The organism is Pseudaminobacter sp. Soil_N_29, assembly GCF_057656055.1.
This window is the reverse complement of record NZ_JBDGLC010000002.1, coordinates 1-57,148: the sequence shown is the minus strand read 5'-3', so window position 1 is coordinate 57,148 and position 57,148 is coordinate 1. Positions and strand designations below refer to the sequence as shown.

Here is a 57,148-nt window from a genome sequence, read left to right as displayed (position 1 = left end):
CATTCCGGCAGCCAGTTGGTGAAGTTGGGCAGGATCGACGAGAACAGCGCGCCGATGGCGGCGGCGATGAAGGCGTTGACGTGCCAGCCGGCCTGGAAGCGGAATTCCCCGTTCTCGCGATAGAGATCGGCCACATTCATCTCGCCCTTCCGGATGAGATAGTAATCCACCATCATCACCCCGAAGATCGGGCCCATGGTGGCGCCGATGATGCCGACGAAGACCGCCGCACCGCTTTCCCATGGCGCGAATGGATAGAGAGCCAATGCGATCAGGGCAGCGATGTAGCCACCCTTCTTGAAGTCGATCTGTCTGGGAAAGACGTTGGAGAAGTCGAAGGCAGGCGAGACGAAGTTTGCGACCACGTTGATGCCGAGCGTGGCGACCGCGAAGGTGAGGGCGGCCAGCAGGGCCAGGAAGTAGCTGTCGAACTTGGCCGAAATCTGGTCGGGGTGCAGCAGCACCTCGCCATAGACGTCATAGGCCGCGATCGTGGTGACGCCCGCGACCAGCGAGAACAGGATCAGGTTGACCGGCAGGCCCCATATGTTTCCCTTGCGCACCGCCGCCTGGTTTGGGGCATAGCGCGAGAAGTCGCAGAAATTCAGGTAGAGCGCGGAGAAATAGGTCACCCAGATCGCGGCCGCGGCTGCCAGCGCCGGCACCGAGCCCGGCAGGCCCGGAACACCCGCATCCTTGGTCTTCTCCAGCAGCACGTCCATGGGAATGTCGCTGGTGACGGCGAAGCTGCCGGCCTTCCAGCACAGATAGACGGCAAGGATCAGCATCATGATCCAGACAGCCGGTCCCGCCCAGTCCTGGAAGCGCCGGACGGTTTCCATGCCACGCTGGATGATCAGCAACTGCAGCGCCCACACCACAAGGAAACACACGACCTCGAGCCCTGAGTGGCCGAGCACATGCACATCCTGGTGAAAGCTCGCAAACCACTCGGTGCGGATCAGCAGCGCCACAATGGCACCCGATGCCGCCGCGGTCTGCGCGCCGTACCAGAAGCAGGCCACAATCGCTCGCACCAGGGCCGGGATGTTGGCGCCCCATATTCCGAACGACGCGCGCGCCAGCACTGGGAACGGCACGCCGGTTTTCACGCCGGCATTGCCGATCAGGTTCATGAGCACATAGATGATCAGCGAGCCGATGCCGATGGCGATGAGAAAGTTTACGAAGCTGCCGCAGAAGAGAAACAGGCTGGCGGCTAGATAATAGCCCCACAGGCTGTGAACGTCCGATGTCCAGACGTTGAATATGCTGAACGCTCCCCAGTTGCGCACTTTCGCCGGGGCCAGATCCTCGTTGTAAAGAGATGGCGATGCGTCGGTAATGCTCATTTGGTCTTCTCCCCAAGACTCAGTCAGGCATTTGCGCGATCGCCGAAAGCTAGGCCTGTGGGTGGGCGATGTCCATCGTTTCGAATGTGAGGCGGTGGACGAACACGTGCCCTATGCACGCGCTTTTGACGGCGCTCCAGCCGACACATCGTTCACCATTTGACACCTAATTCCCCCGCTATCGTTCACATATCTACACTCCATCGGCGCTGCACCGCAGCTGACCGAAAGGTTTGAAAAGAGACTATTGGAGAATTGAAATGAACAAGACCATTCTTGCCGTCGCAGCCATCCTGCTCGCTTCGGGTACCGCTTTTGCCAACGAGCGCCAAGGGGATGCCGCGCCGGCCGTGGTCGTCAATCAAGACGCCGGTGCCGCTTCCACGGCCGCGTCCGTGCCTCTGCCGCGCCAAGGCGATGCGGTTCCGGCCTCGTCGGTTGGCCATGCACCCAGCTCCGCCAACTACGGCTCCAGCGCATCGATCGGCGCCTATGCTGGCCGTCAGGTCGGCAACAGCCCCCGCTTGCTCGACCGCGGCAACTGAGCGCTGGTCAACTAATCTGGTCGTTAGGGGCGGCGGGCTTCGGCCTTGCCGCCCTTGCCATGCCTGGCGATCAGATGCGCTGCATGAAGGCGATTGCGCCTTGCGGTGCATGCACCTTTCCGGAGGTGATGAAATAGACGAACACGTCGCGCGGCTTCACCGGTGCGTCATAGGCGGGGTCCGCGCGTGGCAAGTCGTCGGGCACGCGGCCTTGCGCCCAGACCTTCGCGCGGGCCGCCCACTCGTCCAGCGCCTTGGGGGCATAGCAGGTCGCAATGTCGTCCGAGCCGGTCTGCAGCCGTGCATAGACGAAGTCTCCGGTAATGTCGGCGATGGCCGGGTAGGTGGCGTGGTCGGCATAGACTACGGGCACATTGTATTTGCGCGCCAACGCCACGAATTCGGGTACGACGAATGAGGGGTGGCGCACTTCAACTGTGTGGCGCAGCGCCACGCCGTCCTGTTTTTCCGGCAGCAGCTTCAGAAAGGCCTCGAAGTCGTCATGATCGAATTTCTTGGTCGGCGCGAACTGCCACAGGATCGGCCCGAGCTTTTCGCCCAGCGCCACAATGCCTGAGCCCAGGAAGCGCATCATGGATTCGCCTGCTTCTCCGAGCACGCGGCGATTGGTGACGAAGCGGTTGCCCTTCAGCGAATAGACGAAGCCGTCCGGCGCCTCGCTGGCCCATTTGACGAGGGTCGGTTCCTTGAAGCTCGAATAATAGGTGCCATTGACCTCGATGGTCGGCACCTGGCGGCTGGCATATTGGAGTTGCTTCGCCTTGGGCAGCTTTTCAGGATAGAAGGAGGTGTCCCAGGGCTCGAAAGTCCAGCCTCCCATGCCTGCGCGAATGGTCCCCGACTTGGTCATACGCTCCTCCACCTCAACTCGAAAAATCTAAGCTTATGCAATAGACCTGGCACCGCGCCCCCTACGCGGCCGGGGGGCTTGCCGCTCGGCCGAGTTGCGTCACCGTTTCCGGCAGCCGGTCGAAGTATCGGAAACACCGAACCGGCTTTCGATTGAAACGATGCCGCTCTCGTCCATCACTCCGCAGCTTCGCGTTTTCCCTTCGGCCGCCGTTCCAGCAGCTCCTTCAGGAACTGGCCGGTGTAGCTGCGCGGCTCGGCAATGATGTCCTCGGGCGTGCCGGCAGCCACGAGTTCACCGCCGCCGTCGCCGCCTTCGGGCCCGAGGTCGAGGATCCAGTCGGCGGTCTTGATGACCTCGAGATTGTGCTCGATCACCACCACCGTGTTGCCCTGTTCGACCAGTTCGTGCAGCACTTCGAGCAACTTGGCCACGTCGTGGAAGTGCAGGCCGGTCGTCGGCTCGTCGAGGATGTAGAGTGTCTTGCCGGTTGCCTTGCGCGACAGCTCCTTGGCGAGTTTTATCCTCTGCGCTTCGCCGCCCGAAAGCGTCGTCGCCTGCTGGCCAACATGGATGTAGCCGAGGCCCACCTTCGCCAGCGTCTCCAGCTTGTCACGCACCGCAGGCACGGCCGAGAAGAACTCGACGCCTTCCTCCACCGTCATCTCCAGCACGTCGGCGATCGACTTGCCCTTGAAGGTGACGTCCAGCGTTTCGCGGTTGTAGCGCTTGCCGTGGCAGACGTCGCAGGTGACGTAGACGTCGGGCAGGAAGTGCATCTCGATCTTGATGACGCCGTCGCCCTGGCAGGCCTCGCAGCGGCCGCCCTTCACGTTGAAGGAGAAGCGGCCGGGCTGGTAGCCGCGCGCCTTGGCTTCCGGCAGGCCCGCGAACCAGTCGCGGATCGGCGTGAAGGCGCCGGTATAGGTCGCCGGGTTCGAGCGCGGCGTGCGGCCGATGGGCGACTGGTCGATGTCGATCACCTTGTCGAGGAACTCCAATCCCTCGATGCGGTCGTGCTCGGCTGGGTGCTCGCGCGAGCCCATGATGCGCCGCGACGCGGCCTTGAACAGCGTCTCGATCAGGAAGGTCGACTTGCCGCCGCCCGAAACGCCGGTGACGGCGGTGAAGGTGCCGAGCGGTATCTCGGCGGTGACATTCTTCAGGTTGTTGCCGCGCGCGCCCACCACCTTGATGCGCCGACCTTTCTTCATCTGCCGCCGCGCCTCTGGCACGTGAACCTCGAGCTCGCCGCTGAGGTACTTGCCGGTGATCGAGTTCGGGTTGTCCATGATCTCGGCCGGCGTACCCTGCGCGATGATCTGTCCGCCATGAATGCCGGCGGCGGGGCCGATGTCGACCACGTAGTCGGCGGTGAGGATCGCGTCCTCGTCATGCTCCACCACGATGACCGTGTTGCCCAGGTCGCGCAGATGCTTGAGCGTATCGAGCAGCCGGTCGTTGTCGCGCTGGTGCAGTCCGATCGACGGTTCGTCGAGCACGTAGAGCACCCCGGTCAGGCCCGAGCCGATCTGCGAGGCCAGGCGGATGCGCTGGCTCTCGCCGCCCGACAGCGTGCCGGAATTGCGCGCCAGCGTCAGATAATCCAGGCCGACATCATTGAGGAAGCGCAGGCGCTCGCGGATCTCCTTGAGGATGCGCACCGCAATCTCGTTCTGCTTGTCATTGAGCTGCGCCGGCAGTTCCTCGAACCAGGAATTCGCCTTGCGGATCGAAAGCTCCGTCACCTGGCCGATGTGCTTGTCACCGACCTTTACCGCCAGCGCCTCCGGTTTCAGGCGATAGCCATTGCAGGCCGGGCAGGGGGTGGCCGACATGAAGCGCTCGATCTCCTCGCGCATCCAGGCCGATTCCGTTTCTTTCCAGCGGCGCTCGAGGTTCGGGATCACGCCCTCGAAGGTCTTGGTCGTCTTGTAGGAGCGCAGGCCGTCGTCATAGTTGAAGGTGATCTCACGGCTGCCAGTGCCGTGCAGAATGGCCTGCCTGGCCTCGTCGCTCAGATCCTTGAACTTGTCGCCCAGCTTGAAGCCATAGACCTTGCCCAGCGCCTCCAGCGTCTGCGCGTAATAGGGCGATGTCGATTTCGCCCACGGGCTCACCGCGCCGTCGCGCAGCGAAACGTTGTCGTCCGGCACCACCAGGTTGGGGTCGATGGCGCGCTGGCTGCCCAGGCCGTCGCAGGTCGGGCAGGCGCCGAACGGGTTGTTGAACGAGAACAGCCGCGGCTCAATCTCGGGAATGGTGAAGCCTGAAACCGGGCAGGCGAACTTTTCCGAGAACAGGATGCGCTCATGCGTCTCGTTGGCCGACTTGTTGGCCGCGCCGCCCTCAGCCGTCTCCTCCGGGGGCAGCGGCTTGTCGGCGAATTCGGCAACCGCAAGGCCGTCGGCCAGCTTCAGCGCCGTTTCCATAGAGTCGGCCAGTCGCGTCGCCAGATCGCCGCGCACCACGATGCGGTCCACGACGACATCGATGTCGTGCTTGTACTTCTTGTCCAGCGCGGGCACGTCGGCAATCTCGTAGAAGGCGCCATCCACCTTGACGCGCTGAAAACCCTTCTTCTGCAGTTCCGCCAGTTCCTTGCGGTATTCGCCTTTGCGGCCGCGCACCAAGGGTGCCAGGATGTAGAGCCGGGTGCCCTCGTCAAGCGCCAGCACGCGGTCCACCATCTGGCTCACTGTCTGGCTTTCGATCGGCAGCCCGGTCGCCGGCGAATAAGGCACGCCCACGCGCGCGAACAACAGGCGCATGTAGTCGTAGATTTCGGTGACGGTGCCGACCGTCGAGCGCGGGTTGCGCGAGGTCGTCTTCTGCTCGATGGAAATGGCCGGCGACAGGCCGTCGATCTGGTCGACGTCCGGCTTCTGCATCATCTCGAGGAACTGCCGCGCATAGGCCGACAGGCTTTCCACATAGCGCCGCTGGCCTTCCGCATAGATCGTGTCGAAAGCCAGCGAAGACTTGCCCGAGCCCGACAGGCCGGTCATCACGATCAGCGAGTCGCGGGGCAGGTCGAGATCGACGTTCTTGAGGTTGTGTTCGCGCGCGCCGCGAATGGAGAGGAATTTGTGCTCGGCCATGCCGGGTCGCCGCCTCGATTTCAAAATGTTACCTGGCTTGGCTGGTATGACCGGCCAAACCCGTCATGTAGGTATTCTCTCAACTGTGTCGAGGGATGCCTAAAGCTCCTCAAGCCGGGGTTTAGCCGCCTTTGGGCGCATGCGGCAAGTGAAAAGAACAAAGGTCGAACGCTCTGCTGACATTTCACCGTCGGTAGTAGTCGTTCGGGATAACAATTTTCCCTGCCGGAATTTGCGCATTGACCCGATGGCACGGCGGGCGCACAATGACGCTGTCATCTGCGGCTGAGCAAGTTGCTCTTCGCTGCCAAAGGGCGGTTTGCGAGACGCCACAAACCTGCGAACGGAAGTCGTGGAGACGTTGGAGCAAGCGACTCAGGAGGGAGGCATGATCCCACCGGACAGTCTCAAATGGCTCCCCTTGATGGAGCCGCAGCGGGTCTGACAACCCGAAGGTACCCGGCACGTCGGCCTCTGTAATCAAGAAAAATAAGCTGAAACACCAGTCGGATCGTCGGCTGAAGGCCGCGAAGCATCCGAAAAAGCCGGTGAAATACTCCCGGCAAGTCAGGCAGATATGCCAGCAGGGCCTCGCGCGCTCCTGATTGAGAGCGGCGAGGCCGCTTTATGTCAGTCCTATGGAACAGCTCGGTCGGCAGACACGCTTTCTCACTCCAAGGCGCTTGAAATTTGCGGAAAGCCCATATAGAACAAAAATAGAACAAAACATTTGTGGACATTGTTCGATTTTCGCAGCCGCAGGCGCCCGGCGCGGCCGCGATCGGATAGGATGCGCGGGCAATTCGGTGCAGTAGAGTTAGGACGAGCGCGGGAGCGGTGTTATGGCGGGTAGCGTCAACAAGGTCATTCTGGTCGGCAATCTCGGCGCGGACCCTGAAATTCGCCGGCTGAATTCCGGTGATCCGGTCGTGAACCTTCGCATCGCGACCTCCGAATCCTGGCGCGACAAGAGCTCGGGCGAGCGCAAGGAAAAGACCGAGTGGCACAGCGTCGTGATCTTCAACGACAATCTCGCCAAGGTCGCCGAGCAGTATCTGAAAAAGGGCATGAAGGTCTATGTCGAGGGTCAGTTGCAGACCCGCAAATGGCAGGACCAGAACGGCAATGAGCGCTACACCACCGAGGTGGTGCTGCAGAAATTCCGCGGCGAGCTGCAGATGCTCGACGCGCGCGGGCAGGGCGGTGAGGGCGGCCAGGTCGGTTATGGCGGCGGGCGCGGCGGTTCCGATTTCGGCCAGTCCGGCCCGAACGACGATTATGGTCGCGGCGGCGGTGGCTTCGGTGGCGGCCGCAGCGGCGGCGGAACCGGCGGTGGTGGTGGCGGTGGCTCGCGCGATTTCGACGACGAGATCCCGTTTTAAGCTACCGCTTCAGCCGTGCATTCGGCCGGTTATCAATCAAAAAGGGCAGCCCATCGGCTGCCCTTTTCGTTGGTAGCTCCTCGGCCTTATGCCCATCCATCAGGCGCCGAGGGAACACGCTGTGCTCCGAGCCTGCAATGTGAAATCCCGTCGCCGACGGCTACATAGCCGCCAGAGCCTTGATGCCGTCGGCCACGAACTGCACGGCAAGCGCCGCCAGGATCACGCCCAGCAAACGCGTCAGGATCGACCGTCCGGTCTGCCCAAGCAGGCTGTCGATGCGCTCAGCCAGGAAAAAGACCAGATAGGTCAGCACGAGGCTGGCAAAGATAATGCCGACCAGCGCCGCCTGCGCGGCCCAGCCCTGGAACGAGCCGGAAAGCAGCACCGTGGCAGAAATCGCACCCGGCCCGGCAATCAGCGGTATGGCCAGCGGGAAGGCTGCGATGTTGTGGATGTGGTCTCGCGTGATCGCCACGTCCGAAATCTTCTCCTTCCGGTCCTGCCGCTTCTCGAAGACCATCTCGAAGGCGATGAAGAAGAGCAGGAAGCCGCCCGCCACCCGGAAGGCCGGCAGCGTGATGCCGAACACCGACAGGATCGCTGCGCCGGCAATGGCGAACAGCGCCAGAACCCCGAAACCGATCACACTGGCGCGGATCGAGACCTGCCGACGCTCGTGCCGCGTCATGCCGCGCGTCACCGCAAGAAAGATCGGCGCCAGCCCCGGCGGGTCGATGGTGACGAGGATCGTCAAGAAGGCATTGAAAACGTTCTCGAAATTCAGCATCCATCACCCTCCGGGATGCAGGCTAGCCTGCCGCCGTCGTCTGCGCCAGTCCCGTTTTGCGGCGGCTGCACGGCATCTTGGACAAACCTTGCCCTGTTTTCCCGCCATGGTGTCGCACGCTTTGCAATTTCTTGTATCTTCTTGAAATCGCGATGTAAAACAGTTCTGGAAAAGCCAGGGACGCGTTGGAGAATTCCAATCCGTTCCTATATAAGGGAGAAGTGATTCCCAACGACTCAGTGATCTAATTTGACCGAACAGAAAATACCGGGTGGACCCGGCGGCCCCTCCGACATCGAGCCTGTCTCGATTATCGAGGAGATGCAGCGTTCATATCTCGACTATGCGATGAGCGTCATCGTCAGTCGTGCGCTTCCGGACGTCCGTGACGGTTTGAAGCCGGTTCACCGGCGCATTCTCTACGCCTCCCATGAGAGCGGCTACCACTGGAACCGCAAATATGTGAAGTCGGCGCGCCCGGTTGCCGACGTCATGGGTAAGTATCACCCGCACGGCGACGCCTCGATCTACGACGCCTTGGTCCGCATGGCGCAGGACTGGTCGATGCGCGTGCCGATGATCGACGGGCAGGGCAATTTCGGCTCGATCGACGGCGATCCCCCGGCAGCGATGCGTTATACCGAGTCGCGCCTCACCAAGGTCGCGCACGAACTGCTCGAGGACATCGACAAGGAAACGGTCGATTTCCAGGACACCTACGACGCCTCAGGCAGGGAGCCGCGTGTCCTTCCGGCCCGCTTCCCCAACCTGCTGGTCAACGGCTCGGGCGGCATCGCCGTCGGCATGGCCACCAACATTCCGCCGCACAACCTCATCGAGGTCTGCAACGGCGCCATCGCCATCATCGAAAATCCGGCTATCGATCTGCCGTCGCTGATGGAAATCGTGCCCGGTCCGGATTTCCCGACCGGCGGTATCGTGCTCGGCCGGTCCGGCATCTATAACGCCTATTCCAGCGGCCGCGGCTCCATCGTCATGCGCGGGCGCGTGCATATCGAGGAGATCCGCAACGACCGGGAAGCCATCGTCATCACCGAGGTTCCCTATCAGGTGAACAAGGCGACGATGATCGAGAAGATGGCCGAACTGGTGCGCGAAAAGCGCATCGAGGGCATCTCCGACATTCGCGACGAGTCCGACCGCCAGGGCTACCGCGTCGTGATCGAACTCAAGCGCGACGCCAACGCCGAGGTCATCCTCAACCAGCTCTATCGCTTCACCCCGCTGCAGACCTCCTTCGGCGCCAACATGGTGGCGCTGAACGGCGGCAAGCCGGAAGTGATGACGCTGGTCGACATGCTGAAGGCCTTCGTCAGCTTCCGCGAGGAGGTGATCAGCCGTCGTACCAAGTACCTGCTGCGCAAGGCGCGCGAGCGCGCCCACGTCCTGGTGGGCCTGGCAATCGCGGTTGCCAATATCGACGAGGTCATCAAGCTCATCCGCCACGCGCCCGATCCGCATACGGCGCGCGAACAGTTGATGGAGCGTCGCTGGCCCGCGGCCGATGTCGAGGCGCTGATCCACCTCATCGACGATCCACGCCACCGCATCAACGAAGACGGCACCTACAACCTGTCCGAGGAGCAGGCGCGCGCCATCCTCGAACTGCGCCTGCAGCGCCTTACCGCGCTCGGCCGCGACGAAATCGCGGATGAGTTGAACACAATCGGCGCCGAGATCACCAATTATCTCGACATCCTGTCGTCTCGCGCGCGCATCCAGCAGATCGTCAAGGACGAGCTTGCCCTGGTTCGCGACGAATTCGGCACGCCGCGCCGCACGGAGCTGTCGGAAGGCGGCGCCGACATGGAGGACGAGGACCTCATCCCGCGCGAGGACATGGTCGTCACCGTCAGTCATTCCGGCTACATCAAGCGCGTGCCGCTTTCGCTCTATCGGGCGCAGCGCCGCGGCGGCAAGGGCCGCTCGGGCATGTCGACCAAGGACGAGGATTTCGTCACGCGGCTGTTCGTGGTCAATACGCACACGCCGGTGCTGTTCTTCTCCTCGCGCGGCATCGTCTACAAGGAAAAGGTCTGGCGCCTGCCCGTCGGTAATCCGCAATCGCGCGGCAAGGCGTTGATCAACATGCTGCCGCTGGAGCAGGGCGAACGCATCACCACCATCATGCCCCTGCCTGAAGACGAGTCGAGCTGGGGCGACCTCGATGTGATGTTCGCCACCACGCGCGGCACGGTGCGCCGCAACAAACTGTCGGACTTCGTGCAGGTCAACCGCAACGGCAAGATCGCCATGAAACTCGAGGAGGAGGGCGACGAAATTCTCGGCGTCGAGACCTGCACCGAGTTCGACGACGTGCTGCTGACAGCTGCTTCGGGCCAGTGCATCCGCTTCCCCGTCAGCGACGTACGCGTCTTCCAGAGTCGCAACTCGGTCGGCGTGCGCGGCATTTCTATGCCGGAGACCGATCGCGCGATCTCCATGACCATCCTGCACCACGTCGACGCCACACCGGCCGAGCGCGCGGCCTATCTCAAGCAGTCGGTTGCCGAACGCAAGCTGGCGACGGGCGAGGACGAGGAGATCGCGCTCACCAACGAGGACATCGGCGAGGAGACCAGCCTTTCGGCCGAGCGTTATGAAGAGCTGAAGGCGCGCGAGGAGTTCGTGCTGACCGTCACCGAATATGGCTACGGCAAGCGCTCGTCGTCCTACGATTTCCGCCTCACCGGCCGTGGCGGCAAGGGCATCCGCGCCACCGACGTCTCCAAGACCGCCGAGATCGGCCAACTCGTTGCCGCCTTCCCGGTGGGCAACGACGACCAGATCATGCTGGTGTCGGACGGTGGCCAGGTCATCCGCGTGCCGGTCGATGGCATCCGCATCGCCAGCCGCGCCACCAAGGGCGTCACCATCTTCAACACCGCCGAAGACGAGAAGGTCGTCTCCGTCGAGCGGATTTCCGAGCCTCAGGGCGAGGGCGAGGATGAGGAAGGTGAAGCGTCAAACGGTTCGTCGGAAGCTTCGGCGAACGAGGGCGGCGAGACGAATTGAGGAAATCTTTGCCGGAAGTCGTGTGCTTCCGGCATTGGCCGCCTCGTCAGGGCGACGAGGCGGGGTTGATGGGTCAGTGCGGACCGAAGGGCTTCGAACGCACCTTCACCTTCTGCTCCTGATGCCGGAGGCGCTGCGTTTCCTGGTGAAGTGCGAACGCAGTTGCAATCAGCATCGCGACGGTCATTGCGGTAGCAAGCACATAGATCATCATCGTCGTGGTCTCCTGGCCCTGCAATGCTGATGTGGCGATTTGGTTGCATCCGTTCCACCCGGACACTATTCGCTTCGACTTGAACTTGTTGTGATCGCGGCCTTTATCTGTGGTTCATGCTTGTCCGCCGGCAATTGCCTTTGACCGAAGCCCTCGCTAGAAAACTGCCATGACAGAGCGCATCGCCATTTACGCCGGGTCGTTCGACCCTCTCACCAACGGCCATCTCGAGGTGCTCAGGGCGTCGCTGGCCGTGGCCGACACCATCTATGCCGCCATTGGCATCCACCCGGCCAAGAAACCGCTGTTCTCCTTCGACGAGCGGGTGGAACTCATCGAGACGGCCGCCTTCGCGGCCTTCGGCGAGGATGCGCGGCGAATCAAGGTCGTCTCCTTCAGCGGCCTGGTCATCGACGCGGCCAGGAAACACAACGCCGCGATCATGATCCGCGGCCTGCGCGACGGCACCGATCTCGACTATGAGATGCAGATGGCCGGCATGAACGAGACCATGGCGCCGGAGCTCCACACGGTGTTCCTGCCGGCCAGCCCTTCGGTGCGCACCATTACCGCCACACTCGTGCGGCAGATAGCTTCCATGGGCGGCGACATTCGCCCCTTCGTGCCGGAGGTCGTCGCCGGCGCCCTGGCCGCCAAATTTGCAAAGTAGGAACGGAGAGCATTTCCATGCAGTTCAGAAGACTTGCCTCGTCTTTCGTCGTCATGGCCAGCCTCGCAGGCGCCTCGCTCCCGGCCTGGGCAGCGGACCCCGACAACACCATGATCATCACGCTGAAGGACGGCGACGTGACCATCGCGCTGCGACCGGACCTGGCGCCCAAGCACGTGGCCCAGATCAAGCAGTTGGTGCGTGACGGCGCCTATGACAACGTCGCCTTCCACCGTGTCATCGAGGGCTTCATGGCCCAGACCGGCGACGTCAAGTTCGGCAACATGGCCAAGGAGTTCAACCCGGACCGCGCGGGCACCGGCGGCTCGGAGTTGCCCAATCTGCCGGCGGAATTTTCTACTGAGCATTTCGTGCGCGGCACGGTCGGCATGGCGCGGGCGCAGAACCCGAATTCCGCCAATTCCCAGTTCTTCATCATGTACGCGGCCAACCCGGGCCTCGACGGCAACTACACCATCGTCGGCAATGTCGAGAGCGGCATGGAATTCGTCGACAAGATAAAAAAGGGTGATCCCGCTGCCAACGGGGTTGTCAGCGAGCCTGATCGCATGATCAAGGTGCGCATCGCCGGCGACGGCAAGTAAAACGGCATCCGAGAAGGAATCTGAACATGGCCGAAATCAAGGATCGCGAAAACGCGCTCATCATGGAGACCACGAAGGGCAGGGTCGTCATCGAACTCTTCCCCGATCTCGCTCCCGGCCATGTCGGCCGCATCAAGGAACTGGCGCGCGAAGGCGCCTATGACGGCGTCGTCTTCCACCGCGTCATCGACGGCTTCATGGCCCAGACCGGCGACGTCAAGTTCGGCAAGTCGGACGGCCCGAACTTCAATCCGGCCCGTGCCGGCATGGGCGGCTCCGACAAGCCGGACCTGAAGGCCGAGTTCTCCAACATGAATCACGGCCGCGGCACCTGCTCGATGGCACGCGCCCAGAACCCGAACTCCGCCAACTCGCAGTTCTTCATCTGCTTCGAGGATGCCGGCTTCCTCAACCGCCAGTACTCGGTCTGGGGCCAGGTCATCGAAGGCATGGAAAACGTCGACAAGATCAAGCGCGGCGAGCCTGTCCAGGACCCGGACAAGATCGTGTCGATGAAGGTCGCGGCCGACGTTCAGGAATAAGGCGCAAGCGGCAGTGGCGGGTATTTTCTGGTCTTTGCTCGGCATCATGGCTGGCGCGTTCATCGCCATCCAGGCGCCGATCAATTCCGAGCTCAGCAAGGGGCTTGGCCTACCCGTCGCAGCCGCCGCTTTCTCCTTCCTGTCGGGCGCAGTCGTGCTCGGCATTGTTTCGGTTGCCGTCACCCGCCTGCAGGGCGTTTCGCTCGACTGGCGGGCGCCGGCGCCGTGGATGTTCGTTGGCGGAGGCCTGCTTGGCGCCGCCTATGTCACCAGCGCCACCATCCTGACGCCGCGCCTCGGCGCGGCAGCGCTGATGGCCTTCCTTGTTGCCGGCCAGCTGCTGGCCGGCATGCTCATCGACCGCGTTGGCTTCCTCGGCGTCGCGGTCCGCGAGATCACCATGGGCCGCGTCGCCGGCGCGGTGCTGCTGCTGGCCGGGGCCTTGATGATCCGCCTGTTCTGATGCGCGTTGACCTTTTCGATTTTCACCTGCCGGAAGAGCGTATTGCTCTTCGCCCGGCCGAGCCGCGTGATTCCGCGCGGCTGTTGTTGGTGCACCCAGGCGAGCCGTTCGAGGATAAGCGCGTTGGCGACCTGCCGTCGCTTCTGCAGCCGGGCGACCTGCTCGTCTTCAACGACACGAAGGTAATCCCCGCACAGTTGAAGGGCGTGCGCCAGCGCGGCGAGGCGATCGCCCATGTCGACGCCACCTTGCACATGCGCGTGGGCCCCGACCGCTGGCGCGCCTTCGTGCGCCCGGGCAAGCGGGTCGCAGAGGGCGACCGCATCCAGTTCGGCCACAGCGCCGAGGCCTGCATGCTCGGCGCGCTCGACGCCACCGTGCTGGAGAAGGGCGAGGCGGGCGAGGTGCTGCTTGCCTTCGACCTGTCCGGCCCAATGCTGGATGAGGCACTTCACGCCGTCGGCCACATTCCGCTGCCACCCTATATCGCGTCAAAGCGGCCCGACGACGCGCGCGACCGCGCCGACTATCAGACCGTCTATGCCCGAGAGGAAGGCGCCGTCGCCGCACCCACCGCCGGGCTGCATTTCACGCCGGAATTGTTCGCCGCGCTGGATGCCCGTGGCATCGAGCGGCGGTTCGTGACGCTCCATGTCGGCGCCGGCACCTTTCTGCCGGTGAAGGCCGACGACACCGCCGATCACAAGATGCATGCCGAGATCGGCCATGTCTCGGCGGAGGTTGCTGCAGCCGTCAACGCCGCGCGTGCCCAGGGGCGCCGCGTCGTCGCGGTCGGCACCACCTCGCTGCGTCTTCTGGAAAGTGCTGCCGCGCCTGATGGCTCCATGTCCGCCTGGTCCGGCGCGACTGAAATCTTCATCACGCCCGGCTACCGCTTCAAGGCGGTCGATGTGCTGATGACCAATTTCCACCTGCCGCGTTCGACGCTGTTCATGCTGGTTTCCGCCTTGAGCGGACTGGAAACCATGCGCGCCGCCTACGCCCATGCTATCGACAGCGGCTATCGTTTCTATTCCTATGGCGATGCCAGCCTGCTGTTCAGGGCCCCCGAATGAGTACCGAGTTTTCCTTCAACATCCTTGCTACGGACGGCAACGCCCGGCGCGGCGAAATCACCATGCCGCGCGGCACCATCCGCACGCCCGCCTTCATGCCGGTCGGCACCGGCGGCACGGTGAAGGCCATGTATATGGACCAGGTGAGGGGCGTCGGCGCCGACATCATCCTGGGCAACACCTATCACCTGATGCTGCGGCCGGGTGCCGAGCGCGTCGCCAAGCTTGGCGGCCTGCATGAATTCGCGCGCTGGCCGCACCCGATCCTGACCGATTCCGGCGGCTTCCAGGTCATGTCGCTGTCCGGCCTGCGCAAGATCACCGAGCAGGGCGTAACCTTCCGCTCGCATATTGATGGCGCGCCCTATGAAATGTCGCCCGAGCGTTCTATCGAAATCCAGGGTCTGCTCGATTCCGACATCCAGATGCAGCTCGACGAATGCACTGCGCTGCCGGCCAAGGAGCGCGAGATCGAGCGGGCGATGGAGCTTTCGCTGCGCTGGGCCGAACGCTGCAAGACCGCTTTCGGCGATCAGCCGGGCAAGGCTATGTTCGGCATCGTGCAAGGTGGCGATATTCCGCATCTGCGCGTGCGCTCGGCCCGAGCACTGTCAGACCTCGGGCTGAAAGGCTATGCCGTAGGCGGCCTGGCGGTGGGCGAGCCGCAGGAAGTCATGCTCGACATGCTCGACATCACCTGTCCCGAGCTGCCGGCCGAAAAGCCACGCTACCTGATGGGCGTCGGCACGCCGGACGACATCATCAAGTCTGTTGCGCGCGGCATCGACATGTTCGACTGCGTCATGCCCACCCGCGCCGGCCGCCACGGCCTGGCCTATACGCGGCGCGGCAAGATCAACCTGCGCAACGCCCGCCACGCGGACGACCACCGCCCGCTCGACGAGGAAAGCGATTGCCCGGCCGCGCGCGACTATTCGCGCGCCTATCTGCACCATCTGGTGCGCTCGCAGGAGTCTCTGGGCGCCATGCTGCTGACCTGGAACAATCTTTCCTACTATCAGCGCCTCATGCAGGACATTCGCGACGCCATCGAGCAGGGCAGGTTCGCGGATCGGACGGCCGAGATTTCCGAAGGCTGGGCGAGGGGAGATATCCCCGTTCTTTGACGACCGGCCCAGGCCGGCCAGCGACCACACCGGGAGGACAAATGGACAGCGAGGAATTTCGGCACTGGTCGCACAAGGCGGCCGATTGGGGCGCGGACTATCGCGAGACGCTGCGCGACCGGCCGGTGAGGGCGCAGACCCAGCCAGGAGAGATCGCGGCGCAAATCGCCGCCGCCCCGCCCGAAGCGGCCGAGCCGATGGAGCAGATTTTCGCCGATTTCGAGCAGAAAATCCTGCCCGGCATGACGCATTGGCAGCACCCGCGCTTCTTCGCCTATTTCCCGGCCAATGCGGCGCCGGTGTCGGTCGTGGCCGAATATCTGGTCACCGTCATGGCCGCGCAATGCATGCTCTGGCAGACTTCGCCGGCAGCCACCGAGCTGGAAACCCGCGTTATCGACTGGCTGCGCCAGGCGCTGGGCCTGCCGGAGGGTTTTTCCGGCGTGATCCAGGACAGCGCCTCCTCCGCCACGCTCGCCGCCGTGCTGACCATGCGCGAGCGCGCGCTGGAATGGCAGGGCAATAAGCAGGGGCTTTCAGGGCAGAACCGGTTGCGCGTCTACGCATCCGATCAGGTGCACACCTCCATCGACCGTGCCATCTGGGTATCCGGCATCGGCGAGGAAAACCTCGTCCGCATTCCGACTGCGGGCGCGTTGCGGTCCATCGATGCGACCGCGCTCGAGGCAGCAATCCTCGCCGACAAGGCGCAAGGCTTCCTGCCCGCCGGCATCATCGCCTGTGTAGGGGGCACGAGTGTCGGCGCGACGGATGATATCGCCGCTGTCGCATCGGTGGCGAAGAAGCATGGCCTCTATCTGCACGTCGATGCGGCCTGGGCCGGCTCGGCGATGATCTGCCCGGAGTTTCGCCGTTTCTGGGCTGGCATCGAAGGCGCGGATTCCATCGTCTTCAACCCGCACAAATGGCTTGGCGCGCAGTTCGACTGTTCGGTGCAGTTCATCCGCGACCCCGATTCCCTCGTCCGCACGCTGGCGATCAAGCCGGAATATCTGAAGACGCACGGCAAGGACGGCGTCATCAACTATTCCGAATGGTCCGTGCCGCTCGGCCGCCGCTTCCGGGCGCTGAAACTGTGGTTCCTGCTGCGCGCACATGGCCTTGAAGGCCTGCGCACCATGATCCGCAACCATGTCGCCTGGGCCGAGGCGCTGGCGGTGCGGCTTGAGGCTGTGCCGGACTTCGAGATCGTCACCCAGCCGATGCTGTCGCTGTTTTCGTTCCGCCATGCGCCAAATGGCGTCGAAGACCTCGACGAGCACAATTTGCGCCTCGTCAACGCCATCAACGACGACGGCCGCATCTACCTCACCCAGACGCGAGTGGACGGCCGTGTCGCCATCCGCTTCCAGGTCGGCCAGTTCGATGCGGCCGAGGCAGATGTTGCGCAAGCCTTCGATGTCATCGCCGAGGTCGCGGCGCGGCTTCATGCCGGGCAGGGGGCGTGACAGGCAAACTTCCGTTGTCTTTCGTTTTGCAATAGTATCCATCGAAACGAAGACTGGAGTTGCCTCGTGTTCCTGTCGGCTCGGCATGCTGAAATCATCCAGATGGCCAAGGATTCCGGCCGGGTCCTGGTCGACGATCTGGCTGCCCGTTTCGGGGTGACCCCACAGACCATCCGCAAGGACCTGAACGATCTTTGCGAGCAGCGTCTGCTGAGCCGCATCCATGGCGGCGCGCTGCTGCCCTCGGGCATCGAGAACATGGAATACGAGGCTCGCCGCAAGATCGCTGCGGAAGAAAAGGGGGCGATCGGCCGCGCGGCCGCCCGGCTGATCCCAGACAAGGCGTCGCTCTTCATCAACATCGGCACCACGACGGAAGCGGTCAGCAATGCTCTTCTGGATCACAAGGGGCTGATGGTCATCACCAACAACATCAACGTGGCCAACAGGTTGCGCGTGTATCCGGAGATCGAGGTGGTGATTTCAGGCGGCGTCGTGCGCAGTTCCGACGGCGGCATCGTCGGCGAGGCGGCGGTCGATTTCATCAAGCAGTTCAAGGTCGACTATGCCGTCATCGGCGTCTCCGCAATCGATGAGGACGGCGCCTTGCTCGATTTCGATTTCCGCGAGGTCAAGGTGGCACAGGCCATCATCGCCAATGCACGCCATGTGATCCTGGTGGCCGACGCCACAAAGTTCGAGCGCATGGCGCCCGTTCGCATCGGCCACCTTTCGCAGGTCAATACCTTCATCACGGACCGTTGCGAGCTCGAGGGCATACGCGACGTCTGCCGGGAAACGGGTGTGCAACTGATCGAAACTGAACGGTAGTCTCACGAAGCGCCCGGCATTCTGCCCTGCGCGTTCAATTTTCGTTTGACATTCGTTCCCGCGGCCAAACAATTCTGCGGCGGCTTCGACCGAATGGCGACTGATGCCGTGTGCACGCGACGGAGGTAGACGGATGAGCAATCTGGTGCTGGCGATCGACCAGGGCACTACCTCAAGCCGGGCCATCGTGTTCGATGCACAAAGGCGGGTGGTTGGCCTCGGCCAGCAGGAGTTCCCGCAGCATTTCCCTGCCTCCGGCTGGGTGGAACACGACCCGGAGCAGATCTGGCAGAGCGTCGTCGCCACCTGCAAGGCAGCGCTTGCCCAGGCGAAATGCGAGGCGCGGGACATCGCCGCCATCGGCATCACCAACCAGCGCGAAACAGTGGTGGTGTGGGACAAGCACACCGGCCAGCCCATCCACAATGCCATCGTGTGGCAGGACCGCCGCACGGCTCCCCTGTGCGCAAAGCTCAGGAAGCAGGGGCTGGAGCCCATCTTCTCGCGCAAGACCGGGCTTTTGCTCGATCCCTATTTCTCCGGCACCAAGCTTGCCTGGATGCTCGACCGCGTGAAGGGCGCCCGCAAGCGCGCGGAGCGGGGCGATCTTCTGGCCGGCACCATCGACAGTTTCCTTATCTGGCGCCTCACGGGCGGCAAGGAGCACGCAACCGATGCCACCAACGCATCACGCACGCTGCTCTACAACATCCGCACCAACGAATGGGATGCCGAGCTGCTGCGCATCCTGCGCATTCCTGCCTCGATCTTGCCCGAGGTGAAGGACTGTTCCGCCGACTTCGGCGTCACCGATAACGACCTGTTCGGTGCCGGCATTCCCATCCTTGGCGTCGCGGGCGACCAGCAGGCGGCGACCATCGGCCAGGCCTGCTTTGCGCCCGGCATGATGAAATCGACCTACGGCACCGGCTGCTTTGCGCTGCTCAACACCGGCGAGGATCTGGTGCGGTCGAAGAATCGCCTGCTCAGCACCATTGCCTACCGGCTGGAAGGCCGCACAACCTACGCGCTCGAAGGCTCCATCTTCGTGGCCGGCGCCGCCGTCCAGTGGCTGCGCGACGGCATCAAGGTCATCGACAAGGCCGAGCATTCGGGGGAACTGGCCGACAGGGCGGACGAATCGCAAAGCGTCTATCTGGTGCCCGCCTTCGTCGGGCTGGGCGCGCCGCACTGGGATGCCGAAGCGCGCGGCGCCATGTTCGGCCTGACGCGCAATTCAGGTCCGGCCGAATTCGCACGTGCAGCGCTCGAATCGGTGGCGTTCCAGACCCGCGACCTGCTCGATGCCATGCGCAAGGACTGGAAGGCCAACTCGAGCAGGACCGTGCTGAGGGTCGATGGCGGGATGGTCGCTTCCGACTGGACCATGCAGCGGCTGGCCGACATTCTCGACGCGCCCGTCGATCGTCCGACCATATTGGAAACCACGGCGTTGGGCGCCGCATGGCTTGCCGGTGCGCGGGCAGGGGTGTGGCCGCAGATGGAAGCCTTCGCCAGCAACTGGTCGCTGGAGCGGCGCTTCCAGCCCGATATGGAGCCCGGCCTGCGCGCCACAAAGCTGAAGGGCTGGCGGGACGCGGTTCGGCGCACGCTATCCCAGAATTAGCCTTCTCAGCGGTCGGGAAACATGGAAAACCCGCACCTTGCGGCGCGGGTTTTCGCCTTTTCGGTCAGGTCTTACTCAATAGGGCGAGACGCACTGACGGCGCGGCCCATTGTTGGGCTGGAATGTGTTGTCCGACACCCGATAGCTGCGGTAGCGGTTGGCGCACCATTGCACATGCGCATTGGCACCCGCATAGGCTGGCGGCGTCATGCCATAGGCACCGCCCACGATCGCGCCCGTGGCAAAGGCGCCGGCAGGGAACCACCAGCCATTATAAAGCCGATAGCCCGGTCGGTAGTTGCGATAGCCGCGATAGCCATGCCAGTAGCCGCCGCGAACCGCGTGCGCGCCATGCCAGCCACCCACCACCGGCCCGCGGCGCACCACGGTGTGCCCGCGCCGGATGTAATAGGCCACCTGCTGGGCCTGGCTGCCGTCTGGCTGCGCCACGGCCGGCTTGGGAAGGACGATTTCGCCAGCGCTGGCGGGCACTACGGGAACAAACGCGAAAGAGGCCGCCAGCACCGAAGCGGACAGGCTCGTAAAAAGGTTTTTCATTGGAATCTCCTGCTCTTTGGGTTGCAGTCTCCCTCGTGGAAAAGAACGTTCCACTCGTCGCGTTAGTTCCAAATTGCCCGGGTCACCCTTTTTGGTGCTGCTTTTGTCGCGGCTGCTTCGCACGCCCTCGCGCACTTGCGCATCCGCCGCCAACATCCCCAGAAAAACAGTGTTTTTGCGGTTGACCGGCAGGAGCACTCTCCCTATGTTCCGGCCCAATTTCGGGGTGCCAAGCGCGGCCACCGGAAGCACCCGCCCAGGCTTCGGCCGGTTGATCCTGAACGGACAAAAGGGTGGTTGGTGAAGGGCTGGTAGCTCAGATGGTAGAGCACGGAACTTTTAATTCTGGGGTCATGGGTTCGAGTCCCATCCAGCCCACCAATACTAAAATCACTCCCTAGATTTATTGGCTTTTTGCCTCTTTTTGCCCCACCATTTGCCACCCTGGGAAAGTGGGAGATTGGTATTCTCGCTCCGGTCGAATACGACGAGCTTTATGGCGGCGCCTGCCATCTTCCGGCGACGTGCCTTGCGGATATAAAGGTCTGGCTGCTTGTAGGTGGTCCAGCCGTAGATTGCCTTCAGATCGGCTTTTTGAGCGCGGCGGGCTTTTTTAGCACAGGCCCGACTGCCGTGCCGGTAGGCTCGTTTCTACCAGGCTCGGTGCGGCTCGTTCTCCATCGTCGAGCACAGCGGAGGCCTGTGCCATGGGATCGACATCGAGCCTGCCGCGTTATCTGGCGGATGCCGGGATGGAACAGGTGGCACAGCAACAAGCCAATGCAAAAATCCTGATCGTCGGGGCCGGGCCAACCGGTCTCACTGCCGCGGTGGAGCTGGCGCGGCGAGGTGTTGCGCCCCGCATTATCGACCGGAAGGACGCGCCAACCCCGCTTAGCAAGGCGGTTGGCATCAGTCCGCACAGCCTCGATCTCCTGGAGGCGTCGGGCATTTCGGAACGCCTCCTAGCCAAAGGCCTCAGGATTCGCCACGTCCACTTCAGCGCGGAAGACCGCGAACTTGGCGTGGTCGACATCTCGGTCCTCTCGCATCGCTTCAATTTCCTGCTTTCATTGCCGCAACGGGATACGGAAGCGATCATGGTCGCCAGGCTGGCCGAACTTGGTGTCGAGGTGGAATGGCGCTCTACGCTTGCCGGCCTCGAGGAAAGCGCCGACGGGGTCAAGGCGACGATCGCGAGGGCCAATGGCCAGGAGCAGGCGCGCTTCGATTGGGTATACGGCGCTGATGGCGTCGATAGCGCGGTGCGAAGGGCGTTGGCCATCGAGTTTCAGGGCTATACGCATAAGCGGCAATGGAGCATCGCCGATGCCGAAATTGCCGACTGGCCCTATGAGCCGCTTTCGGCCCAGGCCTTTCTCCACCGGAATGGCGACCTGGGTTTCATCATTCCCATCGAAGAGGGGCGCTTCCGCGCAGTCTCGAATACCGGCGACGCCTTGCGGCGCATCCCGGGCAATTATCGGGTAACGGAACTGTTGCGGACCGATCGCTTCCACATTCCCGCCCGGCAGGCACAGCGCTATCAGACAAACCGCGTCTTTCTGGGCGGTGACGCCGCTCACGCGCATTCGCCGTTGGGCGCCCGCGGCATGAACCTTGGCATTGAGGACGCAATGTCCTTTGCCCGCCGCTACTTCGACGGTTCGTTGGCTGGCTACACAGAGGAGCGTTGGCCGATAGGGCGACGCTGGATCGTGCTCAGCGAGCGGATCTTGCGGATGGCCCAGGCGACCAGCCCGACCGCACAGGCTTTCAGGAATCTCGCATTCTCAATCATTGGGCGTTTTCCGGCGCTGCAGCGTCCCTTCATCGCGCGCGTCGCAGGGCTCAAAGAATGAAGAGGCGTCGAGAATCGCAGCTTTGCACCGGTAATGCTTGCGAATAGCGCGGAGACGACGAGGTAGTTTCTCATCTTGTTATCCCCCTTAAGTGAGTTGGACTTACTTCTTGGGTTGACGTGAATCTTTCAGCACTAGGGGGAAAGACGCTGCCGTTGCATTTTTGTTGCGTCTTGCACAGCCGTGGCAATTGAGATTTGCTGGCACTGATCCCAGGTTAGCCGAGCCCCCCGCGGCGCTATTCTCGGGTTCATCTTCGTCAGACGCTTTGCCCGCTCCGGTTTGCCGGGGCGGGCTCTTTGAATCCTCTGAACCAATCGCGCTCGGCACTCACCCGTCGTCTCACACGAGGCGGCGGGCTCGCTATTTTGTGCGCCAAGCGTTGGAACTTTTTTGCCGGCGACACGTTTTTTGGGGTTCGTTCGAAAGGGCCAGCCTTCGCGACCACCGCGTGGAGGCCCGTCACCCCCACGTCATCGTAGGCCTGACCTCCACGGACCGATTTTCCTTGGAGAAGACAATGAGACGCTATCTCTCGACACTCGCATGCTCGGCATTGCTTGGCATCGGCGCCCTCTCCGGCACTTCGGCTTTTGCCGGGGTCATACACGTTCCCGACATCGCCCCGACGACTGGCTCGGGCCAGGGCGGCCTTGACACGGCCGTGCTGAGACAAAGGCCATCTGACAACGCAAGCAGCGGCCTCCAGTTCGTCCGCGGCGGCGGTTTCCACGGTGGCTTCCACGGCATGGGTGGCTTCCACGGCATGGGTGGCTTTCATGGCATGGGCGGTTTCCATGGCATGCGCGGTTTCCATGGTATGGGCGGCTTCCGCGGTGGGGCCTGGGGGCCCGGCTTCCGCCGTGGCGCTTGGGGTCCCGGCTTCCGCGGCGGCTGGCATGGCATGGGTGCTTGGCGCGGTCCGGGCTGGCGTGGTGGCTGGCGTGGGGCCGGTTGGGGCCCGGGCTGGCGCGGGGGTGTCTGGCGTGGCGGCTGGCACGGCATGCGCGGCAACCGCTTCGTCAACCGGCGGTTCTTCAATGGCGGTGGCAATAACTGGGGCTGGGGTTGGGGCTGGTGGGGGTTAGGCCTGCCACTGGCGTACGCCTACTGTGACCCGTACACCTTGGCCTACTACGGCACGTGCTATCCGGGTGGCTACTACGGTGGATATTGATCGCGCGAATATACGGTGTTGCTAGTCAACCTCATGAGGGCAACTCCATGAGCGCGAACCTTGGTTAGTGTTGTGAGGTACATTTAGGCCAAGGATTTGCCCGCCTCGGTTCGCCGCGGCGGGCGTTCTTTGCCAAATGCGCGCACTCTTACGCATCGGGCTGTGCTCGCGCGGTGAGCATGGGGCGATGGGTCGCCGAGCTTAGCTGCCTGCACCCGGGCAGCATCCATCGTGAGGCAGATGTGTGCGCTGTAAACCGACGGCCAGGTCCAAATATCAGCCGCTCTCCGCCGCGAAGCGAGTTTTTTGGGTTTTGACGGGAACCGCTGAACGTTTGGTGCGTTACAACAGCACCCGTACTCATCAGCCCGTCGTCTCTCTCGAGGCGGCGGGCTTTTTTTTCGTTTCAGTCAGCTAGTTCCGCAGGAAGTTATTGATCTCTTTCAGCGTGACGACTCCGTCGTGGTTTGTGTCGATCATGTCGAAGATTCTCTTATGGACGTCGGTCAGTTCTTCGAAGGAGATCGATCCGTCTTCGTCCGTGTCGAGGATGGCGAATATGATCTTCAGCCGGGGCATGCCCATCATATGCCCTCTCTCCATCATGCGATCAGCCATCATGCCCGGCGGCATCTTACGCTGCGGCTTCCTTTGCTCTGGAGCCCTTTGCTGAGGCCTTCGTTCAGGCATCATGCCGTGATCCATCTCCCCAGGTTGCTCATCTTGATACTCGTCCTCATACTCATCGGATGGGTTCGCCGCTTGCGCGAGAATCGTCTCCTCGCGGTTCAGATCAGACGTCTGGGCCATGCCGCCGGACGCCATGCCGGCGGTGATGGTGACTGTCAGCGCGACGCGCGCAAGTGCAGCAGCTATCATGGCATACTCCCTGGGTGTGATCCTCATCTCGGCAAGGTACGGCGTTTCGCCACCCATGCCTTGCCAGGAGAAACGGTGTCAGATCGCCGTGCGAACACAAGACGGGGAAAACCGCGCCTGGGTGGGGTAGACAGCCAAGGGAGGCGGCACCCCGTTGACGAGCGTAGGGCCCAGTCCTCCCGTCCAGAGCCATACACGCGGGCACTTGGAGTTGCTCAATGACGTGGCGCAAACGCTCATCGGAAGGCTCGGCATCACAGAGCCGAGCGCCCGGCAATACTGGACCATGGGCCAGCCGGTTTCGTGCCGGCCTTCGCGCCCTTAGTTCTCGATGAAGGCTTCCATCTCCTCCAAGGTCACCTTGCCGTCCTTGTTGGTGTCGATCATGTCGAAGATCCGCTTGTGGATCGCCGAGATTTCCTCGAACGACACCGATCCGTCTTCATCGGTATCGGCAATCGCGAACATGATCTTCAGCATGAGCCGCCTGTGCATGGCGCCGTGCATCATGCGGCGCATCCTCTCGGCCATCATTCCAGGGGGCATCATGCCGGGAGCGTTCATGCCTGGGGCGTTCATACCCGGCCGTTCGGGCGCGCCTTCCTGGTCTTCCTCTTCGGCGGGCCCTCTGGTTTGCGGCTCCTCGGCCTGAGCCAGCAACATCTTGCTGACGACGGTGTGCGGCACGGTTTGCGGCGGCTGCGCTGTCGCAGTCAGGGTCAAGCCGGTCATGATCAAGGCGGTAAGCGCAAGCGTGCGCGCGGGTGCGGTCGACATCATGAGAACCTCCTTGCGTACGGCTCCGCGGAGCCAGACGCCGTCAATTCAGTTTCAAGGACCTGCATGTCGAGGCCGTGCGGCCGGCATGCGGCCGCGCCTGTTCGACCGGTTCTTAGATAGGGTGAGGCGGCAGATCGGCCAGTAATCGGGAACGAGAGCCTGCGCCGAGTTCAGGTCCTGAAGCCCTCACGAACTTGTGGGTTCGCGCCTCGGCGCAGGCGAGCTTTCCGCCCTGGGTCAGTTGGATTTGTCGGATTTTGGCTCTTTGCCGGGGCTTCGCCAGGTGCCGCGCAGCGCGATGTATCTGTCGAGCGCCTGCGTCAGGCCGGCTTCGTCGGTCACGCCGTCCTGGAATTCGCGGGCCAGGAAGTTGGCAGCATCGCGGCCCAGCGCCGAAGATTCCGCAGACTTTCGGAACCCGGCATTCTCGAGAACCCTTTCGATCATCGTCATGTCGTCCGGGGCCAGATAGTGCTGATGAGCGCTAGAAGGCATATCTCCCTCCCATGTCGGTCAGGAATGCCATTCGAGAATGCGTCAACTTATCCGCATTGTCCAGCGCGCAGCCGGTCGCCGGCTGGCGAAAAGGGCCGCTTCCCCGGTGCCCCAGATAATGATTGACCCTCCATTTCGACGCTAATAGCATCCGCGCTCGAAGTGCTGCGAATTTGCGTCGGGGCCGGCACCATCACAATGACGAGACTGTTTTGATAAAATACTTCCTTTCCGGAAAATTTCTTTTTACAGTCTACAAGCGAAAAGAAATCATCTCGATAACCGCCATTATTATGGCGTTCATGGTTGTTATTGCAAGTATTTACGCGACCATGGTTTACGTCGAGCGGCGCGATCTTGTTAATATCGCCACCGCCAGAGCGGAATCCTACGCACTTGCTCTTTCCACCGACGTCCAGTGGTACCTTGACGTTGCAAGGCAAAGCCTGCGCCGCGTGGACCAGGCGCTCGGCAAGGACATCAACGGCGTTGGGATGGTTAGCAGCGAGATTGCCCAACTCGTCGACGAACTGCCCAACGGAGTCAGAATTGTCGTTTATGACCGCGATGGCAATTCGCGCCTGTTCTCGGATGCCAACCACAAGTCCGTAAACATCGGCGACCGCGATTATTTTCTCAACCTGAAGAACGGCCACGACTGGTCGATTTCCAACCTCATCCAGGAGCGCGGAACTGGCGAGCAGACCTTCGCCGTGGGGCACAAGCTCTCTCGCGGCGGAAAGTTCTACGGCGCCGTTGTTGCCTATGCTCCGATGCATATCTTCAGCAAGGTCTGGTCGGCTTTTGCGGCAGGAAGGGATTCAAACGCCTTCATCGTGCACCTGGACGGATGGCTCACCGCGAGGCTGCCGATGGTCCAGCACGAGATCTTCAGCCAGAAACTGCCGGACGACTTCGTGGATCGGTTCAAGGGGGAGGAAAGGGGGGCCTTCACCATGGGCGCCTCTCCGATCGACGGCGTCACCCGCATCATTGGCTTCGACCGTGTTCCAGGATCGCCGCTTGTAGCGGTTGTCGGCATAAGCAGGGAGGCGGCGCTCGCTCCCTTCTGGCGCAGTCTCGAGATGCAGCTTCTTGTGGGGGCGCCCATCCTGCTCGCGCTGATCCTTGCCTCCTATTTCAACATCAGGATGCATCGGGACCAGGAGATACTCCGGACAAATCTCTCGCGCGCCAACAAGAGGAATGAAGTGCTGCTGCGCGAGATCCACCATCGCGTCAAGAACAACCTGCAGGCGGTCGCCTCGCTCGTCAGGCTTCACGACAGGAACGGCAGTTCTTCGGAGGATCTCTCCCAGCGCATTGCCGCCATGGTGGCGGTGCACGAGCACATCTATCAAAACGACGAATTCGACACCATCGATGCCCGGGAATATATCGGTTTCCTCGTGCGCCAGACCGTCGAGGGGATATCCAACGGCGCCAAGGTGTCGTTGGCGGTGGATGGCGATCCGATTCTGATCTCGCCCGACTTGGCGATGCCGCTCGGCCAGATGGTGAGCGAAGTCGTCACCAACTCTATCAAATATGGCTTTTCCGACGGCCGCGAGGGCGAGATCGCCGTGTCCCTCACCCGGCTGGACGATTGCCGAGCGCGCCTCGTCATCCGCGACAATGGTGTCGGCTTCGACCCGGAGGACGGAAACACGGGAATGGGCAGCCGGCTCATCAGGTCATTTGCCCGCCAGATGAATGGCGAGGCGACATTGTCGTCGACCGATGGCGTCGAATTCTGCTGCGAATTCTCGCTTCAATAAATCCGTTGGCGACCAAGGCCGGCCGACGTTGCCTCTGGGTCGCCCCGTCGCGATTCGCTACAGCCAGCGCCTGCGTTCGGCGGTTGCGCTTGCCACAGCCAAGCCAAGCAGGAAGCCCACGAGGCCGCTCAGCACGACAATGGTGGTAGCAGTGGCCGGGTTTTCGCGAGCAAGTTCGGAAACCGCCCCGCTCGTCGTCCTAAGCTGCCGCATCGCTCGCCTGGCTCTATGCGAAGCCTCGTCCATGGTCTCCGCGGCCTGCTCGCGTGCGCTATCGTAGAACTCGGCGCCACGCTCCGAAAGCGTCTTGCTGATTTCGGACATTTCCTTCCGCAGATCGGCAATCTGCTTCTCCAGCGCTTTCTTGATTTCCTCCGGATTGAGGGGTTCTGCCATGGGTCGATCTCCGTTGTTCAAGGCAACGGGGCAACGGGCTGGCGGCCGGTTGGTTCCGCCGCCTTGCCCGGCGGGCCCAAGCCATTCGCCGGGCGTCTTCGCAGAGGCTCCGTCCTCAGGCCTTCTTGAGGAATTCGGTCCGCAGCACCAGTCCCTTCACCTGCTTGGTATTGCACTCGACCTCGGCGGGATCGTCGGTGAGGCGGATATTCTTCACCAGCGTGCCGCGCTTCAGGGTCTCGGAGGTTCCCTTGACCTTGAGGTCCTTGATGAGCGTGACGGAATCGCCGTCTGCCAGGCGGGTTCCGTTGCTGTCTTTCACGATGATGTCGGTCAAATCGATTTCCTCTTGTCTGCTGGCGGCTTGCGCCCTCGAATGGTACCTAGCCGCTGGGGTCGGGTGGGTAAAGGTTTGCGGGCGACGATCTGCCACGCAGTCGTGATTGGAGCCGGTGCCTCCGCTTGGCTATAAGCGGGACGGACTAGACGGGGCTGAAGGCATGGCGTTGGACATCGGGTATCTCAGTGCGGTCGGGGCAGGGGCGCTGTCGTTCCTGTCGCCTTGCGTGCTGCCTCTGGTGCCGCCCTACCTCTGCTATATGGCGGGCGTGACCGTGGACGACTTCCGCGCCGGCACCGGCCAGGCCGCGCGGGCGGGCGCGCGCAGCGCGTTGATGGTCACCTCTCTCGCCTTCGTCCTGGGCTTCTCCACCGTCTTCGTGACGCTCGGCGCAGGCGCCTCCAGCATTGGCCGTCTCCTGCGCGTGTGGCAGGAGCCGTTGGCGCTCGTGGCAGGTGTGCTCATCGTGCTCATGGGCCTCAACTTCCTTGGCATCCTGAAGATCCCGTTTCTATCGCGCGAGGCCCGTTTCCAGGCCGAGGGCAGGCCCACCAGCCTTATTGCCGCCTATGTCATGGGCCTGGCCTTCGCCTTCGGCTGGACGCCCTGCATCGGCCCGGTGCTCGGGCCGATCCTGACGCTTGCCGGCGGCCGCGAAACTGTCAGCGAGGGCGCGTTGCTGCTTGCCGCGTATTCGCTGGGCCTCGGCATACCCTTCCTGCTGGCGGCGCTGTTTTCGGGCGCGTTCATGCGTTTCCTCGGCCGCTTCCGCGTCCATCTTGGCCGGGTCGAAAAGGTCATCGGCGCGCTGCTGGTGGCTGCGGGCGTGCTGTTTCTCACGGGCGGCGTCCAGACCGCCTCCTACTGGCTGCTGGAGACATTCCCGGCGCTGGGCACCCTGGGCTAATTTCCCGGCCTAACTGGGCCGTCGTCACGATCCGTAGCCGAGTGTGACCGCGCGGGGCAGCAAAACCCTTTCGCATTGTTCGGCTTCGTGCTCTAGAACTGTGCCGACTCTTCCCTTTCGCTTCCGGAATACGCCATGACCGCACGTTCCTGCCTGTCGATCATCCTTGCCGCCGGCGAAGGCACGCGCATGAAGAGCGCGCTGCCCAAGGTGCTCCATAAAATCGCCGGCCTGCCCATGGTCGCCCATGTCGCCAGAGCAGCGGCCGCCGCGGGCGGCGGCGACCTCGCATTGGTCATCGGCTATGGCGCAGAGCAGATGCGCGAGGCGGCGGCGTCTTTTGCGCCCGGCGCGGAAACTTTTGTCCAGGAAGAGCGGCTTGGCACCGCCCATGCCGTTCTTTCGGCCCGTGAGGCCATCGCGCGCGGCTATGACGACATCCTCGTCATGTTCGGCGACACGCCGCTGATCGATCCTGCCGCACTCCTGCACGCCCGCGAGAAGCTGGCCGAGGGCGCTGCCGTCGTCGTGCTCGGCTTTCGCACCGACGAGCCCACCGGCTACGGCCGCCTGATCGAGCAGGACGGCGCGCTGCAGGCTATCCGCGAGGAAAAGGACTGCACCGACGAAGAGCACAAGATCACCTTCTGCAACAGCGGCCTGATGGCGATTTCCGGCAAGCATGCGCTGGCGCTGCTGGATGCCGTAAAGAACGACAACGCCAAGGGCGAGTACTATCTCACCGACATTGTCGAGATCGGCCGCAAGGCGGGGCTGAAGATCGTGGCCACGGAAGCCAGTTTCGAGAACGCGCTCGGCATCAACAACCGCGCCGAACTCGCGCAGGCCGAGGCGATCTGGCAGCAGCGCAAGCGCCGCGAGGTCATGCTCTCCGGCGTCACCATGCTCGCGCCCGAAACGGTGTTCTTCTCGCACGACACCCAGGTCGAGCCAGACGTGCTCATCGAGCCGAACGTCTATTTCGGCACCGGCGTCCGTATTGCCAGCGGCGCCATCATCCACGCCTTCTCCCACCTCGAGGGCGCCAGCATCGGTCCGCGTGCCGAAATCGGCCCCTTTGCGCGCCTGCGGCCTGGTGCGGATCTGAAGGAAAAGTCGAAGGTCGGCAATTTCTGCGAAATCAAGAAGGCCACCGTCGAAGTGGGCGCCAAGGTCAATCACCTGACCTATATCGGCGATGCGCGCGTTGGCGCGGGCGCAAATATCGGCGCCGGCACCATCACATGCAACTATGACGGCTATTCGAAGTTCTTTACCGATATCGGTGCCGGCGCCTTCATCGGCTCCAACTCGTCGCTGGTCGCGCCCCTCTCCATCGGCGAGCGGGCCTATATCGCCTCGGGTAGCGTCGTCACCGAAAGCGTGCCTGACGATGCGCTCGCCTTCGGCCGTGCGCGGCAGAAGACGCTGCCGGAAAAGGCGAGGGAGCTGCGCGATCGGCGGGCCAGCGCAGCAAAGAAGTAACGGCTTCGGACTTATTGTCCTGCAGCCGGTGCAGTCTGCAGTGGTTTGTTTTTCCAGCCGTTTCGGCTGTCATGAAACGAAATGCAATGTGACTTCCGCCCTTCGGCCGCAGCAACTAGATAGCCGGGGGCAGTTTTGACGGGAATCGGGGGCCGGACATATGTGCGGAATCGTTGCAATTGTCGGCCAGGGTGCGGTCGCGCCGCTGATCGTCGATGCGCTGAAGCGGCTTGAGTATCGCGGCTACGACTCGGCCGGCGTCGCCACCATCGAGCGCGGCCAGTTGGCTCGCCGCCGCGCCGAGGGCAAGCTGATCAACCTCGAACGGCGACTGAACGCCGAGCCTTTGGAAGGCAGCATCGGCATCGGCCACACGCGCTGGGCCACCCACGGCGTTCCCAATGAAACCAACGCCCACCCGCATTTCTCCGAGGACGTCGCCGTGGTCCACAACGGCATCATCGAGAATTTTGCGGAATTGCGCAGCGAGCTGATCGCCGATGGCTACGCGTTCTCCTCGCAGACCGACACGGAAGTGGTGGCGCACCTCGTCTCCCGCGCTCTTTCCCGTGGCGCCACGCCGATCGAGGCGGCCCACCAGACGCTGAAGAGGCTTGAGGGCGCGTTCGCGTTGGCCATCATGTTCCGCGGCGACGAGGACCTCATCGTCGGCGCCCGCAGCGGCCCGCCGCTGGCCGTCGGCCATGGCGAGGGCGAAATGTTCCTCGGCTCCGACGCCATCGCGCTCGCGCCCTTCACCAATTCCGTCACCTATCTGGAGGATGGCGACTGGGCCGTGGTGCGCCGCGATTCGGTCAGCATCTTCGACATGGAGGGCAATCCGGTCGAGCGCCGGCGCCAGCAGTCGCTCGGCACCGCGTTCATGGTCGACAAGGGCAACCACCGCCACTTCATGGAGAAGGAAATCCACGAGCAGCCGGAGGTCATCTCCCACACGCTCGCCAACTACCTGGATTTCACCGCCGGCGCCTCCAGGGAGCTCGACCTGCCGTTCGACTTCGCCAAGATCGACCGCCTGGCGATTTCAGCCTGCGGCACCGCCTATCTTAGCGGCGTGGTCGGAAAATACTGGTTCGAGCGCATCGCGCGCCTGCCGGTCGACATCGATATCGCCTCCGAGTTCCGCTATCGCGAGATGCCGATCTCGAAGAACAGCGCGGCGATCTTCATTTCGCAGTCGGGCGAAACCGCCGACACGCTGGCCTCGCTGCGCTACTGCCGCAAGGCGGGCGTGCCCATCGGCGCCATCGTCAACGTGCGCGAATCCACCATCGCGCGCGAATCGGACGTGGTTCTGCCCACGCTTGCCGGCCCGGAAATCGGCGTCGCCTCTACCAAGGCCTTCACCTGCCAGCTTTCGGTGCTCGCCTCGCTGGCCGTGCGCGCCGGCGTGGCGCGTGGCACGGTCTCGCCGGATGAGGAAAAGGCGCTGGTGCGCGCGCTTTCCGAAGCCCCGCGCTATGCCAACCAGGTATTGAAGCTCGACCAGCAGATCGAGAAGGTGGCGCGTGAGCTTTCGCACTACCGCCACGTGCTTTATCTCGGTCGCGACACCAATTTTCCGCTCGCCATGGAAGGCGCGCTCAAGCTCAAGGAAATCTCCTATATCCACGCCGAGGGCTATGCCGCCGGCGAGCTGAAGCACGGGCCCATCGCGCTGATCGACGAAAACATGCCGGTGATCGTGATTGCCCCGCACGACCGCATTTTCGAGAAAACGGTCTCGAATATGCAGGAAGTGGCGGCGCGCGGTGGCAAGATCATCCTGATCACCGACCGTAAGGGTGCCGAGCAGGCCTCGCTCGACACGCTCGAGACCATCGTGCTGCCGGACGTGCCGGAAATCATCACCCCGATCATCTACGCGCTGCCCATCCAGATGCTGGCCTACTACACCGCCGTGTTCATGGGCACCGACGTCGACCAGCCGCGCAACCTCGCAAAGTCGGTCACGGTGGAGTAGTCGGCCAAAAACCGACCAGAACATTCCGGTATCCTTTCGGGCGGCTCCTGCATTATATGGACGGGGCTGGCGGCGCGCATGCGCCTCGAAAGGCAAACCCTCGACACCGGAATCAACATGGCGCGTCTGCGGAACTATTTTCTGACCGGCTTCATCGTGACTGCGCCCCTGGCAATCACGGTCTATCTGGCGTGGTCATTCGTCGGCTGGGTCGATTCCTGGGTAAAACCCTATCTCCCGAGCCGCTACAACCCCGACTACTATCTGCCGTTTGCGGTGCCTGGCTTTGGCCTCATCATCGCGCTGCTGCTGATAACGCTTGTCGGCTTTCTCACGGCCAACATCATCGGCCGCACCCTCATTTCGATCAGCGAAAGGCTGCTCGACCGCATGCCGCTGGTGCGCGGCGTCTATCGGGCACTGAAGCAGATCTTCGAAACGGTGTTGTCCAACAAGAACGAAATGTTTCGCACCGTCGGCCTCGTCGAGTATCCGCGCAAGGGCGTGTGGTCGCTGGTTTTCGTCGCTGGCGAGAAATACTCGGAGATCAACGAGAAGCTCGATGTTGAAGACGACCCGATGGTGGGCGTCTTCATGCCGTGCACGCCCAATCCCACGACGGGCTTCCTCATGTATGTGCGCAAGTCCGACATCGTTCTGCTGGACATGACCATTGAGGATGGCGCCAAGCTCATCGTTTCCGCCGGTCTGGTCGCACCGGAGGTCAAGGCCAAGGTCACCAAGATGGGCGCCCCGGCCCTGGAGCAGCTCGGCAATCCGAATGAGTTCGATGTCGCTCAGCCGGCACGCAACAGCCGCACCGCCTCGTCGCGCCCGAACAAATAGAGCAGCGTCCGCACCGCTTCGCCGCGCGCCGACTTCAGTTCCGGGTCGCGGGTAAGCAGCAGGCGGGCGTCGTCCCGGGCGATCTCCAGCAGATCGGCGTGCGCCTCGATGCGCGCGACCTGAAATCCCGGCGTTCCGGACTGTCGCGTGCCTAGCAGTTCGCCTTCGCCGCGCAGCTTCAGGTCTTCCTCCGAAATGCGGAAGCCGTCCTCCGTCTCGCGCATCACGGACAGCCGCCGCTTGGCGGTTTCACCCAGCGGGTCCTTGTAGAGCAGCACGCAGGCCGATGCCTTGGAGCCGCGCCCCACGCGGCCGCGCAGCTGGTGAAGCTGGGCGAGACCGAAACGCTCGGCATGTTCGATGACGATGATCGTTGCATCCGGCACGTCGACGCCCACCTCGATCACAGTCGTGGCGATCAGGATGCGCGTCTCGCCATCCTTGAAGGCGCGCATCGCCTCATCCTTCTCGGCGCCCTTCATGCGGCCATGCACGAGGCCAATCGAATTGCCGAACACCGGCTTCAGCGAGGCGAAGCGGTCCTCCGCCGACATCAGCTTGATCTCTTCGGATTCCTCCACCAGTGGGCAGATCCAGTAGACCTTCTGCCCATCGGCCACCGCGTCGCGCATGCGCCCGACTAGTTCGTCCAGCCGGTCCAGCGGCAGCGTGATGGTGCGGATCGGCTGGCGGCCGACTGGCTTTTCGGTCAGGCGCGAAACGTCCATGTCGCCGAAGGCGGTCAGCACCAGCGTGCGCGGTATCGGGGTCGCCGTCATCACCAGCATGTCGGGCGCGTCGCCTTTGGCGGTCATGGCAAGGCGTTGGTGCACGCCGAAGCGGTGCTGTTCGTCCACCACCGCAAGAGCGAGATCGCGAAACCGCACCGTCTCCTGGAATAGCGCATGCGTGCCCATCACGATGTTGATGTCGCCGCTTTCCAGGCCGGCTAGGATCTCGGCGCGCTCGCGGCCCTTTTCGCGGCCGGTCAGCACGGCAACCCTCATGCCGGCCTTCTCCGCGAGCGGCGCTATCCCTGCAAAATGCTGGCGGGCGAGGATTTCGGTCGGCGCCATCAGGGCTGCCTGTCCGCCGGCCTCCACCGCGCGCGCCATGGCCAGAAGCGCCACCACCGTCTTGCCGGAGCCGACATCGCCCTGCAGCAGCCGCAGCATGCGCTCGGGCTTCTGCAGGTCTGCGTCTATCTCGGCCAGCGCCTGCGTCTGCGATCCGGTCAGTTCATAGGGCAGGGCGCGCTTGATTGCAGCGATCAGCCTGCCGTCGCCGGTCAGCGGCCGGCCCGAAAGCTTGCGTACGGTGGCCCGCACCAGCGCCAGCGAAATCTGGCCCGCCAGGAATTCGTCATAGGCCAGCCGCCGCCACGCCGTGCTGTCGGGCGAGACGTCGATAGGATCGGCCGGATTGTGGATGCGGCTCAAGGCCTCGCGCAGCGGGGGAAAGGTCTGCCGCCGCATCACCTCCGCATCCTGCCATTCCGGCAGTTCGGGCACCCGTTCCAGCGCCTGTCCGATGGCGCGGCGCAGCACCTTGCCGGAAAGCCCGGCGGTGAGCGGATAGACCGGCTCGACCAACGGCAGGTTGCCGGCTTCAGCGGCGAGGGCGATATGATCGGGATGCACCATGCTCGGGCGGCCGTTGAACCATTCCATCCGGCCGCTGACGGTCACCTCCTCGCCCACCGGCAGCGCGCGCTCAAGCCATGCGGTGTTGGCGCGGAAGAAGGTCAGCGCAATCTCGCCGGTGTCGTCGAAGGCATAGACCCGGTAGGGCACCGATTTGTTGCCGGGCGGCGCCGGCTGGTGGCGGTCCACGGTCACGTCGAGCGTCACGATCGCGCCGCCGGGCGCCAGCGCGATGCCGGGCCGGTTACGGCGGTCGATCACCGAATTGGGCAGCGTGAAGATCAGGTCGCCAGCCCGCGCGGGTCGGTCCGAAATGTCGGCCGGCACCACCTTGGCGATCAGGTCAGCAATCTTCGGCCCAACCCCGGCAAGCGAAGTGATCGGCACGAACAGCGGGTCGAGAAGGGAAGGGCGCATGGCCGCCAGCTTATGCGCCCCGCGACCATGCGCAAGGCTGACAGGCCGCGTCATCCACGCTATATGCGCCGCTCGGCACAGAGGAAAAGGTTCATCATGGGCACGACACGATCGACTGAGGGGCTGGACACGCGTCGGCGCAAGCTTCTTTTCCGATCCTGGCATCGCGGCACGCGCGAGATGGACCTGATTCTCGGCCATTTCGCCGACACCACCATCGACGCCCTGTCCGACGCCGAACTGGACGAATACGAGACGCTGCTTGAGCTGAACGACGTCGACCTGCTCTCCTGGATCACCGGCGAGCAGCCCGTTCCGCCGGCCGTCGACAGCGCGATCTACCGCAAGATCCTGGCCTCTAGCCGGTCCAAGAGCTTTTAGGATGACCCTGATCAGGAAAATCGGCCTGCCCAAGGAAGGCGTCGGCCAGTTCATCGTCGACGGGGTGGCCGATGGCTATGAGGCCTTCGCGCTGGTCACGGCGGCTCTGGAAACGGCGCCGGACGGCCCGGTCATCTTCGTGGCCCGCGACGGCCAGCGCCTTCCCGCCATCCTCGATGCGCTCGCCTTCGCCGCGCCCGACCTGCCGGTGCTGGGATTCCCGGCCTGGGACTGCCTGCCCTACGATCGCGTCTCGCCGGGCGCCGATGCCGCCGCCCGCCGCCTCGACGCAATGGCCGCCATGGCCTCTCTTGCCAGGCAACCGCACCGCGCAGTCATCCTCACCACGGCCAACGCGCTGTTGCAGCGCATCCCGCCGGCCTCGGCCATCGAGGCGCAGACCTTCCATGCCCGCCCGGGCAATCAGGTCGACATGAACGCGCTGATCGGGCGGCTGGAGAATTCCGGCTTCGACCGCGTCGCCACCGTTCGCGAGGTCGGCGAATTCGCCGTGCGCGGCGGCATCCTGGACCTGTTTGCCCCCGGCGCACCGGAAGCGCTGCGGCTCGACTTCTTCGGCGACACGCTGGAATCGATCCGCGCCTTCGACGTCGCCACCCAGCGCACCACCGGCCAGCGCACGGCGCTGACGCTGCAGGCCATGAGCGAGGTGGCGCTTACGCCCGAGGCCATCAGCCGCTTCCGCCGCAAATATATCGAAGCCTTCGGCGCGCCCTCGCGTGACGACGGGCTCTACGCAGCCGTCAGCGAAGGCCGCCGCTTTGCCGGCATGGAGCACTGGCTGCCCTTCTACTACGAGCGGCTGGAAACCATCTTCGACTATCTGCCCACGGCGCCGGTGGTATTCGACCATTTGGCGCGGGAGGCGCTGGGCGAGCGCCACACGCTGATCCTCGACTACTACGAGGCCCGTCGCCATCCCGCCAGCGGCGCGATGAAGGATGCCGTGCCCTACAAGCCGGTGCCGCCGGCCGAAATGTATCTGTCGCCCGACGACGTGGCCGCCGCGCTGCCCGATCGCATGGCCATCGAGTTCACGCCCTTCGACACGCCGGAGACAGGCGGTCGCAAGCTGCTGCACGCCGGCGCCAGGCCCGCGCGCGGCTTCGAGCTCGAGCGCGCCGACCCGAACGTCAATGTCTTCGAAGAAGTGGTCAAATATATCGGCGACCTGCGCGCGGCCAAGCGGCGCGTGGTGATCGCGGGCTGGACCGAAGGCTCGCTCGACCGCCTTTCGCAGATCCTCACCGAGCACCATCTCGGCAACCTCAAGCCGGTCGCCATCCTGGCCGACGTCAAGAACCTTGGCGCCGGGCAGGCCGGCATGGCGGTGCTGCCGCTCGAGGCGGGCTTTGAAACCGACGAATTCGTCGTCGTAGCCGAACAGGACATACTGGGCGACCGCCTCGTGCGCCGCTCGAAGAAGCGCAAGCGCCCGTCGGAGTTCATCGCGGAGGCGGCCGCGCTTTCGGCCGGCGACATCGTCGTCCACGCCGACCACGGCATCGGCCGTTTCATCGGCCTGCGCACCATCGAGGCGGCTGGCGCGCCGCACGATTGCCTCGAAATCCACTATGCCGGCGACGACCGGCTGTTCCTGCCGGTGGAAAACATCGAGCTGCTCTCGCGCTACGGCTCGGATTCGGCCGAAGCCACGCTCGACAAGCTGGGCGGCGGTGCCTGGCAGGCGCGTAAGGCCAAGCTCAAGCGCCGGCTGCTCGAAATGGCAGGCCAGCTCATCAAGCTCGCTGCAGAGCGCCAGATGCGTGCCGCGCCTGCCATCAACCCGCCGGACGGCGTCTATGGCGAATTCGCCGCCCGCTTCCCCTACGAGGAAACGGACGACCAGCAGCGCGCCATCGATTCCGTCATGGACGACTTGTCGGCCGGCAAGCCGATGGACCGCCTGGTCTGCGGCGACGTCGGCTTCGGCAAGACCGAGGTGGCGTTGCGCGCGGCCTTCCTCGCCGCCATGGAAGGCTTCCAGGTTGCAGTCGTGGTGCCCACCACGCTGCTTGCCCGCCAGCACTACAAGACGTTTGCGCAGCGCTTCGCCGGCCTGCCCGTGGTGGTGCGTCAGGCCTCGCGCATGGTCGGCTCGAAAGAACTGGCCGAAACCAAGAGGGCCGTCGCCGAAGGCACGGTCGACATCGTCGTCGGCACGCATGCGCTGCTCGGCTCCACCATCTCCTTCAAGAACCTCGGCCTGCTGATCATCGACGAGGAGCAGCATTTCGGCGTCAAGCACAAGGAGCGCCTGAAGGAGCTGAAGAGCGATGTGCATGTGTTGACGCTTTCGGCAACGCCCATCCCGCGCACGCTGCAGCTTGCACTCACCGGCGTGCGCGAGCTTTCGCTCATCGCCACGCCGCCGGTCGACCGCATGGCGGTGCGCACCTTCATTTCGCCCTTCGATCCCCTGGTGGTGCGCGAGACACTGCTTCGGGAACGCTATCGCGGCGGCCAGAGTTTCTATGTCGTGCCGCGCATTTCCGATCTCGCCGATGTCCGCCAGTTCCTGGAAGAATCGGTGCCGGAGCTGAAGGTCGCGACAGCCCACGGCCAGATGCCGGCCGGCGAGCTCGACGACATCATGAACGCCTTCTACGACGGCCAGTACGACGTGCTTTTGTCGACGACCATCGTGGAATCCGGCCTCGACATCCCCACTGCCAACACGCTCATCGTGCACCGTGCCGACATGTTCGGCCTGGCCCAGCTCTACCAGCTTCGCGGCCGCGTCGGCCGTTCGAAGTTGCGCGCCTATGCGCTGTTCACCCTGCCGGCGAACAGAAAGCTCACCGACACGGCCGAACGGCGCCTGAAGGTGCTTCAGTCGCTCGACACGCTGGGCGCCGGCTTCCAGCTCGCCAGCCACGATCTCGACATTCGCGGTGCCGGCAACCTGCTCGGCGAGGAGCAGTCCGGCCACATCAAGGAAGTCGGCTTCGAGCTCTACCAGCAGATGCTGGAGGAGGCGGTGGCCGAGATCCGCGGCACCGGGGAAGTGCTCGACGGCGGCTGGTCGCCGCAGATCACTGTCGGCACGGCGGTGATGATCCCGGAAGGCTATGTGCCGGACCTCCAGCTCAGGCTGGCGCTCTACCGGCGCCTCGCCGACCTCGATTCGCCGGAAGAGATCGACGCCTTCGCCGCCGAGCTTATCGATCGCTTCGGACCGCTGCCGGAAGAGGTCCAGCATCTGTTGAAGATCGTGTTCATCAAGGCCCTGTGCCGCAAGGCCAATGTCGAGAAGCTGGACGCTGGCCCCAAGGGCGTGGTCATCCACTTCCGCAAGCGCGAGTTCTCGAACCCGGCTGGCTTGGTGAAATACATCGGCGAACAGGGCTCGCTGGCCAAGATCAGGCCGGATCAAAGCGTGGTCTTCATCCGCGACTGGCCGAGCGCCGAAAAGCGCCTTGCCGGCTCGGCCGTGGTCATGACGCAGCTTGCGCGGCTGGTCGAAAAGGCAGCCTGATAGCTGTCAACGCAGCCGCGCCCGGGAGGGTCCATGCCGCGCGCTGCCGCAACGACCCCACCGCGATCCGCTACGCGGTTCGACCCTCCCCTCAAGGGGGAGGGAACGCCAGCGCCCTACTGCACCGGCTCCAGTTCCCCGCGCGCCTTCGCGGCGGCGATCTGGCGGATCGCATCGGCCAGCACCTCGCTGTCCTGCGCTCCCATCACGGCATATTTGCCTTCGAACAGGAAGCAGGGAACGCCCGTGACGCCCATGTGCGAAGCCGTCGCCGCCTCGTTGGCGACCGCGTCTCGGTCGGCGTCGGTCGCCAGCATGGCTTCCACCACCGGCGCATCCATTCCGGCTTCGCGCGCGGCCTCCACAAGCACGGCGTGGTCGCCGATATTTTTGCCTTCCTCAAAGTAAAGCTGGAACAGCCGTCGGGCGAGGCGGCCCTGAACCTCGGCACCGTTCGAAGCCGCCCAGCGCAGCACACGGTGCGCATCCAGCGTGTTGGGGGAAACCTCGATGGCTCCGAAATCGAAATCGATGTCCTCGGCCTTGCCGACCTGCCCGACATTGGCGTGGATTTCGCGCAGGCGCTCCTCGCTGCCGAACTTGGCCAGCATATATTGCCTGCGGTCCCGGCCTTGCGGCGGAATGGTCGGATCGAGCTGAAACGGACGCCAGCGGATCTCGACATCCACCTCCGGCACTGCGGCGACAGCCTTGTCGAGCCGCTTCTGGCCGATGAAGCACCAGGGGCAGACCACGTCCGACACCACGTCGACGGTGATGGATTGCTTCGGGCCGCTCATCGCGGGCTCCTTTCTGTCGGCCATGCCGGCTCAGGGTTGCTTATGCCACCAGGTGGGAAGCTGATAGCCGAACACCGGTGTCTTGGCAGGATGCGCCAGTTGGCTCCAATAGGAGAGGTACTGCCGGTTGTCGTATTGCATCGGCACGATATAGGCCCCGGATATCAGCAGCCGGTCGAGCGCACGCACTGCGGCCACATAGGCGTCCTTGTCGCGGGCATTCAGCATCGCCTCGATCATCGCATCGATTGCGGGCTCGGCCACGCCGGCCAGGTTGAACGATCCTTCCGTGTTTGCCGATTCCGAACCCCAGCGGAAGGTAAGCTCTATGCCCGGCGACAGCGTGCCCAGAAAGCCGGTGGAGCCGATCAGCACGTCGAAGTCGAAGCGCTGCTTGCGCATCTGGATCTGGTCGGCCTCGAGGGCGCGGATGTTCACCCCGATACCGATCTTGGCCAGCGTGCGCTGGTAGAGGGCCGCCAGCCGCTCCTCGCTCTGGGAGGAAGTGAGGATTTCGAAGCTGAAGGGCTGGCCTTGCGGATCGAGCAGCTTGCCGTTCTCGATGCGATAGCCCGCGCTCTTCAGCAGGTCCAGCGCCGTCTTCAGCGGGGCGCGGTCGTGACCGGAGCCGTCCGTTTCAGCGGGACGGTAGGTGCCGTCCATCACCTCGGGCAACACCATGCCGGAGTAGGGCGCCAGCAGCGCGCGTTCAGCTTCGCTGGCCGGCTTGCCCAAAGCGGAAAGCTCGGAGTTCTGCCAGTAGCTCGCCGTGCGCTTGAACTGGCTGTTAAAGAGGTTCTTGTTGGCCCATTCGAAATCGTAAAGCATGGCCAGTGCGCGGCGCACGCGCACATCGGCGAATTTCTGCAGCCGCGTGTTGAACAGGAAGCCGGTGACGACCGGCGGCAGTCCGTTTTCGAAGACCTCGGTCACCACCTTGCCTTCGCGCATTGCTGGAAAGTCGAGGTTGCGTTCCCGCTTGACCGGATCGTTCTCCTCGTAAAGCGCGCAGATGCCTTTCTTGAAAGCTTCGAACTGCGAATTGGCGTTTAGGAAGTATTCGATGGTGACGCGGTCGAAATTGTCGAAGCCGCGCTTGGAGGGCAGGTCCTTCGCCCAATAGTCAGGGTTGCGCTCGAAGACGATCCTCTGCCCCGGCACCACCTGAGCTACCCGGTATGGCCCGCTGCCGATCAGCGGCTTCAGCGTGGTCTGATCGAAGGTTTCCTTGTTGAAGGCGTGCTTCGGGATGATGGGCGTCATCGCCACGATCAGCGGAAACTCGCGGTCGGCGTTCTCATTGAAGGTGAAACGCACGCTGCGCTCGCCGGTCTTTTCCAGCTTGGCGATTTTCTTCATGCGGTCGCTGTAGGGCGGGCGGCCCTTTTCGGTATAGACCTCATAGGTGAACACCACGTCGTCCGCCGTCACCGGCTGCCCGTCCGACCAGTTGGCGTTCGGATTGATATGGAATTCGGCAACCTTTCGGTCGGGCGAGATATCGAGCGATTCGGCAAGCAGCCCATAAAGAGAGAACGCCTCATCGGCGCTGCGCTGCATCAGCGGCTCGAACACCAGGTTGCCGTAGATGGTGTCGATCATGCCGCGCGCGGTGGTGCGCAGGCTCTTGATGATGAACGGGTTGAGATTGTCGAAGGTGCCGACCACGCAATAGGTCACGCTGCCGCCTTTCGGCGCGTCCGGATTTGCATAGGGAAAGCTTCGGAAACCGTCCTTCAGCGCGGGTTCGCCCTGCATTGCGATCGCATGAACCGGTTCGGCAGAGGCCCCGCCGCCGTTCGACAGGATGGCTGCGGCGGTACAGAGCGAGAAAATCATGCGGCGCATCACGGGGATCCCAAGGCAAACTTTTCGGTGACGATTCGAGAAGGAATCTACCATGACGACACTATTGTGAGTTTAGTTGGGACAGACGCCAATAATCGCATGCAGCGGGGCTGGATTCGCAACGCTGCCCGGTGTAACACCGCCGTCAAAGTCATGCTGTCGCCGCATTTGCGCAACAGGTAGCGTTGGCGACGGCAAGCAAGCCGGTCCCGGGATCATTTGAGAGGATTGAGATAGATGACGAGCCTCAAAACCGACGCTGCACGTCTTTCGGTTATGGCTGCAGGCGTGGTCGGCATGCTCGCCGCAGGGCTGGCGCCGGCCGCAGCGCAGCAAATTCCACAGGGTTGGTTCAAGGCCTGTTCCAAGCAGGAAGACGTCGACATCTGTAACGTCCAGCATATCTCAACCGCCGCCTCCGGCCAGCTGGTGACCGGCATCAGCCTCATCGAGCTCAAGGGCAAGGTGAACCGCAAGGTATTCCAGGTCACGGTTCCCACCGGCCGCCTGGTGCCTCCCGGCATCGGCCTCCAGATCGACGGCGGCAAGGCGCAGAAGCTCGACTACGTGATCTGCTTCCCGGACCGTTGCGTTGCCGAAGCGCCGCTCACCGACCAGCTGGTTGGCTCGTTCAAGAAGGGCTCTGAGCTCACCTTGACCTCGGTCAACTTCCAGAACCAGCAGAACCCGGTCAAGGTTTCCCTGCAGGGCTTCACCGGCGCCTATGACGGCGCGCCGCTGCAGCAGTCCGACCTCGAGGAGCGCCAGAAGAAGCTCCAGGAGTTCGTCAGCAAGAACAACGAGGACTTCGCCAAGAAGCTCAAGGAAGAGCAGGAAAAGGCGAAGACCGCCAACTGATCGTCAAGACAGGTTAATGAAAAAGCGGGGCTTCGGCCCCGCTTTTTTGTTTCCATCAGATTGCTGCAGGCGGGTCTTTCAGTGGCGAGCCTGTCCCTTCGGCGCATAATGACCGTCGGCGGTGGTTTCGAACAGATCGGCAAGCTGAGGATGCCGCATCGGCTCGCCCGAGTGGTCGGCAAGCAGATTCTGCTCCGAGACATAGGCGATGTATTCCGTCTCGTCGTTCTCCGCGAGCAGGTGGTAATAGGGCTGGTCCTTGCTGGGCCTGAGTTCGGCGGGAATGGCCTCGTACCATTCCTCCGTGTTGTTGAACTGCGGGTCGACATCGAAGACCACGCCCCTGAACGGGAACAGACGGTGGCGCACCACCTGGCCGATAGCAAATTTCGCCGTCTTCATTTCAGTCACGTCCAAAATCCTGGCCTTGCATTCACGCAGGCCCCATGACCGCATTCGGCGGCCACCGAAGAAAGAACTCCTTCAGGATATTTGGACCAACGCTTTCAGCAATTCAATCCCGCGTGAGGCTCATGGGAAAACAACGATTTAGCGGTGACGGTGCAAATCGAACGTCACCACAGCCTGGTGCCGGTGAGCCAAGGTCAAGCAGGTTTCTCTAATGCGCACCCGGGCGCGGAGGGAAACCCGGCTTGAAAAGAGATCCCAGCGCCGAGAAGCCGCTGCCGGGCTTCAGGCCCTCGCGCATGAAAAGGGCGCGAAGCGGCGCAAATCCGCCAAGCACGCTAAGCCCTGCGCTGCGCAGCAGCTGGGCCGGCAGCAGGTTTGAGAGCAGCGACTGGTTCAGCAGCCCCACCGCGCCGCTGCGCGCCAGAATGTCCGGCCGGCGCTGCCTGTCATAGGCAGCCAAGGGTGCGGGCGCCCCCGGGTCCGCACGACTTGAAGCGACGATCTCCACCAGTTGCTGGACATCCCTGATGCCGAGATTGAGCCCCTGGGCCCCGATAGGCGGGAAGACATGGGCTGCCTCGCCGACAAGCGCTACCCGGTTCTGGGCGAAGCGGCGCGGCAGTATCGCCGAAAGCGGATAGACCTGCCGGCCAGGCTCGACCGTCACACGTCCCAGCATCGATTGCATGCGCTCTTCGGCACGCATCGACAGCGTTTCGTCGTCCAGTTTCACGAGTTCTTCGGCCGTCTCGGGTCTCACTACCCATACGAGACTGGAGCGATTGCCGGGCAGGGGCACCTGGGTGAAGGGGCCGGTTTCGGTGTGGAACTCAGTCGAGGTAAAGCCATGTTCGCGCGTGTGGGCAAAATTGAGCACCAGCGCGGCCTGCGGATAGGGGTGAGTGGAGGTCGAAATGCCTGCGGCTTCCCGCGCCGGCGACAGTCGCCCGTCGGCGGCAACGGCAAGTGCGGCGTTGATTTCCGTTCCGTCCGCCAGCAGCGCACGCACCTGATGCGGCTCAAGCTCCCAACGCTCGACGAGGCTGCGATGCCAGACGATCTCTCGATGAGAGGAAACAGCCGTCTCCAGCGCTTCGTTCAGGATGCTGTTGGGAATGTTGAGGCCGAAATAGGGCTCGCCGATCTCGCTTGCATAGAAGGTGACGACCGGGCTGCGGATCAGCCGCTGAGTGGCATCAACGATGCGCATGGCGCGCAGCGGTGCGGCTCTGTGCTCCAGCGATGCCAGAACGCCGAGGCTGTCCAGAAACTTCAGGGCAGGGACCATAAGCGCCGTCGTGCGGCGATCCTGGCTGTTGGCAGCCGGGCCGACGAGGTCGACGGAGAAACCCGCCTTCGCAAACGCCAATGCGGCGATCAGCCCCGCTGGGCCGGTTCCCGCGACCAGGATTTCGGCTGTTCTTTCGCCACCCAAAGCAAAACCTCTTTGCATTTCCGGCACCGGATGCAAATCCGGCTGTCCCTTTCATATAGGATAGGCCTATCCTATTGATCAACGTGGCGTTTCAGCCCAACGGTCGATCATGAACGGAAATCCGGAAGGCTTCGATCACCTCGACCGGAAAGGTCGCGCGACGGGTCACGTCGCACGGAACCCACGCAAGGTCGTCTACGCCATGCTGGGCGCGGGCATCATGCTGTCATGGGCGCTGCTGGCGCTCATGGCGCTGCGTGGAGCCGAGATCCGGGGGCCAGGAAGCGAAGCGCCCGGAGACGAACTGTTGCGCATGCTGCCGCCTGTGCCCGTGCCAGCCTTCATGGACCGGTTCTTTTCGTTGTGCCTGAACCCGCTGCCGCCCGGTGGCCTGGCCCCGGACCTCTTCGCCGCACTCACGCTGATGTGGTTGCTGATGTCGGTTGCGATGATGCTTCCTTCGGCGGCCCCGATGATCCGCACCTATTGCGAGATCGCCGACACCGCAGGCAGGAAGCGCGAGGCCGCGGTGCACCCGCTGGTCCTGGTGGCCGGATATCTTTGTGCGTGGCTCGCCGCTTCGGCCTTGTTTGCGGCACTGACGGTTCTCGTTCATCGGTTTGCCGCCGGGATCCAGACCGCGCCGGTCAAGGGAGTGGCCGGTGCGCTGGCTCTTGGCCTTGCGGGGCTTTACCAGTTCACAGGGTTCAAGGATGCCTGCCTGAACAAGTGCCGCAATCCGTTCTCTATCCTGTTCGCCCGATGGAGCCCCAGGCCACTTCGCATCTTCCGGCTTGGGGTGGAGCAGGGCTTGTGGTGCCTGGGTTGCTGCTGGGCGCTGATGCTGGTGATGTTCGCCGTCGGCATCATGAATTTGTTCTGGATGGCGCTGATAGCGGTATTTACGCTGGTCGAAAAACAAGGAACAAGGCATGTCTCGACGCGGCTTGCAGGTGCGATACTGCTTGTCTGGGCTGTTGCGCTTCTATTAAGCTCAGTCTGACCGGGAAGGGGGACGTTCCATGGCCGACCAGAGCTGGGCGATGAAGGGGGAGCTTGTACTTTCCTGTAACTGCACAGTTTTCTGTCCTTGTGTGCTCTCATTGGGCAACCATCCGCCGACGGAAGGCTATTGCCAGACCTGGGCCGGCTTTCGCATCGATGCCGGGCATTACGGCGATGTCGACCTGTCCGGCCTCAATCTCGGGTTGATTATGGAAATTCCCGGCTATATGAGCCGCGGCAACTGGACGGCCGGGCTGTTCATAGATCAGCGAGCGTCGATCTATGCGGCGAAGGCCCTTACAAAGATATTCACCGGCAAGGCCGGCGGCACGACCTCGCTGCTGTCGATCCTGGTGGGGAAATTCCTCGGCGCCGAGCAGGTGCCGATCAGCTATGAGACGCACGACAGGACCCGCGTGTTCCAGATACCGAAGATCATCGATGGCGCGATCACGCCCATCCCGGGAAAGAACAAGGCGGGGGACACTGTCATCACCAATTCCGAATACTGGATCGCGCCCGAGATCATCGTCGCCAAGTCCGACAAGAGCAGGATGCGCGCCTTCGGCCGAAACTGGAACTTCACTGGCCGATCGGCCGAAATCTGCAAACTGGACTGGCGCGGCCCGTGAAACGAAAAAAAGTAACCTGGCCGCAAGCGAAGGCCTTTTCCGTCCACCTCCTCACCGCGTCAGGCTCGTTCCTGGCCTTCCTGTCGCTGGTCGCAGCCAGCGAACAGCGCTGGACTGCCATGTTCTGGTGGCTGGGGCTGGCCCTGTTCGTCGACGGGATCGACGGTCCCATCGCGCGCAAGCTCGAGGTCAAGGACATTCTGCCGACGTGGTCGGGCGAACTGCTCGACAACATCATCGACTACGTCACCTATGTGCTGATCCCCGCCTTTGCGCTCTACCAGCGCGGTTTCATGGGCGATAAGCTGTCATTCCTGGCCGGGGCGCTGATCGTGGTTTCGAGCGCGATCTACTATGCCGACACAGGCATGAAGACGAGGGAGAACTTCTTCAAGGGGTTCCCGGTGGTGTGGAACATGATCGTCTTCACGCTATTTGTCATCGAACCGGGAGAACTGGTTTCGTTCGCGGTGGTGGCCGTGTCGGCAATCATGACCTTTGTGCCCATGTACTTCCTGCATCCGGTGCGGGTGAAGCGCCTGCGCGAACTCAATCTCGCCGTCTTCCTCGCCTGGTGCGCCTTCGGTGCTTTCGCGCTGGTGCAGAACATGGATGCGAGCGAAGTCGTGAAGATCGGCATTGCGGTCACCGGCGTCTACCTGTTCTTCATCGGCGGCGTCATGCAACTCTTCCCCAATCTCGGCGCAAGGAAGCTCTGATCATGTCCAAGGCCGTTCGCATCCATGCTCATGGCGGCCCCGAGGTCCTAGCCTACGAGGATGTGGAGGTCGGAAGTCCCGGTCCCGGCCAGGCGCTGGTACGCCACACGGCAATAGGGCTGAACTTCCTGGATACCTACTACCGCAGCGGGCTCTATCCCGCTCCCGCTGGCCTGCCGCTGACACCGGGCAGCGAGGCGGCCGGCGTCGTGATGGAAGTAGGCGAGGGGGTGGACTGGCTGAAGAAGGGCGACCGCGTCGCCTACACGCTTCCGCTCGGCGCCTATTGCGAGGAACGTCTCGCACCCGCCGACAGGCTGGTGAAGCTGCCGCAAGGCATAAGCGACGAGAAGGCGGCGGCCATGATGCTGAAGGGCATGACCGCCGAATATCTCCTGCGTCGCACCTACCATGTGCAACCGGGCGACACGATCCTGTGCCATGCCGCTGCGGGCGGTGTGGGGCTCATTCTGGGCCAGTGGGCAAAGCATCTCGGCGCCACGGTGATAGGCACGGCCGGCTCCGCCGAGAAGGTGGCGCTGGCAAAGGCCCATGGCTACGACCACGTCATCGACTACCGCGAACAGGATTTCGTGGCGCAGGTGAAGGAAATCACCGGCGGGCGCCTCTGCAATGTGGTCTACGATTCCGTCGGAAAGGATACTTTTCCCGGTTCGCTCGATTGCCTGCGCCCGCGCGGCATGTTCGTGAGCTTCGGCCAATCCTCCGGGCCGATCCCGCCCTTCAACATGGCGCTGCTGTCGCAGAAGGGATCGCTTTACGCAACACGCCCCACCTTGTTCACCTACATCGCCGCGCGCGAGGATCTGGAGGCCTCAGCCGCGGCGCTCTTCGACGTGGTTGAGAAAGGCGTTGTCGATATCCAGATCAATCAGCGCTACGCGCTGAAGGATGTGGCGGATGCGCATCGCGATCTCGAATCGCGCCGGACAACCGGCGCAACCGTCCTTCTCCCCTGAAAATCTTGAAGGTCTTTCAAGTCCTGCGAAGCTTTGCGTTGTGAACCGCACGCACATACGGTATCCGGGGAACATAAAAACACTTGATGGGGACCTTGTGACAACCATTATGGAAGCACCCGCTGCGAACCTTCTGGAGGTCCGCGGCCTGACTAAGATATTTGGTACCCTGAAAGCCTGCGACGGCATCGACCTTGCGATCGGCAAGGGCGAAATCCATGCCCTGCTGGGCGAGAACGGCGCCGGCAAATCCACCCTCGTCAAGATGCTTTTCGGCACGCTGGAGCCGAATGCCGGCGAAATCCGCTGGAATGGCCAGCCAGTGCGCATTGCCAATCCGCATGCGGCGCGAAAGCTCGGCATCGGCATGGTTTTCCAGCATTTCTCGTTATTCGATGCGCTCACAGCGGCCGAGAACATCGCCCTGTCGCTCGAGGACGAGGCCCAGATTTCCACCATTGCCGCAAAGGCCAAGGCACTCGCCTACAGCTACGGCCTGCCGCTCGATCCCTATGCGCTGGTAGGCGATCTTTCGGTGGGCGAGCGCCAGCGCATCGAGATCATCCGCTGCCTGCTGCAGACGCCGGAACTCATTATCCTCGATGAGCCGACCGCAGTGCTGACGCCGCAGGAAGCCGACAAGCTGTTCGAGACGCTTGAGCGCCTGCGCTCCGAGGGCAAGTCGATCCTCTACATCTCGCACCGGCTGGAAGAGGTCAAACGCCTGTGCGACCGCGCCACGGTGCTGCGGCACGGCAAGGTCGTCGGCCATTGCGACCCGCGCCAGGAAACGGCGGCGTCGCTTGCCCGCATGATGGTGGGCAGCGAAGTGCAGGCGGTCGTGCGCCCGCCGGTCGAAGGCATCGATGAAGCGGCGGTCCTGCTTGAAGTGCGCAATCTCTCGCGCAAGCCCGCTACGCCGTTCTCGATCCCGCTGCGCAACATCAATCTCTCCGTGAAGGCGGGAGAGGTAATCGGCGTCGCGGGCGTGGCAGGCAACGGGCAGGGTGAGTTCTTCGAGGCGGTCTCGGGAGAGGTCCTGCAAGCGGAAGCCGGTGCCGTGCGTATCCGCGGCCAGGATGCCGGCAATCTTTCCATCACCGGGCGGCGACTTCTCGGGGCCGCATTCGTGCCGGAAGAGCGGCTGGGGCATGGTGCCGCGCCGCGCATGAAACTGTCGGAAAACCTCTTGCTGTCGCGCCACGCGACTGACAGAAAGGCGTTTCTCGGCAAGGGCGGCCTGGTGCGCAACAGCGCAATCGCTTCGGCCGCGCAGCGCATCATCGCAGCGATGGACGTGCGCAAGAGCGCGCCAGATCCCGAAGCCGCCTCGCTTTCCGGCGGCAACCTGCAGAAATTCATCATCGGCCGCGAGCTCGACCGCCAGCCGGCCGTAATGGTGGTCAATCAGCCGACCTGGGGCGTGGACGCGGGCGCTGCAGCGCGCATACGCCAGGCGCTGATCGAACTGGCTCGCAAGGGCTCCGCGGTCCTGGTCATCAGTCAGGATCTCGACGAATTGTTCGAGATTTCAGACGCCATCGCAGTGATGCACAACGGCGAACTCTCCAAGCCCTTGCCCATTGCGGAAGCGACGTTGGAAAAGATCGGCCTTCTCATGGGCGGCGCCGAGCCCGGCCACGTTGAACACGTCGCGGAGGTCGCTTGATGCGCATCGAACTCGTCAAACGTCCGCAGCGCTCGGCGCTGTTCGGCGTGCTCTCGCCCTTCATCGCGCTTGCACTGACATTGGTCGCCGGCGCCATCATGTTCTCCCTGCTCGGGAAGAACCCGGTCGACGCGCTTTACTACTATTTCATCGATCCGCTGCGCGAGGTCTGGTCCCTGCATGAATTGGCCGTGAAGGCCGCGCCGCTGATCCTGATCGCGGTTGGTTTGTCGGTCTGCTTCCTCTCCAACAACTGGAATATCGGCGCCGAAGGGCAGTTCATCATGGGTGCCGTCGCAGGTTCGGCCCTGCCGGTCATGTTCCCGGATTTCCAGTCGTGGATCGTTCTGCCGCTGATGCTAATCATGGGCATGGTTGGCGGCGCGGCCTATGGCTCCATACCGGCCTTCCTGAAGACGCGCTTCAACACCAACGAAATCCTGACCAGCCTCATGCTCGTCTATGTCGCGCAACTGTTCCTGGACTGGATGGTGCGCGGGCCGTGGCGGAACCCTCAGGGCATGAACTTCCCGGAAACGCGCAACTTCCACGACTACGCCATCCTGCCGGAAATCTGGTCGGCATCGGGCAGGGCGCACTGGGGCTTCATCTTCGCGCTGATCGCAGCGGTCGTGGTCTGGTTCATGCTGACGCGCACCTTGCGCGGCTTTCAAGTGCAGGTGCTGGGGCAGAGCCCGCGGGCGGGGCGCTTCGCCGGCTTTTCGGCGTCGAAGATGGTGTTCTTCGCCTTCATCGTCTCGGGCGCCTTGGCCGGCCTTGCCGGTATCTCCGAAGTCTCCGGCGCCATCGGCCAGCTTCGCCCGACGATTTCGCCGGGCTATGGCTTCACCGCTATCATCGTGGCGTTTCTCGGCCGGCTCAACCCGCTCGGCATCGTCGCGGCAGGGCTGATCCTGGCGCTTTCCTATCTCGGCGGCGAGGCAGCGCAGATCTCCATCGGCGTTTCCGACAAGGTCGTGCGCGCCTTCCAGGGCCTGCTGCTTTTCTTCGTGCTCGGCGCCGATACGCTGATCCATTATCGCATCCGCTTCGTCGGTGCAGCGCCGCGCAAGGCGGAGGTTTCCCATGGGAATGCTTGAAGCCATCCTCATCACCATCGCGACGGCGGCGACACCGCTGCTGATCGCCTCGATCGGCGAACTGGTGGTGGAACGCTCCGGCGTGCTCAACCTCGGCGTCGAAGGCATGATGGTGATGGGCGCGGTCACCGGCTTTGGCGTGGCGCTGACCACCGGTTCGCCCTGGCTCGGCTTCCTCGCCGCGATCGCAGTCGGCGCGCTGTTCTCGCTGCTCTTCGCCTTCCTGACGCTCACCCTGGTGACCAACCAGGTCGCCACGGGTCTTGCGCTCACCCTGCTTGGTCTCGGGCTGTCGGGCATGCTTGGTGAGGGCTTCGTCGGAATTCCCGGCGTGAAGCTCGGCACCATCTACATCCCCTTCCTGAGCGACCTGCCGCTGGTCGGCAAGCTGGTGTTCGGCCAGGATCCCATATTCTACCTGTCTCTGCTGCTCACCGGCGGCGTCGCCTATTTTCTCTTCCGCACTCGCGCGGGCCTGACGCTCCGTTCGGTCGGCGACAACCACGCCTCGGCCCACGCGCTCGGTATCAACGTGATCCTCATCCGCTATCTCTCGGTGATGTTCGGCGGCGCCTGCGCCGGTCTGGCGGGCGGATATCTTTCCATCGTCTACACGCCGCAGTGGGTGGAGAACATGACCGCCGGCCGCGGCTGGATCGCGCTGGCGCTGGTTGTGTTCGCGTCCTGGCGGCCATGGCGGGTTCTGGCGGGCGCCTATCTGTTCGGCGCCGTCACCATCGGCCAGCTTCACGCGCAAGCGCTGGGGATAGGGATACCGTCCCAGCTGCTTTCTTCACTCCCCTATCTGGCTACCATCGTCGTACTTGTTCTAATCTCGCGCAACAGGCGACTGACGATGGTGAACACACCGGCTTCACTGGGGCGGCCGTTTGTGCCAGATCGCTGAATGACAACAAAATGGGATCACATGCCCCCGGGCAAACTGACAAGAGGATGAGCTATATGAAGAAAACCATTCTATCGCTTGCCACGGCCGCGGCTGTGCTGTCGTTCGGAACGCTGGCCGCCGAAGCCAAGGTCAAGGCCTGCTGGATCTATGTCGGCCCGATCGGCGACTTCGGCTATTCCTACCAGCACCATCAGGGCCTGCTGGAAGTGGAGAAGGAACTGGGCGACCAGGTCGAGACGGCCTATCTCGAAAGCGTTCCGGAAGGCGCCGACGCCGAGCGCTCGCTCGAGCGCTTCGCCCGCTCGGGTTGCAACATCATCTTCGCGACCTCCTTCGGCTTCATGGACCCCACCAACAAGGTGGCCGGCAAGTTCCCGGACGTGAAGTTCGAACACGCCACGGGCTACAAGCGCGAGCATCCGAACGTCGCGACCTACAACTCGAAGTTCCATGAAGGTCGCTACGTCCAAGGCATCATCGCCGCCAAGATGTCGAAGACTGGCGTTGCCGGTTACATCGCGTCGTTCCCGATCCCGGAAGTGGTGCTCGGCATCAACGCATTCATGCTCGGCGCGCAGTCGGTCAATCCGGACTTCAAGGTCAAGGTCGTGTGGGCCAACACCTGGTATGACGCCGGCAAGGAAGCCGACGCCGCCAAGGCTCTGATCGACCAGGGCGTCGACGTCATTACCCAGCACACCGACTCCACCGCCCCGATGCAGGTTGCCACCGAGCGCGGCATCAAGGCCTTCGGCCAGGCCACCGACATGATCAAGTTCGGCCCTGAGACCCAGCTCACCGCCATCGTCGACGATTGGGGCCCGTACTACGTCAAGCGCGTCAAGGCCGTTATCGACGGCACCTGGGAGCAGCACGACGTGTGGGACGGCATGAAGGAAGGCAACGTCGTCATGGCGCCCTTCACCAACATGCCTGACGATGTGAAGAAGCTGGCCGAGGAAGCCACCGCCAAGATCACGTCCGGCGAGTTCAACCCCTACACCGGCCCGATCACCAAGCAGGACGGCACCGAGTGGCTGAAGGCGGGCGAAGTGGCCGATGTCGGCACGCTGCTGGGTCTGAACTTCTACGTCAAGGGCGTGGACGACAAGCTGCCGCAGTAAGGCTGACGGCACATCCGACAAGCGAAAAGGGCGCCCGTGTGGCGCCCTTTTTGTTGCTCGAATCGATTGTGGGACTGGCCCGCGGGTTACTCACTGCAACGGTTCAGCCGTGTAGCCGTGACGCTCAGCAAGTGGAGACGTCAGACAGCGGTGCCGTAGAGGTCGTAGGCGTCGGCCTGATCGATCTTGACCGTCACGATATCCCCCGCGCGCAAGGGGCGGCGCGACTGGATGTGGACCGAGCCGTCGATCTCCGGCGCATCGTATTTCGTGCGGCCCTTGGCGCTGAGACCGTCGGTTTCGTCGATGATGACGGGCAGGCGCTTGCCGACTTTCTTCTTCAGTTGCGCTGCCGAGATCTTCTGCTGCCGCTGCATGAAGCGATGCCAGCGCGCTTCCTTGACCTCTTCCGGCACCTGCTCCAGGCCGAGATCGTTTGAGCGCGCGCCCTGAACCGGCTCATATTTGAAGCAGCCGGCACGGTCGATCTTGGCTTCGTCCAGCCAGTCGAGCAGCATCTCGAAGTCTTCCTCGGTCTCGCCCGGAAAGCCGACGATGAAGGTCGAGCGGATGGCGAGGTCGGGGCAGATATCACGCCAGCCACGAATGCGCTCCAGCGTCTTCTCGCCATGGGCAGGCCGGCGCATGTTCTTCAACACCTGCGGCGAGGCGTGCTGGAACGGAATGTCCAGATAGGGCAGGATCTTGCCCTCGGCCATCAGCGGGATGACGTCGGCGACGTGAGGGTAGGGGTAGACGTAGTGCATGCGCACCCACACGCCCATCTCGCCGAGTTCCCTCGACAGGTCGAGGAACTTGGCCCGCACCTCGCGCTCCTGGAAGATGCTGGTCTCGTACTTGATGTCGATGCCGTAGGCACTCGTGTCCTGCGAGATGACGAGGATTTCCTTCACGCCTGCCTTGGCAAGCTTCTCGGCTTCACGCAGCACATCCGCAGCCGGCCGCGAGACCAGATCGCCGCGCAGGGCAGGGATGATGCAGAAGGTGCAGCGATTATTGCAACCCTCGGAAATCTTGAGATAGGCGTAGTGGCGAGGGGTGAGCTTTACTCCCTGCGGCGGCAGCAGGTCTACAAAGGGGTCGTGGGCCGGAGGTGCCGCCTCGTGCACTGCGGCCATAACGCTCTCATAGTCTTGCGGGCCGGTGATCGCCAGCACGTTCGGGTGCTTGTCGCGGATCAGCTCCGGCGTTGCGCCCATGCAGCCGGTGACGATGACCTTGCCATTTTCCTTGAGCGCCGTGCCGATGGCCCCAAGCGACTCGTCGCGCGCGGAATCGAGGAAGCCGCAGGTGTTCACCACCACGAGATCGGCGCCGTCGTGCTTGCGCGAGATTTCGTAGCCTTCGGCCCGAAGCCGGGTGATGATCCGTTCCGAATCCACCAGGGCTTTCGGACATCCAAGGCTGACGAAGCTGACGCGGGGCGAGGACATGTGACTGCGTTCCGGATTCTGGAGCACGGATCCCGGCAGCCGAAACTGTCATCTAAGATGCGCGCTGAAAGACACTAGGGAGACCGCCAGAGCCCGGTGGATGGGCGACGCAGACTCGTAAACTGGGCGGCGCAATATCACAGTTTTTTCCGCAATGGAATCGCTTCCGCCATGCCGATTGCACAGTAGTTTCTGCCTCAGAGCCGGTCGGACAGGTAGGGCGCGAGATCCATGTAGCCGCGATAGATCATGTCCAGTGCCACGTAAAGGATGATCAGCAGGCCGACATAGGCGATCCAGCGATAGCGGTTGAGCAGCTTGGCTATGAAGCTTGCCGCGAGTCCCATCAATGCGACCGACAGAGTGAGCCCGATGACCAGCACCGTGAAATGGTCGCGCGCCGCGCCCGCGACGGCCAGAACGTTGTCCAGCGACATCGACACGTCGGCAACGACGATCTGGATAGCGGCCTGAGCCAGGGTCTTGCGTTTCGGGCCGGCAGTTGCGGCCCTCGTCGCGACCGCATCATCGTCGTCGTCCTCGCCCAGAGCTTCGGCGGCGGCGTCGAGCTCGGCGTGGGTCGTGCGCAATTCGCGCCACATCTTCCAGCAGACCCACAGCAGCAATATGCCGCCCATAAGCAGCAGACCGAGTATCTCCAGCAGCTGGATGGTGAGGGCAGCGAAAACAATGCGCAGCGCCGTGGCGGCAAGTACGCCGATTAGAATGGCTTTCTTGCGCTGGTCCGCGGGCAAACCGGCCGCGGCCAGGCCGATGACGATGGCGTTGTCGCCGGCAAGCACGAGATCGATCGCGATGACCTGCAACAGCGCCGAAAAACCCGCGGCCGTGAAAACTTCCATCCGTCGGCGCCTTTCGCGTTTCTTGTCAGCTTCTCCCGCGCGGCATGCGGTAACGCGGGAAGTCGCCGCGCGTCAAGTGAGCTGCCGAGGCCGATCCCGAATAATGGGGAAGGGGCACCGACACAGGACGACATCCGCCTCTGCAGCGGATTCCGTTGTTCCAATAGGACATGACTCGCCGGGCCTCCTTCATTCCAATGCCAGGCGCGCCGACTCTCTCGTGAAATCCGGCTGGCAACCATCACTCGTGTTGCCGGCAGTCTCGAAGTGCATGCCGATGTCGGTCGATCCGCGGGCAAAGAAAAACGTCCCGAATTGCCTAAGCCGGTGTAGCAGGGTTTCCGCCGTGGTTTTTCGTTGCTATGACGCGAACACGAGCAGATTGCGGCAATCCACGTTGACGAAGTCCTTGCGCGAGTTATAAAGGCGCAGAACCGTCTGCTGGCGATGCCGCACATGCACAGTCGGTCGACGGAGGGATGGCCGAGCGGTTTAAGGCACCGGTCTTGAAAACCGGCGTGGCAGTGATGTCACCGTGGGTTCGAATCCCACTCCCTCCGCCAACAAATTCATCCATTCAATTTGCTAAAGTCGCGATGGGGCGGGCCCCAGCGAGGGCAATAAATGTGGCGGCCATTTTGAAATGTCCGCCGCTGAGCAAAATAGAAATGTCACTTTGACCCACCACACGGCACGACGACCAGCCCCGATCTGACCGGCTGGTCCGGGTTGCAAGGCAGATCGGGGCGGGTGATCTCATTCTGCCGCGTCGCGACGAAGACAAAGCTTTCTCTCGACGCGCGAGCACCACGTGATCGTTCACGAAATCCTTCCGACGTCCTGGCCCACGAGCACGCGGCACATACCCATTCTTCTCGCTGTTGGTCCTGACCTTCGGTGGCGGCAAGTGGCGGCAACTGATGCTGCTGCTCCTTGATATAGGCCAGAACATCAGAAAGTCGCTTGTTCTCCGTGATTGCCGCATGGGTCACACGCTGGTCCTTGCGGCCGACCAGCCCGCGCGTCACTGCGTTCTCCTCCAGCATGATGCGCTGGCGCTCGTAGGAAAACGTCAGCTGGGCGCCGACATAGCGCTGCTCTCGCTTGCACAGAATGTCCTTGAGCCGGTCCGCCATGAGGTTCAGCGGCCGATGCAGGTCCTCCGGGCGGGCAGGCGTTCGGGCAAAGCGCGCGTTGTGGCGCTCGATAAAGCCAGGCAAAAAGGCGTTGCCCGCTTCCATGTCAGAAATCCCCGCCAGCCGCAGTTCCTTCACCAGGCGGTCCTGCAGCGTCCGGTTGGCGCGCTCGACCCGACCCTTGGCCTGGCTCGAGTTCGCACAAAGAATCTCGATGTTTAGCTCTGAAAGCGCACGGCCGAACTGCGTCATGCCCTGGCCGCCCTTGGCATCCTTCTTCGCCACCCGGAACACCGAATGCTTGTCGGAATAAAAGGCGATTGGGGCGCCGTGATCCTTCAGATAAAGCTCAAGCGCCTCGAAATACGTAAACGCACTTTCCGAGCGCACGAACCGAAGCTGCATCAGCTTGCCTGTCGCATCATCGATGAACACCAACAGCGAACAGGGCGGCCCGCGATCCTCGAACCAACGATGCTCGGAGCCGTCGATCTGCACCAGCTCGCCTAAGGCCTCACGGCGCAACCGTGGCTGATGGAACGAGCGCCGCTGCTGGCGCGACAACCAGAGACCGTCGTCCGACATCCATTTGCGCAGCGTCTCGCGCGATACCCTCAGCCCAGCATGCTCGGCGAGCTTCTCGGCCGCCAAGGTCGGACCGAAATCCGCATAGCGCTCACGCACGATCGCCAAGGCATAATCACGCACACCGTCGCAAATTCGATTGTTCGACCGCCGTCCGCGGGCTTTGTGCCGAATTGACGCTGCGCCATCCGCGCGGATCCGCTCCAGAAGTCGGTGGACCTGGCGTGTGCTCAAATCAAGAACACGCGCCGCCGACACCAGCGTCATCCGGCCGGCGACAACCTTCGACAAAACCTCGATCCGCTGCAGATCACGCTCGCTCATCGCAACCAGTCCCATCCGCAACCCCCACGTCTCAAACGCGGGGAGTGTGACATTCTTACTTTGCAGATTCAGGACATTCTAACTTTGCGGTGTGAGTTCTCGTCGAAGCGCGACTTTGAGCTGGGGTAGGGTAGCCGGTTCATCGCCGGGCGGCCAGCAGCTTCTGC

Annotated in this window: 48 protein-coding genes, 2 tRNA genes and 1 pseudogene (1 of these 51 cut by a window edge); 32 read left to right on the top strand and 19 right to left on the bottom strand. The window is 63.1% G+C overall.

Features of this window, described 5'->3' with window-relative positions:
- Positions 1-1,352, bottom strand: partial view of an NCS1 family nucleobase:cation symporter-1 gene (locus tag AC3A4H_RS06300; protein WP_487765943.1) — the 5' portion only. The gene continues 106 nt to the left of window position 1, outside the view; 1,352 of the gene's 1,458 nt are visible here — the first part of the coding sequence; the start codon lies at positions 1,350-1,352; the stop codon falls past the left edge of the window.
- 260 nt (positions 1,353-1,612) lie between these two features.
- Here AC3A4H_RS06300 and AC3A4H_RS06295 point away from each other — a divergent pair, with 260 nt between their 5' ends.
- Entirely contained in the window at positions 1,613-1,897 is a 285-nt protein-coding gene (locus AC3A4H_RS06295) for a hypothetical protein (RefSeq protein ID WP_487765942.1), read from the top strand.
- A gap of 70 nt (positions 1,898-1,967) precedes the next feature.
- Here AC3A4H_RS06295 and AC3A4H_RS06290 read toward each other — a convergent pair whose 3' ends face one another.
- Both AC3A4H_RS06290 and uvrA read right to left on the bottom strand, forming a co-directional pair.
- Positions 1,968-2,768 carry a DUF72 domain-containing protein gene (locus AC3A4H_RS06290; protein WP_487765941.1) on the bottom strand — a complete coding sequence of 267 codons (801 nt, stop codon included), beginning with the start codon at positions 2,766-2,768 and terminating at the stop codon, positions 1,968-1,970.
- A 176-nt stretch (positions 2,769-2,944) separates the two neighbouring features.
- A complete protein-coding gene (gene uvrA / locus AC3A4H_RS06285; protein ID WP_487765940.1) occupies positions 2,945-5,869 on the bottom strand; it encodes an excinuclease ABC subunit UvrA in 2,925 nt (974 codons plus the stop codon).
- An 842-nt stretch (positions 5,870-6,711) separates the two neighbouring features.
- Here uvrA and ssb point away from each other — a divergent pair.
- Entirely contained in the window at positions 6,712-7,251 is a 540-nt protein-coding gene (gene ssb, locus AC3A4H_RS06280) for a single-stranded DNA-binding protein (protein ID WP_487765939.1), read from the top strand.
- Positions 7,252-7,411: 160 nt separating this feature from the next.
- Here the strand turns inward: ssb and AC3A4H_RS06275 are convergent, their stop codons facing one another.
- Positions 7,412-8,041 carry a MarC family protein gene (locus AC3A4H_RS06275; RefSeq protein ID WP_487765938.1) on the bottom strand — a complete coding sequence of 210 codons (630 nt, stop codon included), beginning with the start codon at positions 8,039-8,041 and terminating at the stop codon, positions 7,412-7,414.
- 249 nt (positions 8,042-8,290) lie between these two features.
- On the opposite strand from AC3A4H_RS06275, the gene gyrA reads away from it, so the two are divergent.
- Positions 8,291-11,077: a DNA gyrase subunit A gene (gyrA, locus tag AC3A4H_RS06270; protein WP_487765937.1), complete on the top strand. Its 2,787-nt coding sequence runs from the start codon at positions 8,291-8,293 to the stop codon at positions 11,075-11,077.
- A 73-nt stretch (positions 11,078-11,150) separates the two neighbouring features.
- Here gyrA and AC3A4H_RS06265 read toward each other — a convergent pair whose 3' ends face one another.
- Complete coding sequence (locus AC3A4H_RS06265) at positions 11,151-11,291, bottom strand: hypothetical protein (protein ID WP_348776913.1); 141 nt, start codon at positions 11,289-11,291, stop codon at positions 11,151-11,153.
- Between the two features lie 169 nt (positions 11,292-11,460).
- On the opposite strand from AC3A4H_RS06265, the gene coaD reads away from it, so the two are divergent.
- From coaD to glpK, 9 genes are all read left to right on the top strand, one after another.
- Positions 11,461-11,961 (top strand): pantetheine-phosphate adenylyltransferase, encoded by a 501-nt coding sequence (gene coaD, locus AC3A4H_RS06260; protein ID WP_348776912.1) that lies wholly within the window; start codon positions 11,461-11,463, stop codon positions 11,959-11,961.
- Between the two features lie 17 nt (positions 11,962-11,978).
- A complete protein-coding gene (locus tag AC3A4H_RS06255; RefSeq protein WP_487765936.1) occupies positions 11,979-12,566 on the top strand; it encodes a peptidylprolyl isomerase in 588 nt (195 codons plus the stop codon).
- A gap of 26 nt (positions 12,567-12,592) precedes the next feature.
- Positions 12,593-13,108, top strand: coding sequence for a peptidylprolyl isomerase (locus AC3A4H_RS06250; protein ID WP_348776910.1), 516 nt, complete (start codon positions 12,593-12,595; stop codon positions 13,106-13,108).
- 13 nt (positions 13,109-13,121) lie between these two features.
- Complete coding sequence (locus AC3A4H_RS06245; RefSeq protein WP_487765935.1) at positions 13,122-13,571, top strand: DMT family transporter; 450 nt, start codon at positions 13,122-13,124, stop codon at positions 13,569-13,571.
- Positions 13,571-14,647 (top strand): tRNA preQ1(34) S-adenosylmethionine ribosyltransferase-isomerase QueA, encoded by a 1,077-nt coding sequence (gene queA / locus AC3A4H_RS06240; RefSeq protein WP_487765934.1) that lies wholly within the window; start codon positions 13,571-13,573, stop codon positions 14,645-14,647. Before AC3A4H_RS06245 ends, queA begins: the two co-directional genes overlap by 1 nt.
- Positions 14,644-15,774, top strand: a complete 1,131-nt coding sequence (tgt, locus tag AC3A4H_RS06235; RefSeq protein WP_348776907.1) for a tRNA guanosine(34) transglycosylase Tgt — start codon at positions 14,644-14,646, stop codon at positions 15,772-15,774. Before queA ends, tgt begins: the two co-directional genes overlap by 4 nt.
- A 41-nt stretch (positions 15,775-15,815) precedes the next feature.
- Positions 15,816-17,243: a pyridoxal phosphate-dependent decarboxylase family protein gene (locus AC3A4H_RS06230; protein ID WP_487765933.1), complete on the top strand. Its 1,428-nt coding sequence runs from the start codon at positions 15,816-15,818 to the stop codon at positions 17,241-17,243.
- A gap of 66 nt (positions 17,244-17,309) precedes the next feature.
- Entirely contained in the window at positions 17,310-18,074 is a 765-nt protein-coding gene (locus AC3A4H_RS06225; protein ID WP_487765932.1) for a DeoR/GlpR family DNA-binding transcription regulator, read from the top strand.
- 133 nt (positions 18,075-18,207) lie between these two features.
- The gene (gene glpK, locus AC3A4H_RS06220; protein ID WP_487765931.1) at positions 18,208-19,701 is read left to right on the top strand and encodes a glycerol kinase GlpK; all 1,494 of its coding nucleotides are present in this window, start codon (positions 18,208-18,210) and stop codon (positions 19,699-19,701) included.
- Positions 19,702-19,776: 75 nt separating this feature from the next.
- Here the strand turns inward: glpK and AC3A4H_RS06215 are convergent, their stop codons facing one another.
- Entirely contained in the window at positions 19,777-20,259 is a 483-nt protein-coding gene (locus tag AC3A4H_RS06215; RefSeq protein ID WP_487765930.1) for a BA14K family protein, read from the bottom strand.
- A gap of 305 nt (positions 20,260-20,564) precedes the next feature.
- Between AC3A4H_RS06215 and AC3A4H_RS06210 the strand changes: the two genes are divergently transcribed.
- From AC3A4H_RS06210 to AC3A4H_RS06200, 3 genes are all read left to right on the top strand, one after another.
- Positions 20,565-20,640 (top strand) — tRNA-Lys (locus AC3A4H_RS06210).
- A 326-nt stretch (positions 20,641-20,966) separates the two neighbouring features.
- A complete protein-coding gene (locus AC3A4H_RS06205; protein WP_487765929.1) occupies positions 20,967-22,121 on the top strand; it encodes an FAD-dependent oxidoreductase in 1,155 nt (384 codons plus the stop codon).
- 520 nt (positions 22,122-22,641) lie between these two features.
- Positions 22,642-23,298: a hypothetical protein gene (locus AC3A4H_RS06200; protein WP_487765928.1), complete on the top strand. Its 657-nt coding sequence runs from the start codon at positions 22,642-22,644 to the stop codon at positions 23,296-23,298.
- A gap of 414 nt (positions 23,299-23,712) precedes the next feature.
- Here the strand turns inward: AC3A4H_RS06200 and AC3A4H_RS06195 are convergent, their stop codons facing one another.
- The 3 genes from AC3A4H_RS06195 to AC3A4H_RS06185 form a co-directional block, all read right to left on the bottom strand.
- Positions 23,713-24,177, bottom strand: a complete 465-nt coding sequence (locus tag AC3A4H_RS06195; protein ID WP_487765927.1) for an EF-hand domain-containing protein — start codon at positions 24,175-24,177, stop codon at positions 23,713-23,715.
- Between the two features lie 321 nt (positions 24,178-24,498).
- Positions 24,499-24,957 (bottom strand): EF-hand domain-containing protein, encoded by a 459-nt coding sequence (locus tag AC3A4H_RS06190; RefSeq protein WP_487765926.1) that lies wholly within the window; start codon positions 24,955-24,957, stop codon positions 24,499-24,501.
- A gap of 237 nt (positions 24,958-25,194) precedes the next feature.
- Entirely contained in the window at positions 25,195-25,452 is a 258-nt protein-coding gene (locus AC3A4H_RS06185; RefSeq protein ID WP_487765925.1) for a hypothetical protein, read from the bottom strand.
- Positions 25,453-25,754: 302 nt separating this feature from the next.
- Between AC3A4H_RS06185 and AC3A4H_RS06180 the strand changes: the two genes are divergently transcribed.
- Positions 25,755-27,230 (top strand): sensor histidine kinase, encoded by a 1,476-nt coding sequence (locus tag AC3A4H_RS06180; protein ID WP_487765924.1) that lies wholly within the window; start codon positions 25,755-25,757, stop codon positions 27,228-27,230.
- A 57-nt stretch (positions 27,231-27,287) separates the two neighbouring features.
- Here the strand turns inward: AC3A4H_RS06180 and AC3A4H_RS06175 are convergent, their stop codons facing one another.
- The gene (locus AC3A4H_RS06175) at positions 27,288-27,626 is read right to left on the bottom strand and encodes a hypothetical protein (protein ID WP_487765923.1); all 339 of its coding nucleotides are present in this window, start codon (positions 27,624-27,626) and stop codon (positions 27,288-27,290) included.
- 115 nt (positions 27,627-27,741) lie between these two features.
- Positions 27,742-27,963: an alkylphosphonate utilization protein gene (locus AC3A4H_RS06170; protein WP_487765922.1), complete on the bottom strand. Its 222-nt coding sequence runs from the start codon at positions 27,961-27,963 to the stop codon at positions 27,742-27,744.
- Between the two features lie 163 nt (positions 27,964-28,126).
- Between AC3A4H_RS06170 and AC3A4H_RS06165 the strand changes: the two genes are divergently transcribed.
- The 4 genes from AC3A4H_RS06165 to AC3A4H_RS06150 all read left to right on the top strand — a co-directional run bounded on the left by AC3A4H_RS06165 (position 28,127) and on the right by AC3A4H_RS06150 (position 33,188).
- The gene (locus AC3A4H_RS06165) at positions 28,127-28,873 is read left to right on the top strand and encodes a cytochrome c biogenesis CcdA family protein (RefSeq protein WP_487765921.1); all 747 of its coding nucleotides are present in this window, start codon (positions 28,127-28,129) and stop codon (positions 28,871-28,873) included.
- 135 nt (positions 28,874-29,008) lie between these two features.
- Positions 29,009-30,358, top strand: a complete 1,350-nt coding sequence (glmU, locus tag AC3A4H_RS06160) for a bifunctional UDP-N-acetylglucosamine diphosphorylase/glucosamine-1-phosphate N-acetyltransferase GlmU (protein WP_487765920.1) — start codon at positions 29,009-29,011, stop codon at positions 30,356-30,358.
- 160 nt (positions 30,359-30,518) lie between these two features.
- Positions 30,519-32,342: a glutamine--fructose-6-phosphate transaminase (isomerizing) gene (gene glmS, locus AC3A4H_RS06155; RefSeq protein ID WP_487765919.1), complete on the top strand. Its 1,824-nt coding sequence runs from the start codon at positions 30,519-30,521 to the stop codon at positions 32,340-32,342.
- Between the two features lie 117 nt (positions 32,343-32,459).
- Positions 32,460-33,188, top strand: a complete 729-nt coding sequence (locus AC3A4H_RS06150) for a DUF502 domain-containing protein (RefSeq protein WP_487765918.1) — start codon at positions 32,460-32,462, stop codon at positions 33,186-33,188.
- Here AC3A4H_RS06150 and recG read toward each other — a convergent pair.
- Positions 33,140-35,248 carry an ATP-dependent DNA helicase RecG gene (recG, locus tag AC3A4H_RS06145; protein WP_487765917.1) on the bottom strand — a complete coding sequence of 703 codons (2,109 nt, stop codon included), beginning with the start codon at positions 35,246-35,248 and terminating at the stop codon, positions 33,140-33,142. The two genes, AC3A4H_RS06150 and recG, sit on opposite strands and share 49 nt — an antisense overlap.
- A 93-nt stretch (positions 35,249-35,341) precedes the next feature.
- On the opposite strand from recG, the gene AC3A4H_RS06140 reads away from it, so the two are divergent.
- A complete protein-coding gene (locus AC3A4H_RS06140; RefSeq protein WP_348777701.1) occupies positions 35,342-35,629 on the top strand; it encodes an FAD assembly factor SdhE in 288 nt (95 codons plus the stop codon).
- A gap of 1 nt (position 35,630) precedes the next feature.
- Positions 35,631-39,128 (top strand): transcription-repair coupling factor, encoded by a 3,498-nt coding sequence (gene mfd / locus AC3A4H_RS06135; RefSeq protein ID WP_487765916.1) that lies wholly within the window; start codon positions 35,631-35,633, stop codon positions 39,126-39,128.
- Between the two features lie 116 nt (positions 39,129-39,244).
- Here mfd and AC3A4H_RS06130 read toward each other — a convergent pair whose 3' ends face one another.
- Both AC3A4H_RS06130 and AC3A4H_RS06125 read right to left on the bottom strand, forming a co-directional pair.
- The gene (locus AC3A4H_RS06130) at positions 39,245-39,928 is read right to left on the bottom strand and encodes a DsbA family oxidoreductase (protein WP_487765915.1); all 684 of its coding nucleotides are present in this window, start codon (positions 39,926-39,928) and stop codon (positions 39,245-39,247) included.
- A 30-nt stretch (positions 39,929-39,958) separates the two neighbouring features.
- On the bottom strand, positions 39,959-41,776 hold the full coding sequence (locus AC3A4H_RS06125) for an extracellular solute-binding protein (protein ID WP_487765914.1): 1,818 nt from the start codon (positions 41,774-41,776) through the stop codon (positions 39,959-39,961).
- 237 nt (positions 41,777-42,013) lie between these two features.
- On the opposite strand from AC3A4H_RS06125, the gene AC3A4H_RS06120 reads away from it, so the two are divergent.
- Positions 42,014-42,634 carry an invasion associated locus B family protein gene (locus AC3A4H_RS06120; RefSeq protein WP_487765913.1) on the top strand — a complete coding sequence of 207 codons (621 nt, stop codon included), beginning with the start codon at positions 42,014-42,016 and terminating at the stop codon, positions 42,632-42,634.
- Between the two features lie 78 nt (positions 42,635-42,712).
- On the opposite strand, the gene hspQ is transcribed toward AC3A4H_RS06120, so the two are convergent.
- Positions 42,713-43,036, bottom strand: a complete 324-nt coding sequence (gene hspQ / locus AC3A4H_RS06115; protein ID WP_487766338.1) for a heat shock protein HspQ — start codon at positions 43,034-43,036, stop codon at positions 42,713-42,715.
- 217 nt (positions 43,037-43,253) lie between these two features.
- Positions 43,254-44,480 (bottom strand): UbiH/UbiF family hydroxylase, encoded by a 1,227-nt coding sequence (locus AC3A4H_RS06110; RefSeq protein WP_487765912.1) that lies wholly within the window; start codon positions 44,478-44,480, stop codon positions 43,254-43,256.
- Positions 44,481-44,682: 202 nt separating this feature from the next.
- Between AC3A4H_RS06110 and AC3A4H_RS06105 the strand changes: the two genes are divergently transcribed.
- From AC3A4H_RS06105 to AC3A4H_RS06070, 8 genes are all read left to right on the top strand, one after another.
- A complete protein-coding gene (locus AC3A4H_RS06105; RefSeq protein WP_487765911.1) occupies positions 44,683-45,483 on the top strand; it encodes a DUF2182 domain-containing protein in 801 nt (266 codons plus the stop codon).
- 19 nt (positions 45,484-45,502) lie between these two features.
- Positions 45,503-46,117 (top strand): DUF1326 domain-containing protein, encoded by a 615-nt coding sequence (locus tag AC3A4H_RS06100; RefSeq protein ID WP_487765910.1) that lies wholly within the window; start codon positions 45,503-45,505, stop codon positions 46,115-46,117.
- A complete protein-coding gene (pcsA, locus tag AC3A4H_RS06095) occupies positions 46,078-46,836 on the top strand; it encodes a phosphatidylcholine synthase (RefSeq protein ID WP_487766337.1) in 759 nt (252 codons plus the stop codon). Before AC3A4H_RS06100 ends, pcsA begins: the two co-directional genes overlap by 40 nt.
- A 2-nt stretch (positions 46,837-46,838) precedes the next feature.
- A complete protein-coding gene (locus tag AC3A4H_RS06090) occupies positions 46,839-47,816 on the top strand; it encodes a quinone oxidoreductase family protein (RefSeq protein ID WP_487765909.1) in 978 nt (325 codons plus the stop codon).
- A gap of 109 nt (positions 47,817-47,925) precedes the next feature.
- A complete protein-coding gene (locus tag AC3A4H_RS06085; RefSeq protein WP_487766336.1) occupies positions 47,926-49,485 on the top strand; it encodes an ABC transporter ATP-binding protein in 1,560 nt (519 codons plus the stop codon).
- A complete protein-coding gene (locus AC3A4H_RS06080; protein WP_487765908.1) occupies positions 49,482-50,585 on the top strand; it encodes an ABC transporter permease in 1,104 nt (367 codons plus the stop codon). Before AC3A4H_RS06085 ends, AC3A4H_RS06080 begins: the two co-directional genes overlap by 4 nt.
- A complete protein-coding gene (locus tag AC3A4H_RS06075; RefSeq protein ID WP_487765907.1) occupies positions 50,572-51,492 on the top strand; it encodes an ABC transporter permease in 921 nt (306 codons plus the stop codon). Before AC3A4H_RS06080 ends, AC3A4H_RS06075 begins: the two co-directional genes overlap by 14 nt.
- A 56-nt stretch (positions 51,493-51,548) precedes the next feature.
- Positions 51,549-52,619, top strand: a complete 1,071-nt coding sequence (locus AC3A4H_RS06070) for a BMP family ABC transporter substrate-binding protein (protein ID WP_348776877.1) — start codon at positions 51,549-51,551, stop codon at positions 52,617-52,619.
- A 140-nt stretch (positions 52,620-52,759) separates the two neighbouring features.
- On the opposite strand, the gene rimO is transcribed toward AC3A4H_RS06070, so the two are convergent.
- The gene (rimO, locus tag AC3A4H_RS06065; RefSeq protein WP_487765906.1) at positions 52,760-54,073 is read right to left on the bottom strand and encodes a 30S ribosomal protein S12 methylthiotransferase RimO; all 1,314 of its coding nucleotides are present in this window, start codon (positions 54,071-54,073) and stop codon (positions 52,760-52,762) included.
- Between the two features lie 197 nt (positions 54,074-54,270).
- Positions 54,271-54,936: a TerC family protein gene (locus AC3A4H_RS06060; protein WP_348776875.1), complete on the bottom strand. Its 666-nt coding sequence runs from the start codon at positions 54,934-54,936 to the stop codon at positions 54,271-54,273.
- A 473-nt stretch (positions 54,937-55,409) separates the two neighbouring features.
- Between AC3A4H_RS06060 and AC3A4H_RS06055 the strand changes: the two genes are divergently transcribed.
- A tRNA-Ser gene (locus tag AC3A4H_RS06055) sits at positions 55,410-55,499 on the top strand.
- 193 nt (positions 55,500-55,692) lie between these two features.
- Here AC3A4H_RS06055 and AC3A4H_RS06050 read toward each other — a convergent pair.
- Positions 55,693-56,996 (bottom strand): annotated as a pseudogene (locus AC3A4H_RS06050) (ISNCY family transposase).
- Between the last annotated feature and the right edge of the window lie 152 nt (positions 56,997-57,148).

What these genes read in the sequence shown, in the direction of transcription:
- AC3A4H_RS06120 (WP_487765913.1), top strand. Translation starts at nt 42,014, where the DNA reads ATGACGAGCCTCAAAACCGACGCTGCACGTCTTTCGGTTATGGCTGCA.
- AC3A4H_RS06125 (WP_487765914.1), bottom strand. Translation starts at nt 41,776, where the DNA reads ATGCGCCGCATGATTTTCTCGCTCTGTACCGCCGCAGCCATCCTGTCG.
- AC3A4H_RS06175 (WP_487765923.1), bottom strand. Translation starts at nt 27,626, where the DNA reads ATGGCAGAACCCCTCAATCCGGAGGAAATCAAGAAAGCGCTGGAGAAG.
- rimO (WP_487765906.1), bottom strand. Translation starts at nt 54,073, where the DNA reads ATGTCCTCGCCCCGCGTCAGCTTCGTCAGCCTTGGATGTCCGAAAGCC.
- AC3A4H_RS06185 (WP_487765925.1), bottom strand. Translation starts at nt 25,452, where the DNA reads ATGCCTTCTAGCGCTCATCAGCACTATCTGGCCCCGGACGACATGACG.
- AC3A4H_RS06250 (WP_348776910.1), top strand. Translation starts at nt 12,593, where the DNA reads ATGGCCGAAATCAAGGATCGCGAAAACGCGCTCATCATGGAGACCACG.
- glpK (WP_487765931.1), top strand. Translation starts at nt 18,208, where the DNA reads ATGAGCAATCTGGTGCTGGCGATCGACCAGGGCACTACCTCAAGCCGG.
- AC3A4H_RS06265 (WP_348776913.1), bottom strand. Translation starts at nt 11,291, where the DNA reads ATGATGATCTATGTGCTTGCTACCGCAATGACCGTCGCGATGCTGATT.
- AC3A4H_RS06130 (WP_487765915.1), bottom strand. Translation starts at nt 39,928, where the DNA reads ATGAGCGGCCCGAAGCAATCCATCACCGTCGACGTGGTGTCGGACGTG.
- AC3A4H_RS06070 (WP_348776877.1), top strand. Translation starts at nt 51,549, where the DNA reads ATGAAGAAAACCATTCTATCGCTTGCCACGGCCGCGGCTGTGCTGTCG.
- AC3A4H_RS06290 (WP_487765941.1), bottom strand. Translation starts at nt 2,768, where the DNA reads ATGACCAAGTCGGGGACCATTCGCGCAGGCATGGGAGGCTGGACTTTC.
- AC3A4H_RS06090 (WP_487765909.1), top strand. Translation starts at nt 46,839, where the DNA reads ATGTCCAAGGCCGTTCGCATCCATGCTCATGGCGGCCCCGAGGTCCTA.
- AC3A4H_RS06075 (WP_487765907.1), top strand. Translation starts at nt 50,572, where the DNA reads ATGGGAATGCTTGAAGCCATCCTCATCACCATCGCGACGGCGGCGACA.
- AC3A4H_RS06205 (WP_487765929.1), top strand. Translation starts at nt 20,967, where the DNA reads ATGGGATCGACATCGAGCCTGCCGCGTTATCTGGCGGATGCCGGGATG.
- AC3A4H_RS06295 (WP_487765942.1), top strand. Translation starts at nt 1,613, where the DNA reads ATGAACAAGACCATTCTTGCCGTCGCAGCCATCCTGCTCGCTTCGGGT.
- AC3A4H_RS06180 (WP_487765924.1), top strand. Translation starts at nt 25,755, where the DNA reads ATGGTTGTTATTGCAAGTATTTACGCGACCATGGTTTACGTCGAGCGG.
- coaD (WP_348776912.1), top strand. Translation starts at nt 11,461, where the DNA reads ATGACAGAGCGCATCGCCATTTACGCCGGGTCGTTCGACCCTCTCACC.
- hspQ (WP_487766338.1), bottom strand. Translation starts at nt 43,036, where the DNA reads ATGAAGACGGCGAAATTTGCTATCGGCCAGGTGGTGCGCCACCGTCTG.
- AC3A4H_RS06230 (WP_487765933.1), top strand. Translation starts at nt 15,816, where the DNA reads ATGGACAGCGAGGAATTTCGGCACTGGTCGCACAAGGCGGCCGATTGG.
- recG (WP_487765917.1), bottom strand. Translation starts at nt 35,248, where the DNA reads ATGCGCCCTTCCCTTCTCGACCCGCTGTTCGTGCCGATCACTTCGCTT.
- ssb (WP_487765939.1), top strand. Translation starts at nt 6,712, where the DNA reads ATGGCGGGTAGCGTCAACAAGGTCATTCTGGTCGGCAATCTCGGCGCG.
- AC3A4H_RS06150 (WP_487765918.1), top strand. Translation starts at nt 32,460, where the DNA reads ATGGCGCGTCTGCGGAACTATTTTCTGACCGGCTTCATCGTGACTGCG.
- AC3A4H_RS06100 (WP_487765910.1), top strand. Translation starts at nt 45,503, where the DNA reads ATGGCCGACCAGAGCTGGGCGATGAAGGGGGAGCTTGTACTTTCCTGT.
- tgt (WP_348776907.1), top strand. Translation starts at nt 14,644, where the DNA reads ATGAGTACCGAGTTTTCCTTCAACATCCTTGCTACGGACGGCAACGCC.
- AC3A4H_RS06275 (WP_487765938.1), bottom strand. Translation starts at nt 8,041, where the DNA reads ATGCTGAATTTCGAGAACGTTTTCAATGCCTTCTTGACGATCCTCGTC.
- AC3A4H_RS06190 (WP_487765926.1), bottom strand. Translation starts at nt 24,957, where the DNA reads ATGATGTCGACCGCACCCGCGCGCACGCTTGCGCTTACCGCCTTGATC.
- AC3A4H_RS06195 (WP_487765927.1), bottom strand. Translation starts at nt 24,177, where the DNA reads ATGATAGCTGCTGCACTTGCGCGCGTCGCGCTGACAGTCACCATCACC.
- mfd (WP_487765916.1), top strand. Translation starts at nt 35,631, where the DNA reads ATGACCCTGATCAGGAAAATCGGCCTGCCCAAGGAAGGCGTCGGCCAG.
- queA (WP_487765934.1), top strand. Translation starts at nt 13,571, where the DNA reads ATGCGCGTTGACCTTTTCGATTTTCACCTGCCGGAAGAGCGTATTGCT.
- uvrA (WP_487765940.1), bottom strand. Translation starts at nt 5,869, where the DNA reads ATGGCCGAGCACAAATTCCTCTCCATTCGCGGCGCGCGCGAACACAAC.
- AC3A4H_RS06215 (WP_487765930.1), bottom strand. Translation starts at nt 20,259, where the DNA reads ATGAAAAACCTTTTTACGAGCCTGTCCGCTTCGGTGCTGGCGGCCTCT.
- AC3A4H_RS06060 (WP_348776875.1), bottom strand. Translation starts at nt 54,936, where the DNA reads ATGGAAGTTTTCACGGCCGCGGGTTTTTCGGCGCTGTTGCAGGTCATC.
- AC3A4H_RS06105 (WP_487765911.1), top strand. Translation starts at nt 44,683, where the DNA reads ATGCTGGGCGCGGGCATCATGCTGTCATGGGCGCTGCTGGCGCTCATG.
- glmU (WP_487765920.1), top strand. Translation starts at nt 29,009, where the DNA reads ATGACCGCACGTTCCTGCCTGTCGATCATCCTTGCCGCCGGCGAAGGC.
- AC3A4H_RS06200 (WP_487765928.1), top strand. Translation starts at nt 22,642, where the DNA reads ATGAGACGCTATCTCTCGACACTCGCATGCTCGGCATTGCTTGGCATC.
- glmS (WP_487765919.1), top strand. Translation starts at nt 30,519, where the DNA reads ATGTGCGGAATCGTTGCAATTGTCGGCCAGGGTGCGGTCGCGCCGCTG.
- AC3A4H_RS06085 (WP_487766336.1), top strand. Translation starts at nt 47,926, where the DNA reads ATGGAAGCACCCGCTGCGAACCTTCTGGAGGTCCGCGGCCTGACTAAG.
- AC3A4H_RS06255 (WP_487765936.1), top strand. Translation starts at nt 11,979, where the DNA reads ATGCAGTTCAGAAGACTTGCCTCGTCTTTCGTCGTCATGGCCAGCCTC.
- AC3A4H_RS06165 (WP_487765921.1), top strand. Translation starts at nt 28,127, where the DNA reads ATGGCGTTGGACATCGGGTATCTCAGTGCGGTCGGGGCAGGGGCGCTG.